Here is a 56,021-nt window from a genome sequence, read left to right on the forward strand (position 1 = left end):
GTCCTGATCGGCGACACCAATGCGGGCAAGTCGACCCTGTTCAACCGGCTGGCGGGCCGTGAGGCCGCCATCGTCACCCCGACGCCCGGCACCACCCGCGACGTGCTGGAGGCCCATCTGACTCTCGGCGGCTATGCGGTCACCCTGATGGACACCGCCGGCCTGCGCGACACCGCCGACCCCATCGAGGCCGAGGGCGTGCGCCGCGCCCGCGCCCGGGCCGCCGAAGCCGAGTTGCGCCTGTGGGTCCGCGCCCCCGGCTTCGACGGCGCCGCCGTTGCCGATCTGGTCCAGCCGGGCGATCTGGCGGTGCTGAACAAGGCCGACCTCGAGGCCCAGACGCCGCCCGAGGGCATGGCGCATCTGGCGATCAGCGCCGGGCGGGGGGAGGGGCTGGAGGCTCTGGAAGCCCGGCTGGCCCGTCGCATCGCCGACGATCTGTCCGGCGCCGACTTCCCCGCCGTGACCCGGGAGCGGCACCGCATCCGGCTGGAGCGGGCGCGGGATCATCTGGCCTCGGCCCGGACCGCCATGGCTATCGGTCCCGAGGTGGCGGCCGAGGATGTGCGGCAGGCCGCCAACGCCCTGGCCGAGATCGTGGGCGAGGTGGGGGTCGAGGATGTGCTGGGCGAGGTCTTCGCCAGCTTCTGCATCGGCAAATAGGCCTGTTTCACGTGAAACATCGCCCGCCTGCCCACCGACCCTCGCGCAAGGATGACCGGGCGCCCATCTGATGCTATAGGCCCCGCCCCGAGTTCAGAGTCTCCACCCGTGACCCAATCGCCTGAAAACACAGTCTGGGACGTCATCGTCGTCGGCGGCGGCCACGCGGGCTGCGAGGCGGCGACGGCGGCTGCGCGCATGGGGGCGGCCACCCTGCTGCTGACCCACAAGCTCGATACCATCGGCGAGATGTCGTGCAACCCGGCCATCGGCGGCCTGGGCAAGGGTCATCTAGTGCGCGAGATCGACGCCCTGGCCGGGGTCATGGGCCGTCTGGCCGACCGCTCGGGCATCCAGTTCCGTCTGCTGAACCGCTCCAAGGGCGCCGCCGTGCGCGGCCCGCGCGCCCAGATCGACCGCAGGCTCTATCGCGAGGCCATGCAGGCTGAACTGGCCGAGACCCCGAACCTGACGATCGTCGCTGCGGCGGTGGAGGATCTGGTCATAGAGCACGGCCGGGTGGTCGGCGCCGTGGCCGACGATGGCCGGCTGTTCCGCGCCGCCGCCGTGGTCCTGACCACGGGCACCTTCCTGAACGGCGTCATCCACCGGGGCGACGAGCGCATCCCCGCCGGCCGCCACGGCGACCAGCCCGCCATCGGCCTGTCGCAGCGCCTCTACGGGCTGGACCTGAACATGGGTCGCCTCAAGACCGGCACCCCTGCGCGTCTGGACGGGCGCACCATCGCCTGGGAGCGGCTGGAGATGCAGCAGGCCGACGAGACCCCGGTCCCGTTCTCCTTCCTCACCGACCGGATCACCGTTCCCCAGATCGCCTGCGGCATCACCGCCACCAACGCCCGCACCCACGAGATCATCGCCGCCAATCTGGGCCAGTCCGCCGTCTATGGCGGTCACCTGTCCGGGCGCGGCCCCCGCTATTGCCCGTCCATCGAGGACAAGGTGGTGCGCTTCGCCGACAAGGACAGCCACCAGGTCTTCCTTGAGCCCGAAGGCTCGACGACCCCACGGTCTATCCCAACGGCATCTCCACCTCGGTGGCGCCGGACACCCAGCTGGCCTTCCTGCGCACCATGGCCGGGCTCGAGGCTGTGGAGGTGATCCGCTACGGCTACGCCATCGAATATGACTACATCGACCCGCGCGAGCTGGACCCGTCGCTGCAGATGAAGCGCCTGCCGGGCCTGTGGTGCGCCGGACAGATCAACGGCACCACGGGATACGAGGAGGCGGGGGCCCAGGGCCTCGTGGCCGGGCTGAACGCCGCTCGCGCGGCGTCCGGCGCAGACGCCGTGACCTTCGGCCGGGACGAAGCCTATATCGGCGTCATGATCGACGACCTGGTGACGCGCGGTGTGACCGAGCCCTACCGCATGTTCACCAGCCGGGCCGAGTACAGATTGACTCTGCGGGCCGACAACGCCGATCAACGCTTGACTGGCCGGGGTGTGGAGCTGGGTCTGGTGGGCCCCGAGCGGGCCGCCGCTTTTGCCCACAAGGCTCTCCTGCTGAAGGCTGCGGACGAGGTGGTCCGCACGGTCACCTTCACCCCCAATGAGGCCAAGGCTCTGGGCGTCACGGTCAATGCGGATGGCCAGCGCCGGTCCATCCGCGACCTGCTGGCCTACCCGGGTGTGACTCTGGACGCCTTCGCTGCGGTCGTCCCCGCCATGGCCGACTGGCCCGAGGTGGTGCGGGAGCAGGTGGTGATCGACGCGGGCTATGCCGGCTATATCGACCGCCAGCGCATCGAGGCCGAGTCCCTGCAACGGGAAGAGGCCCTGATCCTGCCCGCCGAGCTTGACTACGCCACGGTCGGCGGCCTCTCCAACGAGGTGCGTGAGAAGCTGGAGCGCATCCGCCCCCGCACCCTCGGTCAGGCCGGGCGCATCGAGGGTATGACCCCCGGCGCCCTGACGGCCCTGCTGTTTCACGTGAAACATCGCCGGACCGTGGCGGCGTGAGCCTTACCGCGGCGCAGTTTCAGGCCCTCAGCGGCGCGACCGACGCCCAGATCGCGGATCTGGAGCGCTTCCGCGTCCTGCTGACCGAAGCCAATCAGGTCATGAACCTGGTCGGACCCTCCACCTTGCCCGATTACTGGTCCCGGCATGTGCTGGACAGCTGGCAGCTGATCGACCACGCGCCCGACGCCCTGACCTGGGCCGATCTGGGGGCGGGGGCGGGCGTGCCCGGCGTGGTTCTGGCCATCTTCCTGAAAGGCCGTCCGGGCGCCCACGTCCATCTGATCGACAGCCTCGGCAAGCGCTGCCGCTTTCTGGAACAGGTGAAGACCGAACTGGATCTGCCCGCCACCGTCATCAATGGCCGGGCCGAGGAGCAGGCGATCACCGTCGATGTGGTCACCGCCCGCGCCGTCGCCCCCATGGACAAGCTGCTCGGTTATGCACAGCCCTACATGGATCGCGGTGCACAAGGTCTGTTCCTCAAGGGAGAAAAGGCCCCCGACGAGTTGAAGTCGGCGCGCTTATCCTGGCATTTCAAGGCTCAGCTCCATCCGTCGCGTCTCACCGACGGCCGGGGCCATGTTGTTCAAGTCCGGGGATTGCGCCGTGCCCGCTGATCGTCACCAGACCCGCGTCCTCGCGGTCTCCAACCAGAAGGGCGGGGTGGGCAAGACCACCACGGCCATCAATCTGGGCACCGCCCTGGCCGCCATCGGCCAGCGTTGCCTGATCGTGGACATGGATCCCCAGGGCAACGCCTCCACCGGTCTGGGCGTGGCGCGGGAATCCCGCACCGTCACCATCTATGACGTGGTGGTGGACGGCCGCTCCATCGACGACGCGGCGGTGAAGACTGCCGTGCCCGGCCTCGACATCGTGCCCGCCGATGCGGACATGTCCGGGGTCGAGATCGAGCTCAGCCAGGCCGATCGCCGCGCCTATCGCCTGCGCGACGCCCTTCGTGCGCAAGGCGAGGGCGGCCATACCCGGTATGACTATGTGCTCATCGACTGCCCGCCGTCCCTGAACCTGCTGACCCTCAACGCCATGAGCGCGGCGGACGCGGTGCTGGTGCCGCTGCAGTGCGAATTCTTCGCCCTGGAAGGCCTGACCCAGCTCATGAAGACCGTTGAGATGGTCCGCCAAAGCCTTAATCCGGCTCTGGAAATTCAGGGACTGGTGCTGACCATGTACGATCGGCGCAACAGCCTGTCGTCCCAGGTGGAGGCCGATGTGCGGTCCCATTTCGGCGACAAGGTCTATGACGCCGTGATCCCCCGCAACGTCCGGGTGTCCGAGGCGCCGTCCTTCGGCAAGCCGGCCCTGATTTATGACCTGAAGTGTGCGGGCAGCCAGGCGTATCTGCGTCTGGCGCGCGAACTGGTGGCCCGGGAGAAGTCCCGCCGCCAGGCCATCGCTGCCTGATTAGTGTAACGGAATCAAACAAGTGGCTGAACGTCAAAGAGGATTGGGCCGGGGTCTGTCGGCCCTGATCGGGGACACCGCCGAGGCCGTGGCCGCCGACATCGAGGCGCGGGTGGGCGTGCGCGACATCCCCATCGAGCAGCTGCATCCCAACCCGGACCAGCCCCGCACCCATTTCTCGGACGACGAGATCGCCGAGCTGTCCGCCTCCATCCGCGACAAAGGCGTGCTCCAGCCCCTGCTGGTGCGCCCGGCGCCCGGCGGCGACGGCTGGCAGATCATCGCCGGCGAGCGCCGCTGGCGCGCCTCCCAGAAGGCGGGCCTGAAGACCATTCCCGTGCTGGTGCGCGAGCTGGACGACGCCCAGGTGCTGGAAATCGCCATCGTCGAGAACGTCCAGCGCGAGGACCTGAACCCGGTGGAGGAGGCGCGCGCCTACCGCACCCTGATGGAGCGCTTCAACCGCACCCAGGACGTGGTGGCCGGGGTGGTGGGCAAGAGCCGCAGCCATGTGGCCAACACCCTGCGCCTGCTGGCCCTGCCGGACCCGGTGCTGGACCATGTGCTGGCCGGACGCCTGTCCGCCGGCCACGCCCGCGCCCTGATCACCGCGCCCAACCCGGACGAACTGGCCGACACCATCATCAAGAGCGGCCTGTCGGTGCGCCAGACCGAGGCCCTGGCCCGTCAGGCGGCCGACGGGCCCAAACCGGCGAAGGCGAAGCCCGCCATCGACCGCTCCGCCGACACGGTGGCCCTTGAACAGGATCTGGGCGACGCCCTGGGCCTCAAGGTCGAGGTCCGCGACAAGGGCGGCAAGGGCGAACTGGTCATCCGCTACGGCGCCCTCGAGCAGCTGGACGACCTCTGCCGCCGCCTGACCCGGTCCTAGAGCCCCAGACGCCGGGCCCGGCCCGCCACCTCGAGCAGCAGGCGCTCGGCCAGCAGGGCGTCGGGAGAGCCCGCGGTCTTGCAGGCCTTCTCACATTCCAGAGTATTATCAAGGACTTGCGACAAATCCTCGTGCCGCCAGGCGCGCATCTGGCGCAGCACCTCGCTTCCTGCTTCCAGAACACGCCCGCGGCCTTGGTCGCTTCCTTGGGCCCGGCGCCGTTGTCGGTCAGGGCGCGGATCTTCCTCAGACGGTTCAGGTGGCCGCTGACCGCGCGCACGGCGGCCACCGGGCTCTCGCCCTCCGCAAAGGCGCGGCGCACATTGGCCTGGGCCTGCGCCGCCCGTCCGCCGAAGGCCTGCAGCGCCGCCTCGAACAGGGACGCGTCCGGCTCCACCCCCAGATGCAGCTCCAGTTCGTCGGGACCCAGGGTCCGGTCGCTGCCGGGGCCGATGAACAGGGCCAGCCGCTCGATCTCCTGCCGCATCAGGCCCCGTTCGCGGGGCAGGCGGGCGGTGAATTGGGCCAGGGCGTCCGACGTCAGGCCCACCCGGTCTTTCGCGAGGGCCTCGCGCACCATCCGGGCCACGTCGCCCACCTCGTCCTCGTAACAGGCGATGCTGACTGCCGCTTTCGAGGCTTCGGCCGCCTTCCGCAGCGCGGAATCGCGGCCCAGCGCCCCGGCCTCCACCACGAACATGGCGTCGGGGTTGAAGCCGCCGTCGGTGTGGGTCTTGAGCGCCGCGGCCACGGCCTTGTCGGTGGACGCCTTGTCGGTGGACAGCCGCAGCCGCACCAGCCGCCGGCCGCCGGTCATGGACTGGGCCGACAGGGCGTCGTCCAGCGCCGCGCCGTCAGCCTCCACATCGCTGTCGGTCAGCAGGGTGACGTCGAAGGGGTCGTTCAGGTCGGGCACGATCTTCAGGCACAGGGCCTGGCCCCGCTCGCCGACGCCGCCCCGGTCCTTGCCGTGGATCACCACCGCCCGCACCGCCGGGTCCGGCGCGGCCAGGAACCGCTCGACCTCGGGGCGCTTGGCCAGAATCATTGGAAAAGGATCATGCGGGACGCCCGGCCGAGCCGGTCAGTCCCAGCGGGTGAAGACGCCGCCGCCCTCGTCCCATTCGCCGCCGGCGTCAAAGGCGTCGTCGAAATTCAGCAGCCGGTCCAGCACCACCCCGGCGATCAGTCCCAGCCCCGCCACGGCGATCAGGGTCGCGGCCGACCCGATGCCCGCCTTCTGAAGCCCGGTCAGAGGCTTGCGCACGGCGCGGACGGCCTTGCGACGGGCGTTGGCGCGGGCCATCAGGCCGCCACCCGCTCGCGCATGACCTTCTTGACCCGGGTCATGGCCCGGTCCCGGCGCAGCCGGGACAGGTGGTCGATGAACAGCACCCCGTTGAGGTGGTCGATCTCGTGCTGGACGCAGACGGCGTAAAGGCCCTCGGCCTCTTCCTCCACCGTCTCGCCATCACGGTTCAGATAGCGCAGCCTGATCCGCGCCGGGCGCTGGACCTCGTCGAAATACTCGGGGATCGACAGGCAGCCTTCCTCGTAGGGCGCGGTCTCTTCCGAGGCCCACAGGATCTCCGGATTGATGAAGAAGCGGGGGTTGGGCTTGCGCGCGTCCTCGCTCTCCGGGGCCTCGCCGTCCTCGCCGCCGTCGCCCAGATCCATGACCACGATCCGGCGCGTGTCGCCGACCTGAACGGCGGCCAGGCCGATGCCCGGGGCGTCGTACATGGTCTCCAGCATGTCATCCATCAGGGCGCGCACGTCGTCGGTCACAGCCTCCACGGGGGTGCAGACGGTCTTGAGCACCGCCAGGTCGGCGGGATTGTTCACGGTCAGGATGCGACGAATGGCCATGTCCCGGAGGTAGGCGCAAAGGCCCCTCCGGTCAAGAATTCCGACCGCCGGGCGGGGTCAGTCGCGGTCGGGCAGGGGCCGGGGCTTCCGGTCCTGATCGATGGCCACATAGGTGAACACGCCCTCGGTCACCCGCACCATCTCATCCTGACCGCGGCCCCGCTTCCACGCCTCGACCCGCACGCCGATGGAGGTGCGGCCGGTGCGGATCACCGTCGCATAGATGCTGACCTCGTCGCCCACGGACACCGGCTGGTGAAACACCATGGAGTCCACCGCCACCGTGGCGCAGCGGCCGCGCGCCAGATTGAAGGCCGGCGAGGACCCGGCCAGGTCCATCTGGGCCAGCAGCCAGCCGCCGAAGATGTCGCCCTCGGGATTGGCGTCGGCGGGCATGGCGATCATGCGGCCCACGGGCTGGTCGTCGGGCGGGCAGGGGGACAGGGCGTCGGTCATGGGCGCCGATTAGCCGCCGATGCGGCGCAAGTCTATTGCGCCTTGTCGCCGTCCGGCGCGCTGTCGATCAGTTCGGGCCGGCTCAGGGTGCGCGTGGATTGCTCCACCGGCGCCAGTTCGGGCAGATCCTTGCCCTCGTGGTCCACCTGCAGGTCCTCGAAGCGGCGGGCCTGCACCATCACCTGGCTCTCCAGCGAGCCCACGAACTGGTTGTAGCGCTTCACCGCCCGGTCCAGGTCCGCCCCCAGCGAGGAGGCGTATCCGCCCATGGTGGCCAGGCGCTTGTAGAGCTCCTTGCCCAGCCGGGCCACGTGTTCGGCGTTGGCGCTCTGCTCCTCGGCCCGCCAGCCGTAGGCCACCGCCTTGCACAGGGCGAACAGGGTGGTGGGGGTGACGATGACCACCCGGCAATCCATGGCGTGGGTCATGATGTCCGGCGCATGGTCCAGGGCCGAGGACAGGAAGGCGTCGCCGGGCACGAACAGGGCCACGAAATCGGGGCTGGGCTTGAACTGGTCCTGATAGGCCTTGGACGCCAGCTGGCGCACATGGGTCTTCAGACTGGCGGCGATCCTCAGCGAGCGAGCCTGGGCCCGGCTGTCCTCGTCGCCCTCCTCGTCGGCGTCGAAGGCCAGCGGCACCTTGGCGTCGATCACGAACATGCCGCCGCCGGGCAGGCGCACGATGAAATCCGGCCGGGACTGGCGGCCCTCGTCGTCGGCCTGCGACGTCTGCTCCTGAAAATCGAAGCGGCCCGCCATGCCGGCGGCCTCCAGCACATTGCGGCAGGTCTGTTCGCCCCAGCGGCCGCGCCGCCCGGTGTTGCCGCGCAGGGCCTCGGTCAGCTTGCGGGTCTCGTCCCGGGTCGAGGTGTGGGCGGTCATCAGCAGGGCCAGCTGCTCCTTGAGCCCGCCGGTCTCCTCGGACCGCACCTTCTCCAGCGCCTGCACATGCTCCTGAAACTTGGCCAGGGTCTCGCTGACCGGCTTCAGCTGGGCCTCCATGCGCTCGCGGGCCACCCGGTCCTGGGCCTGAAAGGTCTCGGTGGCGCGGGCCACCATCTGGTTGGCCACCGATTGGGCCGATTCCGCCGCCTGGGCGCGCAGATAGTCGGCCATGGAGGCGCGGGCGTCCTCGATCACCTCGATCTTGTGATGGGCGGCGTCGGCGGCGGATTTCGCCTTCTGCCAGCCCATGAAGGCCCAGACAAAGGCGGCCGAGGCCGCCACGAAAAGCCCGGCGAAGACGAGGATCAAGGTGTTCATGCTCCGTTCCTAGCCGGAGTCGCCCAGGCTGGCAAAAGCCGTGTGGGTCCATCCCTTGGGATACCTACGCGCCTTGGAAGTCGTGCTCAGCGCGCTGGGGTCGATGACGAGTCCGCGGCTGAGGATGGGGGGACGAGGACTAGCCGTCCCAGTCCTCGTAAATGGGCGGTCCGAGGCGGTGATAATGAAACCGCGCGTCACGGCCGTTGTAGGATGTGATGAAGTGGCGGAGAAATGATCGACCGAGAAGCACCCTGTTGCTCGGGTGTTCCATTTCGATGGCCGCCACGCGTTCCCAGTCATTGAATCCAAGTTCGGGTATGGTCACGCGCGCGGCATAAATGGTCGATGGAATGCGCGATCCATCAGCCACCTCCATCGTTGTCTGATCGACTGATTGCAGCCCCAGGCGCAGAGCCACCCTCCGATCAATGCAGATGGTGGAGGCTCCGGTGTCTATGAGCGCTTCGAGACTTTCGGAGGCTTCACCAGGGCCAGACATGCCGATTTGTATGATCGGCCCCGAAACCCAGATTTCCGGCCCCACCTAGCGGCAAACCGCCAGAAACGGGGCGCTGTCCACCACGCCTTCCGTATGCCGGATGAGAACCTGTTCTCCACGATGGTGGCTATCGGCGTAGCGAGCGGCTTCGCTGAAATCGGTGAACATTTTTACGAACTGCTCGTGGACCATCAGCACCCAACCGGAACCATGCTGTTCCCGAAGTTGCGAGGCTATCCCCTCATAAGCGACAATCTCACGCTCTAGACTGGCATTGGTCATGGCGATGTTACCGGCTTGAGTCACAGCGAATCGTAACACACTGAGATTCACGCCGGAAGGTTAACCGGCCCTTTCGATGGGCCTACGCCCCCGCATCGGCGCCCTAGTCCTTCAGCCGCCAGGTGGCGCCCGTGGGGCCGTCCATGACCACCACCTTCAGCTCGGTCAGGCGGTCGCGGATGCGGTCGGCCTCGGGCCAGTTCTTTTCGGTGCGGGCCTGCAGCCGCTGCTCCAGCAGGGCCTCCACCTCGGCCTTCAGGGCGTCGTCGGCCCCGCCCTCGAACCAGGCGTCGGGATCAGCCTGCAGCACCCCCAGCAGGGCCCCGCCCGCCAGCAGCCGGCCCTTGGCGGCGGCCACGGCGCCCTCGTCGCCGGCGGTCATGGCCCGCTCGATCTCGCTGGACAGGGCGAACAGGGCGGCGGCGGCGCCGGGGGTGTTCAGGTCGTCCTCGATCGCAGTCAGGAAGTCCTCGGACGGCTCATCGTCCGCCGCCGGAATGGCCGAGGCGCGGCGCAGGGCCTGATACAGACGGTCCAGATTCTTGCGCGACTGGTCCAGCAGCGCCTGGTTCCAGTCCAGCGGCTGGCGGTAGTGGGCGCTCAGCAGGGCCCAGCGCACCACCTCCCCCGGCACATGCTGCACCAGATCGTGCAGCAGCAGCACATTGCCGACCGACTTGGACATCTTCTCCGCGTCCACGGTCAGGAAGCCGTTGTGCATCCAGTATCGGGCGTATTCCTCATGGGCGTCCGGGCCATGGGCATGGCCGTGGGCGCAGACTCCCTGGGCGATCTCGTTCTCGTGGTGGGGAAACACCAGATCGATGCCCCCGCCATGGATGTCGATGGGCAGGCCCAGATTGGCCTCGATCATGGCCGAGCATTCGATGTGCCAGCCGGGACGCCCCGCGCCCCAGGGCGACTCCCAGGACGGCTCGCCCTCTTTCGACGGCTTCCACAGCACGAAATCGTGGGGATTGCGCTTGTAGGGGGCCACCTCGACCCGGGCCCCGGCCACCATCTCGTCCAGATCCCGGCCGGACAGGCGGCCATAGTTCTCATAGGCCGAGACGTCGAACAGCACATGGCCCTCGGCGGCGTAGGCGCAGCCCTTGTCCATGATGGCCCCGATCTGGGCGATGATGGCGTCCATGTGGGCGGTGACGTGGGGGGCCATCGTCGGCGCCAGCACGTTCAGGGCCGCCATGTCCTCCAGATAGGCCGCCTCGTAGCGGGCCGTGACCTCGCCGATGGGCGTGCCTTCCTTCGTCGCCTTCGCATTGATCTTGTCGTCCACGTCGGTGACGTTGCGGGCGTAGATCACCGCCCCGTCGCCGTACGCGCGGCGCAGCAGGCGGAACAGCACGTCGAACACCACCGGCGGGCGCGCATTGCCGATATGGGCGAAGTCATAGACCGTCGGCCCGCACACATAGAGCGTCACCCGGTTCGGATCGCGGGGCTCGAAGGGCCGCTTCTTGCGGGCCAGGGTGTCGTGCAGGTGGAGCGTCATGGGGTCGCGTGGTATCCGTTTTCTTGCGGGACGCACCGGTCGTCCCATATAGGCGTGACGCGGTGCAATAAACCGTCGGCGTCACGATTGGGAGCGTCTTGGGCTCCCGCCCTTTAGAAAGCGTGTCATGGACCTCCAAGCCAAGCCCGTCCTGGTCAGCAACGACGGCGACATCAAGCGCCCCAGCCGCGAGCAGGCCATGGACGCCGTGCGCACCCTTATCGCCTGGGCCGGCGACAATCCCGAGCGCGAGGGCCTGATCGACACGCCGAAACGTGTGGTGGACGCCTATGGCGACTGGTTCCAGGCTATGACGCCGACGCCGCGAAGGAGCTGAGCCGCACCTTCGAGGACGTGCAGGGCTATGACGACATGGTCCTGCTGCGCGATATCGAGGTGGAGAGCCACTGCGAGCACCACATGGCCCCGTTCCTGGGCAAGGCCTATGTGGCCTATGTGCCGGCCGAGAAGGTGGTGGGCATCTCCAAGCTGGCGCGGGTGGTGGAGATCTTCTCCAAACGCCTGCAGACCCAGGAGACCCTGACCCAGCTGATCGCCCAGGCCATCGAGGACAACCTCCTGCCCGCCGGGACAGCCGTGCTGATCGACGCCGAGCACCAGTGCATGACCACCCGCGGCGTGCACCACCGCCATGTCTCCACCATCACCACCCGCTTCACCGGCGTGTTCAAGTCCGACCCGACACTGCAGGACCGCTTCCTGAAACTGGCCCGCGGCTGATCCATCCTTCTCCCATTGGGAGAAGGTGGCCGCGCAGCGGCCGGATGAGGGTCGGGCCGTCCGCCCCCGGCGCGAACATTAAATTTGCGCCCACCCCTTCCGGCCGCCCGTATGATGGACCTCCATCACCAGACGACGGAGGGGCGATTTCGGACAATTCGCACTATTCAGACCCTGTTTTTTTCGGCTCGGGGTCTGGATTTCGTACAATTCGCATTATTCGCACCCTGTTTTTTGTCCCGCCGGAGTCTGAAATCCGTCCTCAGTAGCCCCCCGCCCGGGCCACCCGGTTGGCGTGGAAGCCATGGTCGCCCATGAGCTCGTTCAGGACGCGGACCCGCTTCATGTACAGGCCCACGTCGTACTCGTCGGTCATGCCGACGCCGCCGTGCATCTGCACCGCCTCCTGCACGCACAGCTCGGCCACGCGCCCGGCCTTGGCCTTGGCCACCGACACGGCGAAGGCGGCGTCCTCGTCGCCCGCGTCCAGCTTCTGCAGGGCGGCCAGGGTCGCGGCGCGCACGATCTCCAGCTCGGTGAAGACATGGGCGGCGCGGTGCTGCAGGGCCTGGAACTCGCCGATCAGCTTGCCGAACTGCTTGCGGGTCTTCAGGTACTCGGCGGTGATCTTGAACGCCTGATCCCCCGCTCCCAGCAGGGACGAGGCGGCGCAGGCTCGCCCCAGGTTCAGGACGCGCTCGAGGATCTCGCCGCCCCCGTCCACCGGCCCCAGCACGGCGTCGGCGGTGACCTCCACGTCGGTCAGGGTCACCCGGGCGGCGTTGTGGGCGTCCACCATGGCGGTGCGCTCGATCTGAAGCCCTGCGGTCTTGGGGTCGATCAGGAACAGGGTCAGGCCGTCCATGCCCTCTCCCGATGTGCGGGCCGCCACGATCACGGCGTCAGCCACATGGCCGTCCAGCACGAAGCCCTTGTTTCCATTCAGTTTGAAGCCGTTGCCGGAGCGCTCGGCGGTGGTCCGGATGCGGTGCGGGGCGTGCTTGCCGGCCTCGTCCACGGCCAGCGAAACCATGGCCTCGCCCGCCGCGATCCTCGGCAGCCAGGCCGCCTGCTGCTCGCCCGATCCGGCCTTCAGGGCCGTGGCCGCCAGCACGCCGGACGACAGGAAGGGCGAGGGCGTCAGGGTCCGCCCCAGCGCCTCGGCCACCACCCCGGCCTCCACCGCGCCCAGGCCCGACCCGCCCTGGTCCTCGGGGATCAGCACGCCGGAGAAGCCCATCTCGCCGAAGGATCGCCACAGGTCCCGCGAGACCCCGTCGGCGTCATGGCTGTCGCGCAGCTTGCGCAGGTGGGCGATGGGCGCGTGCTCGTTGAGGAAGCCGTCGGCGGCCTCCGCCAGCATCTGCTGTTCGTCGGAAAGGATCAGGGGCATGGGTCAGGCTCCCGGCAGCTGAAGCAGATGCTTGGCGATGATGTTGAGCTGGATCTCGGAGGTCCCGCCCTCGATGGAATTGGCCTTGGTGCGCAGCCAGTCGCGGGCCGCGGCGCCGTCGCGGGACCGCTCGCCTTCCCACTCCAGCGCATCGGCCCCGCCTGCGGCCATCAGCAGCTCGTGGCGGCGCTTGTTCAGCTCCGAGCCGTAATACTTCAGCACCGAGGACAGGGCCGGATGGGCGCGCCCCGCCTTGGCCAGATCGCCGGTGCGCTCCAGCGCCAGACGGAAGGCCGCGCCGTCCACGTCCAGCTCGGCGATGCGGGCGCGCAGCATGGGGTCGTCCAGCCGCCCGGCCTCGTCCAGTCCCACCGCCTTGGCCGCCGTCCGGCCCAGGGCGGCCCCACCCATGACCTCGCCCATGGCGCCGATCATGGTCCGTTCGTGGGCCAGCAGATATTTGGCCACGTCCCAGCCCCGGTTCAGCTCGCCAACGAGGTTCGCCTTCTCCACCCGCACGTCGTCGAAGAAGGTCTCGCAGAAGGGCGACTTGCCCGAAATCAGGGTGATGGGCCGGGTCGAGACGCCCGGCGTGGTCATGTCGAACAGCACGAAGGAGATGCCCTTGTGCTTGGGCGCCTCGGGGTCGGTGCGCACCAGGCAGAAGATCCAGTCCGCCTTGTCGGCGTAGGAGGTCCACACCTTCTGCCCGTTGACGATCCAGTGGTCGCCCCGGTCCTCCGCCCGCGTCTGGATCCCCGCCAGGTCCGACCCGCGCCCGGCTCCGAATACCCCTGGCACCAGCGGATCTCGCCGCGCACGATCTCGGGCAGGAAGCGCTTCTTCTGCTCCTCCGTGCCGAAGGCCAGCAGGGCCGGGCCCAGCATCCAGACGCCGAAGCTGTTCAGGGCCGGCTGGGCCTTGATGCGGCGCAGCTCCGAGGCCAGCACCTTGGCCTGCTCACGGCTCAGCCCGCCGCCGCCGTATTCGCGGGGCCACTCCGGCGCCGTCCAGCCGCGCTCGCCCATGGTCCGCATCCAGCGCTCGTGGGCCGGGGTGGCGAAGACGGCGTTGCGGCCGCCCCAGATCATGTCCGCCTCGGACGGCATGGGTTCGCGCACCTCGGCCGGGCAGTTCGCCTCCAGCCAGGCGCGGGTCTCGGCGCGGAATGTCTCCAGATCGGATGCGGGTTCGCTCATGGGGTCCTCCGTGACCGCTCGACCGGCGGCCTTCGTCCTGAAGCCTAGCGGGTCGGTGGTCAAAAGCTACCCTCTACGAATGATCGGGAGAAACGCGGTGTGATCCATCGGTGCTTGACGCAACCGTTCAATCCGGCGACCTGATCCCGCCACAGAACAAGGAAACCGGTCCCATGCGTCACGATCGTCTGAGCGTCCTGCAGCAGCTTGAGCGCCAGGGCGTGGTGCCGGTGTTCTATCACCCGGACGTGGAGACCTGCATCGCGGTCATCGAGGCCTGCGCCAAGGGCGGCGCCCCGGCCGTGGAGTTCACCAACCGCGGAGACTTCGCGGCTCACGTGTTCCTCGAGGTCAGCCGTCATTTCGCCAAGGCGAACCCCGATGTGATCATGGGCGTAGGCTCCATCGTCGACGCCCCCACCGCCGGGCTCTACATCGCCGGCGGCGCGCGCTTCATCGTCGGGCCGATGCTGAACCCCGAGGTGGCGCGCCTGTGCAACCGTCGCATGATCGCCTATTCGCCCGGCTGCGGCTCGGCCACCGAGATCTCCGACGCCCAGGAGTTGGGCTGCGACATCGTCAAGGTGTTCCCCGGCTCGTCCGTGGGCGGCCCGGACTTCGTCAAGGCGGTGCGCGGCCCCATGCCCTGGACCAAGATCATGCCCACCGGCGGCGTGGACCCGGACGCGGCCTCCATCGAAAAATGGTTCGGCGCCGGCATCGTGGCGGCGGGCATGGGCTCCAAGCTGATCACCGACGCCGCCGTGAAGTCCGGCGACTGGGCCGGCATCGAGGCCAAGGTGCGCGAGACCGTCACCGCCATCGCCGACTTCCGCCGCAAGGCCTGAAACAAGCCGCGTGACAGAGGGCCCGTTTGGCGCATATTGGCGCAATCTCCCCCAGGATTGCGTTCATGACCGCCCAACGAATCGAAGCCGGTCGACAGCCCTTGCTGATCACGCGTTGCTGTCCGCTGTGCGGCCGCGACAACGCAGACCAACCGACCCTGGACATCGCGCCGGACGAGTGGCGCATGAAGACCTGTCCGGACTGCGACATGACCTATCTGGAGGTCGCCCCGGACATCTCGGAGCTGTTCGAGACCTTCGCCTGGGAGAAGCAACACCACATCGAAAACGCGCGCCGTCACGCGGGCCTGGGTCCGGTCGCGCTCAAGACCCGCAACGCCTGGCGCAAATTCCGGCCCCTGCCGCGCAAGAACGTGGCGGCCCTGCTGGACCACTATGCCGAGCCGGGCGCCGTGGTGGACGTGGGCTGCGGCGGCGGCAAGCAGCTGGCCGAGCTGGGGCCGCAGTTCTCCCCCGTCGGCATCGAGATTTCACCCGCCATCTGCCGCGAGGCCGAGGAACGGCTGGCGGACCGCGACGTGCGCATTGTCAACGCCGACGCCCTTAACGGCCTCAAGCAGATCGAGGAACAGTCGCTGACCGGAGTGGTGATGCGCTCGTTCCTGGAGCACGACGTCACCCCCGTGCCGGTGCTGGAACAGACCTTCCGGGTGCTGAAGCCCGGCGGCGTGGCCATCCTCAAGGTGCCCAACTTCGCCAGCTGGAACGCCAAGGTGCGCGGCGCCAAATGGTGCGGCCTGCGCTTCCCCGATCACGTCAACTACTTCACCCCCGAGACCCTGTCCCGGGCCGTGGAGCAGGCCGGCCTGACCATCCGCGCCTTCGGCCCCAGCTACCGCCTTCCCACCAGCGACAACATGTGGATGGTGGCGGTCCGTCCGGCCTGAACCGCATCCTTCGCGGATTTGAACCGTTCGAGCGCCACGCCTAAGACAGACCATCACGACGCCCTGAAGGGCGCGCCGTTCAGGAACTCCACATGATCCGCCCCTCCGCCCTCGCCATCGCGGCCGCCCTGGCCCTGTCCGGCGGCCTGTCCGCCTGCGCCAACATGCCCATGACCGAGGTCGCCGGGCCGCAGGTCCCCACACAGGTGCAATACGTGGCCGACGCCCACTCCCACGCCCGGCCCGAGATCGCGCGCGTCCATCACGTGGACCTGAACCTGACGGCGGACTTCGACCGGCGCATGCTGGCGGGCACAGCCAGCCTCGACATCACGGCCGAACCGGGCGCGGGCGAGATCATCCTGGACATCCGCGACCTGGACATCCACGGCGTGCGCTCCGACGACGGCCCGCTGGACTACACCATCGGCGACGAAAGCCCCTTCATGGGCAAACCGCTGACCATCGCGATCCCCTTCACCGAAGGGCGCATCCACATCGATTACTCCACCCGGCCCGAGGCGGCGGCCCTGCAATGGCTGACGCCGCAACAGACCGCGGGCGGCCAGCTGCCCTATCTGTTCAGCCAGGGCCAGGCGATCCTGACCCGCACCTGGATCCCGACCCAGGACAGCCCCGGCATCCGCCAGACCTATTCCGCCCGCATCACCGTGCCCGAGGACATGAAGGCGGTGATGAGCGCCGAGATGCTGACGCCCGGGGGCGAGAGGACGCCGGACGGCCGCCGCGCCTTCCGCTTCCGCCTGGACAACCCGGTGCCGCCCTATCTGATCGCCATCGGCGTGGGCGACATCGCCTTCCAGCCGCTGGGCGCGCGCACCGGCGTCTACACCGAGCCCTCCATGCTGGAGCGCTCCGCCGCCGAGTTCCCCGAGGTCGAGGCCATGGTCGAGGCGGCCGAGGAACTCTACGGTCCCTACATCTGGGGCCGTTATGACCTGCTGGTGCTGCCGCCCAGCTTCCCGTTCGGCGGCATGGAGAACCCGCGCCTGACCTTCGCCACCCCGACCATCATCGCGGGCGACCGCTCGCTGGTGTCGCTGGTGGCGCACGAGCTGGCCCACAGCTGGTCCGGCAATCTGGTCACCAACGCCACCTGGGACGATTTCTGGCTCAACGAGGGCTTCACGGTCTATTTCGAGAACCGGATCATGGAGGCCATCTACGGTCCCGAGAGGGCCGAGATGCTGCGGGCGCTGGAGTGGACCTCGCTGCAGGCCGAGATGGCCGAACTGCCGCCCGAGGATCAGAGCCTGCACCTGAACCTGGCCGGCCGCGACCCGGACGAGGGCATGACCGCCATCGCCTATGACAAGGGCGCCTTCTTCCTGCGCACCATCGAGCGGACCGTGGGTCGTGACCGGTTCGACGGCTGGCTGCGCGGCTATTTCGACCGCAACGCCTACCGCCCCATGACCACGGCCATGTTCTTGGCCGACATCCGCGAGCATCTGATCGCCGGAGATGCCGCGCTGGAGGCCGCGCTTCAGATGGACGCCTGGATCTATGGTCCCGGCCTGCCGTCCAACGCGGTCCAGCCCGCCTCGAACGCCTTCACCGAGGTCGAGGCCCAGGTCCAGGCCTTCGTGAATGGAACCCCGGCGGCGCAGCTGAACACCGGCGACTGGGTCACGCAGGAGTGGCAGCACTTCCTGGGCACCCTGCCCGAGATCATGACCGACGCCCAGCTGGCCGATCTGGACCGCGCCTTCGGCCTGTCGGAAGCGGGCAACAGCGAGATCCTGTTCGCCTGGCTGATGATCGCGGTGCGCCATCAGTACGACCCGGCGGTTCCCGCGCTGGAGCAGTTCCTGACCGGCATGGGACGCCGTAAATTCACCCAGCCGCTGTACGTGGCCCTGATGGCGGAGGGCGACTGGGGCCGTCCGCTGGCCCAGCGCATCTACGAAGAAGCCCGCTCCGGCTACCACCCCATCACCACCGGTTCGGCCGATCCGGTGGTCCGGGCGGAATAACTCTAGAGGTTCACCACCTCGAAGCCGTCCTCGCGCGCCAGCCGCTCGGCCAGAACCGAGCGGTGGCAACCCGCGTGGTCCGCCTCGAAGCACAGCAGGGCGACGGGCCGCTCGCGCGCCAGATCGCGTAGCTGCTCGAACGCCAGCTGGCTGTCCGGCTCGGCCATGTGATCGGCGAAGATGGCGCGCATCTCGCCGATCCGGCCCTTGCGGGCGGCGTCGCGGCCCGACTTGGGCGTGCCCAGGGCGCGCAGGTGGACATAGTCGATGCCCGCCGCCCTCAGGCTCTCGTCCAGCACGGTCTTGGAAAACCCGGCCCGTCGCGAGGCGGCCACGGCCCGCACGTCGATCAGACGCTGGACCCCGGCCGCCTTCAGCCGCTCGATCACGGCGGCCTGGGGCTCGCCCTCATATCCGATGGTGAACAGTTGCATGCCGTCAATATGGAGGGTTCCGCGCTTGACGCCAGCGGCGCCGAGGGCTCCCCTGCGCCGAAAGGGAGGCTCTTCATGAAACCCATCATCCTCGCCGGCGCGCTGGCGCTGATGGCGCAGGCCGCCGCCGCCCAGGACATGATGATCCACGGCGGGCCGATCCACACGGGCGTGGAGGACGCCCCCGCCGCCGAGGCGGTGATCGTGCGCGACGGCCGCATCGCCTGGGTCGGCCGCCGCGCCGACGCGCCCCCGACCCCGGCGGACATGGCGGTGATCGACCTGAGGGGCGCCAGCCTCTATCCGGGCTTCACCGACGGCCACGGCCATCTGGCGGGCATCGGCGCGCGCGAACTGACCCTGAACCTGGAGGGGGCTGCCTCCATCGCCGAGGCCATGGCGCGCCTGTCGGCCTGGGCCGAGGCCAACCCGGAGGCCCCATCACCGGGCGCGGCTGGATCGAGACCCACTGGCCCGAGGGCCGGATGCTGGAGCGGACCGATCTGGACGCCGCCGCTCCGGGCCGCGTCGTGCTGCTGGGCCGGTCCGACGGCCACGCCCTGGTCGCCTCCACCGCCGCCCTGGAGGCCGCCGGGATTACGGCCGACACCGAGGCGCCCTTCGGCGGCGACATCCTGACCGACGCGGCCGGGACGCCCAACGGCCTGCTCATCGACGCGGCCATGGCGTTGGTGGATGATCTGCGCCCGGCCGACAGCGAGGCGTTCCGCCGCCAGGCCTATGAGGCGGGGTTCGAGGTCTACGCCCGCTACGGCTGGACCGGCATCCATTCCATGAGCGTGCCCATCGCGGACATCCCCTTGATGGAGGCCATGGCCGGGGCGGGCGAGGCCCCCTTGCGGGTCTACAACTCGATTACCCCGGAGGGCGCCGAGGCCCTTTTCGTCCATGGCCCGCGCGCCGTGGCCGACGGAAGGATCATCACCCGCGCCATCAAGCTCTACGCCGACGGCGCGCTGGGCTCTCGCGGCGCGGCCCTGTTCCAGCCCTATGCGGATGCAGCCCACACCTCCGGCCTGATGCAGATGACCGATGAGGACGCCCTGCCGCTGTATCGCGCCGCGCTCCGGAACGGCGTCCAGATCACCACCCACGCCATCGGAGACCGGGGCAACGCCCAGGTGCTGGACTGGTACGCCGAGGTGCTGGGCGAGGCGGAGGCGGGCGCCGACCCGCGCTGGCGCATCGAGCACGCCCAGGTGCTGCGCCCGGCCGACTTCACGCGATTCCACGACATCCCTGTCATCGCCTCCATGCAGCCCAGCCACGCCATCGGCGACCTGCACTTCGCGCCGGACCGTCTGGGCGACGCCCGGCTGGACGGCGCCTACGCCTGGCGCTCGCTGATGGACGCGGGCGTGACGGTGGTGGGCGGGACCGACGCGCCGGTGGAGCGGGGCGATCCCCTGATCGAATTCTACGCCGCTGTGGCCCGCCGCGACCTGAACGGTTTCCAGGGCCCGGACTGGCGGCCGGACGAGGCCTTGGATCGGGCCGACGCCCTTCGGATGTTCACCCTCGGCCCGGCCTACGCCTCGTTCCGCGAGGACGAGCTGGGGACCATCGAGGTGGGCAAGCGCGCCGATTTCACCGTCTTCGACATCAATCTGATGACCGTCCCGGCCGAGGACATCCCCGGGGGCCGCGCCTGATGACCGTGCTGGACGGCGAGATCGCCTGGCGCGCGGACGGCTGGTGAGAACTCCGCCCTTTCACCAAGCTGATCAGGCCGCCATATAGGCCCCATGGCGATGCGTGGTGAGCGCTCGGGCCGTCGACGCGCCGACCCGGAGGTCCGCGCGCAGCTGGCCGGGGTCGAGACGAGGACAGAAGGACCGGGGACGCTGGGCGCGCTCATGGATCTGGCGCGTCTGGTGAGCCGTTCGCGAGCGCCCTGGCTCAGGACCCGCCTGACCGGCGCCATTCTTCTGACCCTGATCGGCAAGGCGTTGGGCGTGCTGGCGCCCCTGGCCCTGGGCGCGGCGGTCAACCGTCTGGCGGCCGATCAGGGCGCCGCCGTCGGTGTGGCGGCGGGCTTTGTGGCTTTTGCGCTGGGCTGGGCGGTGATCCGGTTTCTGTCCTCCGCCGCGCCCCAGCTTTCGGACATGGTGTTCGCCCCGGTGCGTCAGGCGGCCCAGCGGACCACGGCGGCCGAGACCTTCGCCCACGCCCTGAACCTGTCGCTGGACTTCCATCAGACCAAGCGGTCCGGCTCCCTGTCGCGCACGGTCGAGCGGGGCTCGCGCGCCGTGGACTTTCTGCTGCGCATCCTGGCCTTCAACCTGATCCCCACCGGGCTTGAGCTGATCCTGGCGGCCGGCGTGCTGGCGGGCGCCTATGACTGGCGTTTCGGGGCCGTGGCCGTGGCGGTGGTGGTGATCTATGCGGTGATCACCTTCGCCATCTCCAACTGGCGGCTGGAGCATCGCCGCATCATGAACGCGGCGGATTCCGAGGCCGCGGGTCAGGCGGTGGACGCCCTGCTCAACTACGAGACGGTCAAGGCCTTCGGGGCCGAGGCCCGCGCCGCCGACAGCTATGAGCGTGCGCTGGGCGTCTATGGCGACGCGGCGGTCAAGGCCAACAACTCCCTGGCGGTCCTGAACATGACCCAGGGCCTGATCATGAACGTCGGCCTCGGCGTCATGGCGGTCATGGCCGGGTTCGAGGCGGCGGCCGGGCGCATGGGGCCGGGCGACGTGACCGCCGCGGTCCTGATCCTGATTTCCCTCTACGCCCCCCTGAACATCCTGGGCTTCGCCTATCGGGAGATCCGCCAGTCCTTCATCGACATGGAGGAGATGCTGAAGGTCACGCGCCAGTCCCCCCAGGTGGCCGATGCGCCGGACGCCCTGGACCTGCCACCCCCCGCTGACGACCGGGGCGGGGCCGTGGCCTTTGAGGGCGTAGGCTTCCAGCACTCCTCGCGCGCCACGGGTCTGGACGACATCAGCTTCATCGCCGCGCCGGGAACGACTACAGCGCTGGTAGGTCCGTCGGGGGCGGGCAAGTCCACCATCGTCAAATTGGCCCTGCGCCTGCTCGACCCCCAGGTCGGCCGGGTGCTGATCGACGGGCTGGATGCCCGGGCGGTGACCCAGGCGTCCCTGCGCCGCGCCGTCGCCCTCGTTCCCCAGGACGTGGCCCTGTTCAACGACAGCCTCGCGGTCAACATCGCCTTTGCCCGCCCGGGCGCGTCGGAGGCCGAGGTCTGGGCCGCCGCCGACGCCGCCGAGCTGGGCGACTTCATCCGGGGCCTGCCCGAGGGCATGGAGACGCGGGTCGGTGAACGCGGCCTGAAGCTGTCCGGCGGCGAGCGCCAGCGGGTGGGCATCGCCCGCGCCCTGCTGGCCGACCCGCGCATTCTGATCCTGGACGAGGCCACCAGCGCCCTGGACAGCCGCACCGAACAGGCCATCCAGAAGACCCTGCGCAAGGCCCGCGCCGGGCGGACAACGCTGGTGGTCGCCCACCGCCTGTCCACCATCGCCGACGCCGACCAGATTCTGGTGCTGAAGGACGGCCGCATCGTCGAGCGCGGAACCCATATGGAGCTGGTCGCCCGTCAGGGCGGCGAATACGCCTCCCTGTGGCGCAAACAGACCCGCGGCGCCCGCAACCCGGCCTGACCGCGTCTGCTACGCTAGGCCTGCAAGTCCTCCAGCGCGCGGCTGTGTTGCGCGATCCGCTGTGTGCAGCGGTGCTGGTGGCGGAGATAGAAAGCCAGTCCGCCGAACACGAACAATGCCCCGACCGTATACAGGACCGTCAGATCGCCCTCGTCCGGGTATGCGGCCATGGCGAGCCCGAGGAACACGGCGGCGCCAAGGGTGATTGCGATTCCCGCCCAGGCCCAGCGGCGGCCGGCTTCGGCTTGACGGATGGCGGCGGTCAGCGCCTGTTCCGGGGTCTCCAGATCATCGGTCGTCCGCGTTCCGCGCGCCCACACGGTCATGGCGGCGGAGAACAGGCCGAAGATGACGGCCGCCGACCCCAGCAGCCACTGGTCCGACGGCCCTGTCGCCAGCACCCATGCGCCGAGGCCCGCGGCAATCATGCACGCGGTCAGCTCGAACATATAATTCAACCGCCCGAGCCGGCTGCGGCGGCGCACCTGCCGGGCCATTTGGGCCAGCGCCTGATCGTCACGGGCAGGCGCGGTCCAGGCGTCGCTCAGGTCGGTCCAGTCTTCGTTGGGCGTCATGACGAGGCCTCCGGGTTCATCAGATCTTTCAGGGCCGCCTTGGCGCGGGTCAGGCGGATGGAGACGGCGTTGGCGTTCAGCCCCAGCATGGGGCCGATCTCGGCGGGGCTGAATCCCTCCAGCGTCAGGACGGCGGGCTGGCGCAGCGACAGGGGCAGGGCCCGCACCGCCTCGGTCAGCCGCGCCCGCAGATCCTCGGCCTCCACCTGATCGTGGGGCGTGGGATCGTCGGACGGCATGGCCTCGTCCAGCGGCGCGCGGCGCGGCTGGACAGCCTCTTTCGAGACGTGGGTCACGGCCCGGTTGTGGGCCACCCGCGCCAGGAACGCCTTGACCGGCGCCTCGCCCCGAAAGCGCGGCAGGGCGCGCCAGACGGCCAGCAGGATGTCCTGCTCCAGCTCGCGCCGCCGCTCGCGATCGGCTTCATAGCTGCCGGCGATGCGGCGCAGCATCGGGCCGTGCTGGGCCAGCAGCGTCTCGAAGTCCCGGTCTCGTCCCAATCCCATGCCCCCGACCATCGGCGATACGATTTCCGCCGTCACCTCTGAAAGACTCCCGACGCGGGCGAGACTTTCATTTCCGAGGGCGGATTTCCGCCGATTGAATGAGGAGACCCGCCATGACCATCGAAAACGCCGCCCCCGCTCCCGCCGCGCCGGAAAAGACCAGCGTCCTGAAGAAAGGCCGCGGCTTCCTGATCGCGCTCAGCATCGCCGTGGGCGTCGCCGCCGTCGCCGCGTGGATCGCCCTGGGCGTGGGGCTCTATATGGATGTGTCGCGCCAGACCCGTCTGATCCTGGTCGTGGTCGCCGCCGTGGCCACCGAGGCCCTGTTCTGGAGCATCGCCGCGACCCTGGGCCTGTCGGTGCTGGAGGCGCGCAAGCGCATCTGGCGCAAGATCACGGGCCGGGGCCGCGCCGAGGCCTGATCAACGCCGCCCGAACAGCTTCTCCAGGTCGTGCAGCTTCAGCTCCACATAGGTGGGGCGGCCGTGGTTGCACTGCCCGGAGTGGGGGGTGGCCTCCATCTGGCGCAGCAGGGCGTTCATCTCGGGCGCCGACAGCACCCGCCCCGAGCGCACCGAGCCGTGGCAGGCCATGGTGCCGCACACCTCGCCCAGCCGCTCGGTGAGGGCCAGGGCCGAGCCGTGTTCGGACAGGTCGTCGGCGATGTCGCGGATCAGCCCCTGCACGTCGCAGTCGCCGAGCAGGGCCGGGGTCTCGCGCACCAGCACGGCGCCGGCGCCGAACGCCTCGACGATCAGGCCCAGCGCGGCCAGTTCGTCGGCGCGGTCCGCCACCCGCTCGGCCTCGGCCGGGTCCAGCTCGACCACCTCGGGCGTCAGCAGGGCCTGTCGCGTCACCGCGCCCTCGGCCATCTGGGTCTTCATGCGCTCATAGACCAGCCGTTCGTGGGCGGCGTGCTGGTCCACGACGACCAGGCCGTCACGGGTCTGGGCCACGATGTAATTGGCGTGCAGCTGCGCCCGCGCCGCCCCCAGCGGGTAATCCAGCGGGTCGATGAACCCTGCGGCCTCACCCGACGGCGGTCGGTCCGACGGCACGGGCCAGGCCGTCTCCACCCGGGCCGAGCGTTCGTTCAGGCCGGGAATGACCTGGGCGGCGGCCTCGGGCCGGCTCCATCCGGTCCAGCCGCTCCAGCCCTCGGCGGCCGGGCCGGAAGGGCTGTAGGGTCCTCCCACACCCATATGGGGCTGGAACCCGGACAGGGCGTCCGCCGCCACGGTGGTGGAGGCCCGGTGCCCCGCCGCCGCCAGGGCGTGGCGCAGGGCGCCGACGATCAGGCCGCGCACCATCGCCGGGTCGCGAAACCGCACCTCCGCCTTGGCCGGGTGCACGTTGACGTCAACGGAAAGCGGATCGATGTCCAGGAACAGGGCTGCCGCCGGATGCCGGTCCCGCGCCAGAAAGTCGGCATAGGCGCCGCGGAGCGCCCCCTGCAACAGGCGGTCCTTCACCGGCCGCCCGTTGACGAACAGGAACTGGTGCGCCGCATTGCCCCGCGAATAGGTGGGCAGGCCCGCATAGCCAGAAAGGCGGATGCCGTCGCGGGACTGGTCGATCAGCAGGGCGTTGTCCTCAAAGTCCCGCCCCAGCAACGCCGCCAGCCGCTTCAGCCGCCCTTCGTCGCCGGGATGTTCGGCGGGCAGGCGCAGGGTGGTCTTGCCGTCCAGGGTCAGGGTGAAGGCGGTCGCCTCATGGGCCATGGCCTGCCGCTTGATCTCGTCGGAGATGGCCATGGCCTCGGCCCGCGCCGACTTCATGAATTTCAGCCGTGCGGGGGTGGCGTAGAACAGGTCGCGCACCTCCACCCGCGCCCCGTGGTCGCCGGGGAAAGCGCCGGGCGCGATGGGCCGCTGGTCCCCGCCCTCCACCGATACGGCCCAGGCCTCCGGCGCGCCCATGGCCCGGCTGGTGATGGTCAGCCGCGCCACCGAGCCGATGGACGGCAGGGCCTCGCCGCGAAAGCCGAGGGTGAAGATGCGCAGCAGGTCCACGTCGCCCGCGTCGTCCGCTTCCAGCTTGGAGGTGGCGTGGCGTTCCACCGCCAGCGGCAGCTCGTCCCTGGGAATGCCCTTTCCGTCGTCGGCGATCAGGATGCGCGACAGGCCGCCGCCGTCGGCCTGGATGTCGACGCGCGCGGCCCCGGCGTCGAGCGCGTTCTCGACCAACTCCTTGACGGCGCTGGCCGGGCGCTCGACCACCTCGCCGGCGGCGATGCGGTTGACGGTTTCGGGGGGGAGGCGACGGATCGGCATGCGAACAGCCAGTCTAGAACGAAACCGGCCCGGGTGCGATCGCGCCCGGGCCGGAAATGTCTGGCTTGAAGGGCCGGCGGATCAGAGGCCGGGCAGCTTGATGCCGCCGCCGCCGCGCTGGATCACCACGTCACGTCCGCCGGTCAGGGCCTGAAGGCGCGCAGCCTCGGTGGCCGGGTCGATGGTGGTCACGCCGTCAGGCGTGCGGACCTGGGTGGCGCCCTGGGAGGCGGCGTCGCCCCGTCGCCAGAACAGGACGCGGTTGGCCCAACCCTCTTCCTTGTGGGCCAGGTCGCCGAACTCATCGTCGATGACATAGCGCGCCAGCGGGTCGGCCTGGGCGGCGCCGGCGGCGCTGACCAGGGATTCCTCGCCCGCCGAGCGGGTGATGGCCTGGCGCTGACCCAGCAGGATCTGTCGGGCCGAGCTTTCCGGCGCCAGTTCGGCCGGGCGCGGCTGGCCGGGCGCCGGCGGACGCAGGCCGTACTCCGGCGGCACGCTGAGCGGGGCCTGGGAGATGACGCGGAACTCGTCGGGGGTCACACGCTCCAGTCCGAGGCCCTGACGGACACTGTTGCAGCCGGTCAGGACGACGGCCGTGGCGGCGATGGCGCCGAGGGTCAGGGTGGAATTCAGTCGCATGGTCAGCTGCTCTTTCAGACGGTCGTGCGTTCGCGCTCGCGATTAACCGGGGTGATTACGACTTTTCATGGGCCGCGCCAACCTTGGCGGCCCGCTCGGAGATGAAGCTGTCCGCGATCAGCAGCACCACCCCGATGGAGATGGCGCTGTCGGCCACATTGAAGACCCAGGGAAAAATGGACCCTCCGTGGGGAATGAGCCATCCGAGACCAATGCTGCTCACAAAGTCCTGGATAGCCTGCGGATAGCGCGGACCCGAGAAGTCCAGGAAATCCACCACGCCGCCGAAGCGGATGCGGTCGATGGCGTTGCCCAGCGCCCCGCCCATGATCAGGCCGAGGGCGGTGATCAGCAGGCGCCGGTCCGCCCGCGTGGCCCAGAAGGCCAGCAGCCCGGCCACCACGATGGAGAACACCGTCAGCAGCCAGCGCCCCGTCTCCCCGCCGGTCAGCAGGCCGAAGGACACGCCCCGGTTCAGCACGAAGGTGAGGTTGAAGATGGGCTCCAGCACCGGGATCTGGCCCACTTCGCGCAGATGCAGGCCGTACAGGATCCAGGCCTTGGTGATCTGGTCCAGCACGATCACGGCGGCGGCGAAGGCGTAGGCGGCCCAGGCGATGCGGGGAATGGTCATGCGCGTTCCGTACGGATGGGAACGGCGTCGTTAGCAGGCGACGAAGCCGGGGTGAAGGGCGCTTTCGTCAGGCGTCAAGCCTGGCGGCTTTGGGCCGGAACAGCGCGGCACAGGATTTCGCCCACGCCGTTGAACACCACCCGCGAGGACTGACCCGCGACGATGTCATGGATGCCCGTGGCCGCGCCGGTGGAGATCAGGTCGCCGGCCTTCAACGGCCGGCCGCGCCGGGCGTTCAGCTCCAGCAGGAAGGCCAGGGCCCCCAGCGGACCGCCCGGAATGGTCGCGGCGCCGCCCTTGCCGACGCTTTGGCCGTCGATGAAGGTCTCGCAGGTCAGGTCCATCAGACGCTCGCGCCAGTCCGGCACCTCGTGGCCCAGGATCAGCCCGGCGTTGTTGCCGAAGTCCGACGCCACGACGGGCGGGCCCAGAACATTGATGGTGGCCAGCGGGCTGCCCGCCGGTTCCACGCCGACGATCAGGGTCTCGACCATGTCTGCGGCCTGTTCGGCGGTCCAGTCGGTGCGGTCTGCGGGAGCGTCCTTGGCCAGCTTCAGGATGAATTCGGCCTCTACGGCGGCGAATCCGCCCTCGAAGACCGGAAAGTCCATCGTCTCGCCCTCGACCGCCGTCCATACGGCGCGGCGGAAGATGGGTCCGGCCAGGCGGGGCGCCTTGAGTCGCTCCAGCCAGGCGTCGGGGATGCGGCCGATCTTCCAGCCGACGACCTGATCGTCCCACAGGCCGATAGCCTCGTCCTGAATGGCGTAAGCCGCGTCCATGCCGCCCGGAACGTCTCCGGGATAGTCGGGCAGGGCGCGCGCCTCGCTGCGCGCCGCCACGAAGGCGCGTGCGATCGCCGGTCCGGAATCGTTGCTGGTATCGGCCCCGCCAAGGGGTCTGGTATCGGCCCCGCCAAGGGGTTTGGTCGCCATGGTCACGCTGTTCTTGTCCGTCTGTTTCACGCTGTCGGGATCGTCGTCCCGCGACCCGGGCGTTCATTTGCGCCGGTGTCTGCACTCCCCATCGCCCCAACATTGCGCCATGGGAAACCGGTGTCAATTTCATTTCGCCACCGGTGGACATTTGCTGGACGCCTCGCAGGTGGCGCGGGGCGTCCCACGCGGCTATGCAAGGGCAGGGAGCCGCGAGAGGACGGGACTGCAGTTGAGCACGATCGAAGACGAAGGCGACGACGCCGGCCCGACCGACCACGGGCTTACGCCAGGGCGCGCCGCGACCATCAACGACATCGCCCGCATCGCCGGGGTGTCCAAGAAGACCGTGTCGCGGGTCATCAACCAGTCACCCTTCGTCAAGGCGGACACGCGCGAGAAGGTCGAGGCGGTGATCGCCGAGCTGGGGTTCTCGCCGGATCCGCAGGCCCGGGGCCTGGCGTTCCGCCGCTCGTTCCTGATCGGCATGATCTACGACAATCCCAGCCCCAACTACGTGGTGAACATGCAGCAGGGGATCCTGGACGCGGTGCGCGGCTCAGGTCTCGAGCTTGTGGTGCATCCCTGCGACCGGACCAGCGACGATTTCATGGCCAATGTGCGCGGCTTCGCCGTGCGCCAGAAGCTGTTCGGCGCGGTCCTGCCGCCGTCGGTGTCGGAAGACGAGCGCGTCACCGGCATGCTGACCGAGGTGGGCTGTCCCTATGTGCGCATCGCCTCGGTCTCGCTGGACGCGCCCGAGCGGATGGTGGTCACCAACGACAGCCGGGGTGCGGCCGAGGCGGCGCGGCATCTGGTCGGACTGGGGCACAAGCGCATCGCCATGATCACCGGCCCGGACCTGTTCCGCTCGACCCATGAACGGGGTGAGGGTTTCCGTAGCGGTCTGGCCGAGGCCGGCATCACGCTTGAGGACGCCATGGTCGTTCGGGGCGCCTACACCTTCGATTCCGGCGTGGCGGCGGCCCGCGAACTGCTGTCGCGCAAGACCCGGCCCACCGCCATCTTCGCCGGCAATGACGAAATGGCCATCGGCGTCTATCAGGCGGCTCGCGACGCCGGGCTGGACGTGCCGTTCGACCTGTCCATCGTCGGCTTTGACGATGCGCCCATGTCGTCGCGCATCTGGCCGACCCTGACGACGGTCAAGCTGCCCATCCGGGACATGGGGCGCATGGCGGCGGAAAAGCTTCTGGCCAGGAGCCGGGGTCTGGATCCCGCGAAGCTGGAGCAGCCCGAGGTCATTCCCACCCTGATCGCGCGGGACTCCAGCGCCCCGCCCCGCCGGTGACGGCGGGCGGAGCCTGCGGCATTCAGCGCCCGACGACGCCCTCGATATAGGCGCGGATGTCCTGATCCTTGGCGTTGGCGAAGAAGTATTCAGAGAAGCGCTCGCCGGCGACGGCGGCCTTGAGCAGGTCCTGGTCGACGGCCTTCAGGACCGTCAGCATGTCGTTGCAGGTTACGGCCTTCAGGTCCTTCAGGATGCCGCGGTTCTTCGCCATGATCTCGGCCCGCTCCTTGGGGTAGCCGAGGCCGCGCTCGCCTTCGAACAGCTTGCGGTAGACGTCCTGGAGGTTCAGCTCCGCCGCCCAGCCGAAGCCCTTGGCGTAGGGCATGGCGATGGCGTTGCCGTCGTTGATCTGGCCGAACAGGAAGGCGTCCGTGGGGTCGATGATCAGACCGCAGAAAACGCCCGGCATGGCGTTGGCGGCCAGCATGGAGCCGGTCCCCGTGCCGCAGCCGGTGACAACGAAATCGGCCGCGCCCGAATTGATCAGGATGCCCGTCAGAAGCCCGTTCATGACGTAGGTCAGCGAGGCCTTATCCTCGGGCGCGTACATGCCGTAGTGAAAGACCTCGTGGCCCAGCGGCTCGGCGACCGCGGTCAGGGCGTCGTGGACGATCTGGCTCTTGGCGGCCTGGCTGTTCTCGATGATCAGGGCGATTTTCATGGAAGTCCTTCAAGGCAATTGGGATGGAGGCGACTGGCCGGGCGCTCCGGCGCCGGAGCGCGTCCATCGGTTGCATCACAGTATGACACCGGTTACCACTTGAGACAAATCCGCAATACGATGGCTTATGGGGAAACGTTGAAATGCCCGTTTCGTTCGATCTTTCGGGGCGCACTGCCCTGATCACCGGCGCCAACACCGGCATCGGCCAGGGCATGGCCGTGGGCCTGGCCGAGGCCGGCGCCGACATCGTCGCCGTGGGGCGCTCCGATGCCGACGAGACCGGAGAGAAGGTGCGCGCCCTTGGCCGCAACTTTCACTTCATCAAGGCGGATCTGAGCTCCATCGCCCCCATCGAGGCGGTGGTGGCCGAGGCCTGGGACAAGGCGGGCGGCGTCGACATTCTGGTCAATAACGCCGGCATTATCCGTCGCGCCGACAGCCTGGACTTCTCGGAAGAAGACTGGGACGCGGTGATGGACACCAATCTTAAGGTCCTGTTCTTCCTGAGCCAGCAGGTCGCCCGCCGCTGGGTGGCCGACAGCCGCAAGGGCAAGATCATCAACATCGCCTCCATGCTCAGCTTCCAGGGCGGCATCCGCGTGCCGTCCTACACCGCGTCCAAGTCGGGCGTGGCGGGGCTGACCAGGCTGATGGCCTGCGAGTGGGCGTCGAAAGGCATCAACGCCAACGCCATCGCGCCGGGCTACATCGCCACCAACAACACCGAGGCCCTGCGCAACGACGAGACCCGCAACCGGGACATTCTGGCCCGCATCCCGGCCGCGCGCTGGGGCGATCCGTCCGACATGGCGGGCGCGGCGGTGTTCCTGGCGTCGTCGGCGTCGGACTACATGCACGGCGCCATCGTGCCCGTGGACGGGGGTTGGCTGGCCCGCTGAGGCTGTCCTTGAACGCCGCACTTGCGCCGCATTCGGTTTTGGAGTTAGTGTCCCGCATTGATACCGGTGTCAGAAATGCTCCGCGCATCCATGACACCGGTGTCAAACGATCAAGTCAAATGACCGGGGGGCGATGATCCTTCCGGCGGTGGCCCGAAAAGGCCGTACATGGGAGGAGGATTGGATGACCCATAACCATCCGCGCCGCCGCGCGCACAACATCGGGGTGTCTCTGGGCGCCATGACCGTGGCTCTGATGACCGCCGGGGCCGCCATGGCCCAGGAAGGGCCCGAAGCGACCGAAGTCGAAGAAATCGTCGTCACCGGCTTCCGCGCCAGTCTGGCCAATGCGCTGAACATCAAGCGCAACGAGGCCGGTGTCGTGGACGCCATCAGCGCCGAGGACATCGCCGATTTCCCGGACAGCAATCTGGCCGAATCGATCCAGCGGATTCCCGGCGTATCCATCGACCGTGACGCGGGCGAAGGCCGCTCGCTGACGGTCCGTGGCCTGAGCTCGGAATTCACCCGCACCCGCATCAACGGCATCGAGGCCCAGGCGACCACGGGCGCCACGGACTCCTCGGGCGGCGTCAACCGCGGCCGGGGCTTCGATTTCAACGTCTTCGCCTCCGAGCTGTTCAACAACATCACGGTCCGCAAGACCGCCGCCGCCGAGACCGAAGAAGGCTCTCTGGGCGCCACGGTGGATCTGCGCACCAGCCGCCCGTTCGATTATCCCGGCTTCACCGCCGGCGGTTCGCTGCAGTACGGCTACAACGACATGGCCGAGGACTGGGCCCCGCGCGGCGCATTCCTGGTCAGCAACACCTGGATGGACGGCCAGGTCGGCGCCCTGCTGTCGGTGGCCTACAGCGAGCGCAGCCTGTTCGAAGAAGGCTTCAGCTCGGTGCGTTGGGGTCCGGCCAGCGGCGACAACGGCTTCGCCAACCCGGAAGCTCTTCCGGGCGGGGCGGCCAATGCGCCGAATCTGTTCCACCCGCGGATCCCGCGCTACGGCCGCCTGGTCCACGAACAGGAGCGCACCGGCGCCACCCTGTCGTTGCAGGCGCGTCCCGGTCACGGCCCCACGACCTTCACCTATGACCTGCTCTACTCGAACCTGGACTCCACCCGTCAGGAGAATTTCCTTGAGGCGTGGTCGCTCAGCCGGAATGCCTCCCAGGGCGGCAAGCCGGAAGTGGTCATCGTCGATGCGGTCGCCGAGGGCGCCGAGCTGGTCTACCTTGAGCTCGACAACATGGACATGCGGACCGAGCAGCGCTTCGACCGCCTGAACACCGAGTTCACCCAGCACACCTTCAACATCGACCACGATTTCAGCGACACCTTCCGCATGAACGTGCTCGTGGGACGCTCGGAATCGGTCTTCGACAACGGCGAGCAGACCACGGTCATCATCGACCGCCAGAACACCGACGGCTATTCGATCGACTTCCGTGGCAATCGCAACCTGCCGCTGATCAACTATGGCTTCGATGTCACCGATCCCAACGCCTGGACCATCGTCGGTCCGTCGGGCGTGGCGCCGCGCTCGGAAATCCGGATGAATCCGAACGGGCAGACCAACGTCTTCGATACGGCCCAGATGAACTTCACTTGGGACATCAACCCCACCTTCACCCTGCGCACCGGCGTCCACTACAAGAACTTCGACTCCGAGGGCTGGGGTCTGCGCCGCGCCGCGTCCAACGACACCATGCCGGAACTGCCGGCCGGCGTGTCCATGGCCGACCTGACCATGCTGCTGACGGGTTTCGGCGGCAACCTCGACCTGCCCACGGGCAACGCCACGTCCTGGATCGTGCCGGACCTGCAGGCCTTCGCCGAGCTGTTCAATATCTACTGCAACTGCGACACCGGCGTGCCGGGCGGCGACTTCCGCCTGACGGGCCTGAGCAACTCGCGTGCCTTGGGCAACTTCCGCAATGTCACCGAAGAGGCCCGCGGCGCCTATGTCCAGCTGGACTGGGACAGCTTCATCGGCTCCATGCCGTTCCGCGGCAACGTCGGCGTGCGCCATGTGCGCACCGATGTGGAGGCCACAGGCTATTCCACCTCGTCCGGCGCCACGCCGATCACGGGTGAGAACACCTACGACGACACCCTGCCGTCCCTGAATATGGCCATCGAGCCGATGCAGGATGTGATCGTCCGCTTCGGCGCCGCCCAGGTGATGTCGCGTCCGCCGGTCGGCAGCCTGATCCCGGTGTTCAATCTCAGCGCCGACGGGGCGCCGAACCCCAGCGCCAGCCTGGGCAACGTGGACCTGGAGCCTTATCGGGCCGACACCTTCGACCTGAGTGTTGAGTGGTATTTCGCCCCGGAATCGCTGCTGTCGTTCGCCTTCTTCTACAAGGACATCTCGTCCTTCGTGCAGACGACCCAGCAGACCCTGACCTACGCCGAACTGACCGCCCTGAATCCGACGGCTTTCCCGGCCGGAGCGCGTCCTGCGGGTCTGGAGCACGTGTTCTCCACCCCGACCAATACGGCCGGCGGCCCGCTGTCAGGCTTCGAAATCAGCTACCAGCAGCCGTTCTACTTCCTGCCGGGACCGCTGGAGAACCTGGGCACGATCCTGAACTACACCTTCGTGGAGTCCGAGATCGACTACTGCCAGAGCTCGGCGTGCACGGCCATCGTGAGCGAGGACCTGGTCAACCTGTCACCGGAAGCCTGGAACGCCACGCTCTACTATGACGACGGCCGCTTCAACGCCCGGGTTTCCGCCGCTTATCGCGACGGCTACTTCCAGCAGATCCCTGCCGGCAACGCTGGCGGCCTGGGCATCGTGGCCATCGGCAAGTCCGAGAGCCTGACCTGGGACGCCTCGGCGTCGTATGAAGTGACCGAGAACATCGTGGTCACCTTCGAAGGGTTGAACCTGACCGACGAGCCGAACCGTCAATGGCACGGCGAAGTGGGCGGGGGCCGCGACAGCGCCTATGTCTATCACCAGACCGGTCGTCAGTTTTACGCGGGCGTCCGCTACCGGTTCTGATCGAACAACTTCCTGAGCAGACTGGGCGTCGGACCTTCGGGTCCGGCGCCCTCTTTTTTGCGTTGACACCGGTGTCATAATCCAGTTTCCTACCCTCAACGAGAGCCCCGCTCGAACGGCGGCTTCGCAGGGACGGTTGAAGACTCCGAACCACGCCTGTGCTGAATGCACCCGATGGGCGCCGCCCGGCGCGCCTGTCGCATCCTGACGGCCGGGCCCGAAACACGAGGGACCCGCCGTGGCCGAGAACATCCTGAACATCCGCCCCGCCAGCGAGACGCGCTGGGACTGCGCGTCGTTCGGCGAGGTCATGCTGCGCTTCGATCCCGGCTTCGGCCGCGTGCGCAACGCCCGCACCTTCCAGGTCTGGGAAGGCGGCGGCGAGTACAATGTGGCCCGCGCCATGCGCAAATGCTGGGGCAAGCGCTCCACCGTCGTCACCGCCCTGCCCGTCAACGACCTGGGCTGGCTGGTGGAGGACTGCATCATGCAGGGCGGCGTGGACATGAGCCATGTGGTCTGGCGCGAGTTCGACGGTCTGGGCCGCAACACCCGCGTCGGCCTGAACTTCACCGAAAAGGGCTTCGGCGTCCGCCCGGCCCTGGGCTGCTCCGACCGGGGCCATTCGGCGGCCTCGCAGATCCGCCCCGGCGAAGTGAACTGGGAAAAGCTGTTCGGCGAGGAAGGCGTGCGCTGGTTCCACACCGGCGGCATCTTCGCGGCCCTGGGCTCCAACACCGCCGAGGCGGTGATCGAGGCGGTGGAGATCGCCCGCAAGCACGGCACCATCGTGTCCTATGACCTGAACTACCGCCCCTCCCTGTGGAAGTCGCAGGGCGGCAAGGAGGGGGCCCGGAAGATCAACCGCAACATCGCCCAGTATGTGGATGTGATGATCGGCAACGAGGAGGACTTCACCGCCTGCCTCGGCTTCGAGGTCGAGGGTCTGGACGAGCACATTTCCTCCATCGACCCGGCCAATTTCAAGAAGATGATCCAGACGGCGGTGAAGGAATTCCCCAATTTCAAGGTGGCCGCCACCACCCTGCGCAACGCCAAGACCGCCAGCGTCAACGACTGGTCCGCCATCATCTATGCAGGCGGCGAGTTCTATGAATCCATGATACGCGAGGATCTGGAGATCTACGACCGCGTCGGCGGCGGCGACGGCTTCGCCTCCGGGCTCGCCTACGGCTTCATGGAGGGCAAGGGTCCCCAGGCGGCGGTGGACTACGGCGCGGCCCACGGCGCCCTGGCCATGACCACCCCCGGCGACACCTCCATGGTCAAGGCCGCCGAGGTCGAGGCGGTGATGAAGGGCAAGGGGGCCCGCGTCATCCGCTGATCTTCTTTCCCGAAACCCGCCCGCGCATCGTCCTCTCCCAAGGCGCGCGGGCGGCGCCGGAACCGGTCCTTTGTCCTCCCCGAAGGCCGGTCGCCCCGACGCCCGCTCTCCGTCACCCGGGGGGCGGGCGTTGTTGCATTCAGCTTCAGTCTGTCCGCGGCGTGGCCATGTGCGCCGTCATCATCTCCGCAAGGTCGGCCATGGCGTCCAGCAGCACGTCGCGCCGGTCCGGCGGCAGGGCGGCGAAGGCGTCCTCGAATCCCCGGCTGAGCAGACCCGGCGCCTGGCCCAGCGCCGCCTGCCCCGACGGCGTCAGGCGGGTGTGCACCACCCGCCGGTCCACCTCCGAGCGATAGCGTTCGATCAGCCCCTTGGCCTCGAGCTTGTCCATCACCGCGACCACCGTGGCGGGGGACATTGAGGCCTCTCTGGAAACCGCCTGCGTCGTCACCTGACCCAGCGTCCTGATCGACTGCATGACGATCAATTGGGGGATGGTCAGGCCGCTGGTGCGGGCGATCTCGCGGGACCGCACCTCGATGGCCTGGGCGATCCGACGCATCGATTTCAGCACAGCCGCGTTGGGGTCTGCGTTCCGGGAATTCTGCGGCGTATCGGTCAGCTTGACCATGCGGGTTGAAATCCTTTGTGTGCAAACTATTTGTGCACACTGTTTCTACAATGCAAGACGACCTCTGGGGGTGCCCATGTGCGGCCTGAATGGCGAGATCAATTTCGACGGCAAGCCGGCTGACGCCGGCGCCCTGCAGCGCATGTGCGACGCCCTGGCCCCGCGCGGGCCCGATGGATCCGGCGTGGTGCTGCGCGGCAACGTGGGCCTCGGCCACCGCCGCCTGAAGATCATCGACCTGTCCGAAAAGGCGCAGCAGCCCATGGTCGATTCCGACCTGGGCCTGTCCATCGCCTTCAACGGCTGCATCTACAACTACCCTGAACTGCGTGGCGAGCTGGAGGCCGCGGGCCACCGGTTCTTCTCCCACGGCGACACCGAGGTGATCCTCAAGGCCTGGCGCCAGTGGGGCATCGAATGCGTGGACCGCTTCAAGGGCATGTTCGCCTTCGTGATCCACGAGCGGGATACGGGCCGGGTGGTGATCGCCCGCGACCGCTTCGGCATCAAGCCGCTGTATCTGGCGGAAAAGGGCAAGCGCCTGCGCTTCGCCTCGACCCTGCCCGCCCTGCTCGCGGCGGGCGACGTGGACACCGCCATCGATCCGGTGGGCCTGCACCACTACATGACCTTCCACGCGGTGGTCCCGCCGCCGCACACCATCATCAAGGGCGTGACCAAATTCCCGCCGGCCACCATCCGGGTGATCGAGCCGGACGGCACGTCCAGGGACCGCCTGTACTGGACCCCGGTGCTGGAGCGCGGCCCGGGCGACGCCGAACGCTCCGCCGAGGAGTGGCGCGATCTGGTGCTGGACAGCCTGCGCACCGCCGTGAAGCGCCGCATGGTGGCGGACGTGCCGGTGGGCGTGCTGCTGTCGGGCGGGGTGGATTCCAGCGTCATCGTCGGCCTGCTGGCCGAAATGGGTCAGAAAGACCTGATGACCTTCTCCGTCGGCTTCGAGGAGGCCCACGGCGAGAAGGGCGACGAGTTCGTCTATTCCGACCTGATCGCGAAGCATTTCGGCACGAAGCACCACAAGATCTTCGTGCCCCACGACCGGCTGCTGGACGCCCTGCCGGGCGCCATCGGCGCCATGTCCGAGCCCATGGTCAGCTACGACAATGTGGGCTTCTACCTGCTGAGCCAGGAAGTCTCGAAACACATCAAGGTGGTGCAGTCCGGCCAGGGCGCCGACGAGGTGTTCGGCGGCTATCACTGGTACCCGCCCATGCAGGGCGCGAACGATCCGGTCGACACCTACGCCAGGGCCTTCTTCGACCGCAGCCACGACAAACTGAAGACTCACCTGAACCCCGAATGGATGGCCGACACGGACGTCAGCCGCGCCCTGGTGGAGGAGCACTTCGCGCGCGACGGCGCCGCGACGCCGGTGGATCAGGCCCTGCGGCTGGACAGCCAGGTCATGCTGGTGGACGATCCGGTCAAGCGCGTGGACAACATGACCATGGCTTTCGGCCTGGAGGCGCGGGTGCCGTTCCTGGATCACGAACTGGTCGAGCTGGCCGCCCGCATCCCGCCCGAACACAAGCTCAGCCAGAACGGCAAGGGCGTGCTGAAGGAGGCCGCGCGTCTGGTGGTCCCCCACGAGGTGATCGACCGCAAGAAGGGCTACTTCCCCGTGCCCGCCCTGAAATACATCCAGGGCCCCTATCTGGACATGGTCCGCGACGCCCTGGGCTCGCAGGCGGCGCGGGAGCGCGGCCTGTTCCAGCAGGGCTATCTGGATCAGCTGTTCGACAAGCCCACCGACCACATCACCCCGCTGCAGGGCTCCGAGCTGTGGCAGGTCGCCCTGCTGGAAATGTGGCTGCAGAACCATGGCGTCTGACCCCCGGCCGCGCTTCAAGGGGCACCGCCTCAAGCGCCTTCGCGACGAAGGCCTGAAGCCGGTGGTGGGCGGTCAGGACGGACCGGCCATCACCGAAAACGCCATCCTCGACTGCGGTTGGGGCCGGCTGCTGTTCGCCCAGACCTATCCCGAGGCCGGACCGCTGATTGAGGCCCTGCGCGCCGAGGGGCCGGACCGGCGCGACATCGCCTTCTATGTGCGCAACCCGCACGTCCTGTTGGCCCACGCGCCGCAGGAGGTGTTCCTCGACCCCTCCCACACCTACCGGCTGGACCTGTCGGTGTACCGCGCCGCTCGTCGTCAGCCGCGCGGCTTCACCGTGCGTCGTCTGGCCTCGCAGGCCGACGCCGAGGCCATCAATCGCATCTATGCGGCGCGCAAGATGGTGCAGGCCCGCCCCGACTTTATGTGGTCCCAGCGCGAGGGTTCGGCCCTGACCTATCTGGTGGCCGAGGACAGCACGACCGGTCAGGTCATGGGCACGGTCACGGGCGTGAACCACCAGCGCGCCTTCAATGACCCGGAGAACGGCTCGTCCCTGTGGTGCCTGGCGGTGGACCCGCAGGCCACCCAGCCGGGCATTGGCGAGACGCTGGTGCGCCGGCTGGCCGAGCATTTTCAGGCGCGAGGGCTGGCCTACATGGACCTGTCGGTCATGCACGACAACGAGCAGGCCATCGCCCTGTACGAGAAGCTGGGCTTTCGCCGGGTCTCCTTCTTCGGGGTCAAGCGCAAGAACCCCATCAATGAGTCCCTGTTCACCGGCCCGGCCGCCGACGAGGCGCTGAACCCCTACGCCCGGATCATCGTGGACGAGGCGCGCCGGCGCGGCATCCAGACCGACATCATCGACGCGGAAGGCGGCCTGTTCCGCCTGACCCACGGCGGCCGCTCCATCCGCTGCCGCGAGAGTTTGTCGGAGCTGACCTCGGCGGTGGCCCTCAGCATCTGCGACGACAAACGCATGACCCGCCGCATCGTCGAGCAGGCGGGCGTGGTGGTCCCCGAGCGCATCGACGCCGAGGACCCCGAGGCGACCCGGGCGGCGCTGAAGCGCCTGGGCGCCCTGGTGGTCAAGCCCGCGCGCGGCGAACAGGGCAAGGGCGTGGCGGTGGGCCTCAAGGACATGGACGCCGTCGAAAAGGCCGTCGCCGCCGCCCGCAAGATCTGCGCGGAAGTGCTGATCGAAGAGCATGTCCAGGGCGAGGACCTGCGGCTGGTGGTGATCGACTTCAAGGTTGTGGCCGCCGCCATCCGCCGTCCGCCCCGGGTGGTGGGCGACGGCCGCTCCACCTTCCGCGCCCTGATCGAGCGCCAGAGCCGCCGCCGCGCCGCCGCCACGGGCGGGGAGTCCCGGATCCCGCTGGACGGCGAGACGAAACGCTGCCTCGCTGAGTCGGGCTATCAGCTTGATGACGTCGCCCCCGAAGGACTGGAGGTGGAGGTGCGCAAGGCCGCCAACCTGCATACCGGCGGAACCATCCACGACGTGACCGAAGAGGTTCACCCCGCCCTGATCCGCGCGGCCACGGCGTCGGCGCGGGCCATCGACATCTCGGTCACCGGCATCGATCTGATGGTGAAATCCTGGCGCGAACCGGACTATGCCTTCATCGAGGCCAACGAACGCCCCGGTCTGGCCAATCATGAGCCGCAGCCTACGGCCGAACGCTTCGTGGACCTGTTGTTCCCCCTGTCCATGCCCGCCGCAGCCGCCCGGGTCGCGCGCGCCCCCAAAGACCACTGAACGGAGGCTTCCCCTGGCCCGCCTGACCATCGACACCGAATATCTCATCGACCGCCTTCAACGGTTGCTGGGGATCGCCAGCCCCACCGGCTACACCGACGAGGTGGTCTGGGAGGTGTGCCGCGAGCTGGGCCGGCTGGGCGTGGACTACGAGTTGACCCGCCGCGGCGCCATCCGCGCCCGCATCCCGGGCGACGAGCCCCGGCCCGCCCGGGCCGTGGTCGCCCACGTGGACACCCTCGGCGCCCAGGTGAAGGCGGTGAAGGACAACGGTCGGCTTGAGGTCGTGCCCATCGGCCACTGGTCCTCACGCTTCGCCGAGGGCGCGCGCGGCACGGTGTTTTCGGAAAAGGGCGGCTGGCGCGGCACCATCCTGCCGCTCAAGGCCTCCGGCCACACCTTCAACGAGGAGGTGGACGAGCAGCCCGTCAGCTGGCGCCAGGTGGAGATGCGCATCGACGCCCGGGTTCGAAACCGCCACGACGTGCTCAAGCTGGGCATCGACGTGGGCGACATCATCGCCATCGACCCCCAGCCGGAGTTCCTGGACAACGGCTTCATCGTCTCGCGCCACCTGGACGACAAGGCGGGCGTGGCGGTCATGCTGGCGGCCATGAAGGCCATCATGGAGGACCCGCAGACGCCCACGGTGGACACCTACTGGCTGTTCACCATCGCCGAGGAGGTGGGCTCCGGCGCCTCGTCGGTGCTGGTGCCCGACGTGGCCTCCATGATCACCGTGGACAACGGCACCACGGCGCCGGGCCAGAACTCCGACGAGTTCGGCGTCACCATCGCCATGGCCGACCAGACCGGCCCGTTCGACTTCCATCTGACCCGCAAGCTGGTGAAGCTGGCGCGTGAGGAGGACATCCGCTTCCAGAAGGACGTGTTCCGCTACTACCGCTCGGATTCCGCCTCGGCGCTGGAGGCGGGGGCCGACATCCGCACTGCCCTGGTCACCTTCGGCGTGGACGCCAGCCACGGCTATGAGCGCATCCATGTGCACGCCCTGCGCTCGCTGGCCGAGCTGCTGACCGCCTATGTGCTGAGCCCGGTGGAGATCGAGCGGGACGCCAGCCCCATGGCCGGGGTCGAGGGCTTCACCCATCAGGACCACAAGGAAGCCCACGAAAGGGCCGGTCGCGAAAAACCGGCGCCCGAGCGGGACGACCGCGAGCCTCGTTGACGGAACAGGGCCGCTTCGCCGTCCGTTGCCCTTTCACACCCTGAAAGGAAACCGACATGCTGACTTGGGAACTGATCTTTCCGCTGGGCGCCCTGGCCCTGGGCGTGATGCTCGCGGTGATGCTGTGGCGCAACAAGCACCGCAACAAGCGCGTGGACGCCGTCACCCAGGCCGCGACCCGCGAGGAATACGACCACCCGGATCGCTACGACAACAAGACTCACGACCAGTTCGAGGCCGAGGCCGACCGTCGCAAATAGGCGCCGCCCTGCTATAGGGCGCGGATGAAGACCGAAGAGTTCGATGTCCTGATCGTCGGCGCGGGCGCCGCGGGCATGATGTGCGCCATTGAGGCGGGCAAGCGCGGGCGTCGCGTTCTGATCGTCGACCATGCCTCCGCCCCGGGCGAGAAGATCCGCATCTCCGGCGGCGGACGCTGCAATTTCACCAACCTGGGGACGGGTCCGGCCAATTTCCTGTCGGAGAACCCCCGCTTCGCCACCTCGGCCCTGCGCCGCTACAGCCAGCACGACTTCATCGCCCTGATGAATCGCCACGGCGTCGCCTGGCATGAGAAGACCCTCGGGCAGCTGTTCTGCGACGACAGCGCAAAGCAGATCATAAGACTGCTGACCGGCGAGATGCGCCAGGCGGGCGCAACCCTGCGGCTGAGCACCGGTGTCGAGGCCGTGGCGCACCAGGGCGACGGTTTCCAGTGCCGCCTCTCGGACGGCGGCACGGTGCGCGCCGCCTCGCTGGTCGCCGCCACCGGCGGCAAGTCGATCCCGAAGATGGGCGCCACCGGCTGGGCCTATGATCTGGCGGCGCAGTTCGGGGTGCGGGTGGTCCCGACCCGCCCGGCGCTGGTGCCCCTGACCTTCGAGCCCGGCCTGCTGGAGCAGCTGAAGCCCCTGGCAGGCATCTCGGTGGACGCCGTGGTGGCCCACGGCCGCACGCGCTTTTCCGAGGGCCTGCTGTTCACCCACCGGGGCCTCTCCGGCCCCTCCATCCTGCAGATCAGCTCCTACTGGCGCGAAGGCGACGAGGTCACGGTCGCCATGGCCCCGGGCGCGGAGGTGTTCGAGACGCTGAAGGCCGCGCGCGCCGAAAACGGCCGCCAGGCCGTGCACACGGCGCTGGGCCGCATCATCCCCGCCCGTCTGGCCGAGAGCATCGCCCTGCGCGAAGGCCTCGCCGGCAATCTGGCCGACCAGCCGGACAAGGCCTTGAGACGGCTGGATCAGGCGGTCAACGCCTGGACCGTCAAGCCGGTGGGCTCCGAGGGCTACCGCACCGCCGAGGTCACCCTGGGCGGGGTCGACACCGCAGCCCTGGACCAGCGAACAATGGCGGTGAAAGCCGTTCCGGGCCTGTATGTCATCGGCGAGGCGGTGGACGTCACCGGCTGGCTGGGCGGCTATAATTTCCAGTGGGCCTGGTCGTCCGGCTGGTGCACGGGCCAGGCCTGCTGAAGATCAGCGCTCCATTCCGACCTGCGGGCCGTCGGCGGTCTCCACCAGCACATAGCGCGGACTGGCTCCCCGGCCCCGGCCGCTGGCCACCGTCACCACCTCGTCCAGGGGCGCGACGCGTATGTCCGCCTCCGGGCGCGACACATACAGTTCAGCCTGCAACAGGCCGTCGGCCTCCAGACCTGTGATGTCCAGTTCCATGGTGGTCAGGGCCGCCAGGGTCTGCTGGAACTCCGCCGTGTCGCGGAACCGACGCTGCACGAAGGTGGCGCCCGCCAGCTTCTCGGTCACCAGACCGCGCTCGGCCATGGCCTCTGCGATGCGGTCATACGGGAACATGCGCAGCACGAACGACACCACCCACGGCTTTCGGTCCGCCGCAGCGTCCACGATCTGGCCCAGGGTGGTTTCTGTGACATAGCCCACCGCTCCGGTGGACAGGATCATGTCGGCCTGGCTCACCACCGCGCGCTGGTCGTCGGTCAGGGCGTTGGTTTCCAGATCGGCGACAATGCCCTGTTCGATCAGGCCCACGGCCTGGGCGTAATCCAGGGCCGGGGCTGAAATATCCAGGCCCAGCCAGCGAGAGGCGTCCATCTCGGGCCATCCGGCCAGAAACATCCGGTCCAGCACGCGCAGCTGATCGGGCGTCAGGGGCATCATCTCGCGCCGGGCGTAGCGCCGGTGCAGGTCCCCAAAGCTCAGGGGTCGCCGGTTGACGGCGGCGTTGACGCCGTAGGAGCAGCCCACGTCCAGCACCGTCGGGTTGTCTCCGCGCAGGGCTGAGCGCGCCCCCATGAGTTGTCGCATAACCGGCGCGGCCAGATCAGGAATCATGTAGTCGAGGCCGCCCAGAACCGTGAAGTACTGGCGTGGATCAGGCTGTATATAGATCGTATCGAAATCAGCCTTGTTCTCATTGATGTCCGAAAACAGATCGTTCACGCGCACCTTTCCACGGCGGGAATACGCCGTGATCTGTAGATAACAATTGAAGTTGTCCGCGAAGGTCTACGCCATGCGGCCTTTCGCTTCAACCAGGCGTCGGCTTGCGGGACGCCGCCTGCCCGGTCTATGCCTGTCCTCGCGGGACGGGCCCCTCTGGCGCGGTCTTCGGACCACGTGATGTCGGACCGCATCGGGCGCAGCCCGGTGTCGACGGCCTGTTCCTCGTCTCCGGCGCCCTGCGTTCGATCCCCTCCCATGATCTCGCGAGACCGCCCATGCCCCTTCTGATGTGCCCGAACGACAACGCCCCCATGCAGACCGTGGAACGCTCCGGCGTCCAGTTCGACATGTGCCCCACCTGCCGGGGCGTATGGCTGGACCGGGGAGAGCTCGAAAAGCTGATGCAGGCCGCCGTCGACGCCGCCCCGGCGCCCTCCGCCCCTCAGGCGCCTTCGCCCCAGGCTCCCTGGTCCCAGCCCGCGCCGCGCCAGCGCCCCCGCCGGTGCAGCAGCATGGCTACGGCGAGCGCGGGGAATACGGCGAGCGTGGCGAAAGGGGGGAGTACGGCGAACGCGGCGAATACGGCCACGGCGGACATCGCCGCAAGCGCCCCAGCATCTTCGACATCTTCGACTAAGGCCGATCGGCATCGGTGGATCGCTTCGCGACTCCACCGATGCCGTGAATCAGGCGCCTGTTTGAACTAGGCGGCGAGGCCGGCCGCCTTCATCAGCGGCCGCAGCGGCGCCAGCGCCTCGGGCTCGGCCGACAGGGCGGCCCGGGCGTCGGGCGTCTTGAAGATGCGGATGGCCTCTGCGCGCGCCCGCTCGGCCACAGGGCCGAACGGCGCCGTCTCGCCGCTCGCCAGCTTCAGGAGCACGGACAGTCGCCGCACCGGCGGCAGGGGCGACTTCGCCACCTGGGCGACGAGCCTCGCATCCGCCTCCACCAGCCCGGCCACGGCGCCGATGCGGCCGCTGATCTCGGCCTCATCCTTTTCGCCCAGGGCGGCGGCGCGGACCCCCTTCTGAAGGACGGCGAGGGCGGCCAGACGCTGGGCGGCCAGATTCGGCGGTCCGCCGCGCTGTTCGGTCTCGAACCTCAGGGCGCCGACGCAGGCTGACAGCCAGCGGCCGGCGGCCCGCTTGTTGGCCGCGCCGGTGACGTTTTCGCACAGCCGCACCAGGGCTGCGGCCTCGTCGACGGCCGATTTGCAGCTGGCGGCGTAGGTGCCGACGAAATCGGCGGTGACAAGGGCCTTGGACCGCTGGACGAAGGCGTCCTGAACCTCCTCCAGCGACAGCAGCCTGCCGGTGGTGGCCGTCAGGGCCATGGCCAGGGTCCGCAGGATGTCGATCTCGCCGGGGGCGTCGCCGGGCCGCAGACGCCGGGACCCCTTGAGCTCGCGGATCACCTCGCGCGCCATGGCGGCGGCCAGCAGGCGGAACTCCCCGGCGGCCAGACGACGGCCAAGGCGTTCGGCCGGGCCGTCCACGGGCGGCACATGGGCGGCCAGGCGCGGCTCCATGCGGATCAGCATTTCCATTTCATTGGGCGCCACCATGCGCACGATGGCGGCGAGGTTCCCGCCCAGGTCCAGGGAGGGGCCCAGAATTTCGGCCCGACGCGGCGGCGCGGCGAACAGCTCGCACAGGATCTGTTCGACCGCCACCAGCACCATGGCGCGCGGCGCGCCCTCGGCCGGGGCGGCGTCCACCAGATCCATCATCCGCTCAAGGCGCGCGCGGCCGCCCGTGACGTCCTTCAGCGCGCCGCACACGGCGCCGCCCATCAGGAAGCCGCGGTCAGCGTGGCCCTCCAGCTTGATCGCCAGGTCCGCGACCGACGTCCCGGGCTCGTCCAGGTCCGCGAACAGTTTCTTGCGTCCCGCATCAATGATCCGCTCGGTCGTGGCCTGGATCAGCTTCTGATAGTGTCGGATCAGGTCGTGAACCGGCAGTCCGGTGGCCTGGCTTTCAGGCACAGCCACCTTCTGGACGGCGTGCTGCAGCTCCACCCCGGAGGCCTCCAGAACCTCCGTCAGATCGGGCCGGTGCAGCAGTTCGAATGGGGTCACCTGGCGCCGCTTCAGCCAGTCCTCCAGCACCCGGCCGATGACCTCGCGCGCATGCGGTGCGTAAAGATCCTGCGGAGTCATGCAGTTGGACGGCTGATCGTCCTGACGCACGATGCGTTTCTGTTTCACCTCGGCGCGCCCAGGGTCAGCACCGTGACGCTCTGGAACTCCATGGACTCCGGGTCCAGGGTCTCCTTGGTCACGCGCACGGCGGCGGCGCGCTTGTCCGCGAGCAGGTCCTCGGCCGTCTCGACGGCCTGTTTGCGATTCTCAGTCGCCTGCAGCAGGCTCCAGGAATCCGCAGGCGTCTTGCGGATATAGATTTCGTAGTGGACCGGTCCGGCCATTCTAGCCTCGGAAAGTGCGTTTCTTCGCCATCATGCGGCCAAGCCTTTAAGGTCGCGTGAAACTGCGGCGGCGAAATTCACGGGCCCCGGAAACGAACGGTTACGCTTGCCGAGCGTTCAGGGGTGTCAAGTTTCGCCGCGCCGCACTATCTGTGACCTGAAGGCGCGTTTCGGAACGCATGAGGAGACACCATGGCCAACATCACCCTGGTCGATGACGACGAGAACATCGTCGCGTCCGTTTCGATGGCGCTGGAAAGCCACGGCCACAAGGTGACCGCCTATCACGACGGCGCCACGGGCCTGGACGCGCTGGAATCCAGCCCGCCCGACCTGGCCATTCTGGACGTGAAGATGCCGCGCATGGACGGCATGGAGGTGCTGCGCCGCCTGCGCCAGACCTCGACCCTGCCGGTCATCATCCTGACGTCCAAGGACGAGGAGATCGACGAGATCCTAGGCTTCAACCTCGGCGCGGACGACTACATCCACAAGCCGTTCAGCCAGCGGCTGCTGATTGAGCGGGTCAAGGCCCTGCTGCGCCGCGTCGGCGCCGACGCCGAGGACGCGGAAGCGGGCGGCGACGTCTCGGGCCGCGCCATCAAGCGCGGCAAGCTGAGCATGGACCCGGCCCGCCATGAATGCACCTGGGAGGGCCGTCCCGTGAAGCTGACGGTCACCGAGTTCCTGCTGCTTCAGGCCCTGGCCCAGCGCCCCGGCTTCGTGAAGAGCCGCGACAACCTCATGGACGCCGCCTACGACGATCAGGTCTATGTGGACGACCGGACCATCGACAGCCACGTCAAGCGGATGCGAAAGAAGTTCCGCGTGGTCGATCCCGAGTTCGACGCAATCGAGACCCTGTATGGCGTCGGATACCGATACAGAGAAAGCTGACCGTTCGCAGGGCGCGGCCTCGCTATGGGCCGCGCGGTGGCGAACCCTGAGGCTGCGCATGGTCGGATCGCGGCTGGGCGCCCTGATCCTGGCGCTGAACCTGCTCAGCCTGCTGATCCTGTTCGTCGGCGCCCTGTTGCTGAACGAGTGGCGCCGCAACCTGATCGAGGCGCGCCTCGAATCCCTGACGTCCCAGGCCGAGCTGCTGGCCAATGTGCTGGGCGAACTGGGCATCACGCGCGGCGAACCCACGCCCTATCTGGACGATTTGGCCGCCTCCCAGTGGCTGCGGGACAATTTCATTCCCCGTGGCCAGCGGGTGCGGCTGTACGATCAGAACGGCTGGCTGCTCATCGACAGCTACACCGTCACCGAACAGATCCCGGGCGAGCCGCTGGATCCCGCCCTTCCGGCCGGCGCGGCGGCCCCCGCGCCCCCTGATCCCGTAAGGGAGAACGCCCGGATCGAGCGCGCGCGGGAGGAATTGAGCGGCGAGGTCGAGCGCGCCCTGGCCGGCGAACCCCAGACCAGCATTCGACGGGCCGAGACCGGTGAGCGCGTGGTGTCGGTGTCCCTGCCCGTCCGCCATGTGCGCGATGTGCTGGGCGTCCTGACGCTGGAGGCCGGCGATGTGGACGAAACCTTGGACGCCCAGCGCCGCGCCCTGATGCCCTTCGCCTTCGTGGCCCTGGCGGTGTCCCTTCTGACGTCCCTTCTGATCCACCTGTTCGTGGCCCGGCCGATCCTGCGGCTGTCGGCGGCGGCGGATCAGGTGCGCCTGCAGAGGGCGCGGGCCATCTCCCTGCCCGACCTGGAGGAGCGCAAGGACGAGATCGGCGACCTGGCCCGGTCGCTGGAGACCATGACCGCCACCCTGTCGGACCGCATGGACGCCATCGAGCGCTTCGCCGCCGACGTCAGCCACGAGATCAAGAACCCCCTGACCTCCATCCGTTCGGCGCTCGAGACCCTGGAGCTGGTCAAGGCGCCCGAGGACAAGGCCCGCCTGACCGCCCTGCTGCAGCAGGACGTGAGCCGGCTGGACCGCCTGATCACGGACATCTCCAACGCCTCGCGCCTGGACGCGGAGCTGTCGCGGGACCGCCCGCGCCCGGTGAACCTGTCGAAACTGCTGGGCGACATCGCAGCGGTCTATGTGGCCACCCAGCGGCCCGGCGACGTCACGGTGCGGTTCACCGACGCTCTGGAGGGCGCCGCCCAGGTCACGGGCCGCGAGGGGCCGCTGGGCCAGGTGTTCCGCAACCTGATCGACAACGCCCGTTCGTTCAGCCCGCCTGATCACGCCGTGCAGGTCAGCCTGGACGGCCAGGGCGACCGCGTCAGGGTGCGGGTCGAGGACGACGGCCCCGGCGTTCCGCCCGACAATCTGGAGACCGTGTTCCAGCGCTTCTACACCGCGCGGCCCAAGGGCGCGGCCTTCGGCGGCAACTCCGGCCTGGGCCTGTCCATCGCCCGACAGATCATCGAGGCCCACGGCGGGACCATCCACGCCGAGAACCGCACGGACGACGCCGGCGCCGTCAAGGGGGCGTGCTTCGTGGTCACATTGCCGCGCGCCAGACCCGGATCGAAGGCCAGGACCCGGCCCGTCGCTGATGACGCCGATGGCTGAATTGGCCCACGCCTGCGCCGCGGCCCTTCGGTTGCCGGACCGGGGCTGGAGCGGCGTTCTGCTGACCGGCCCGTCCGGCGCGGGCAAGAGCGACCTTCTGCTGCGCCTCATGGACCACGGCTGGCGGGCCGTGGCGGACGACTACGCCCAGGTCTGGCGCTCTCAGCAGCGCCTCTACGCCCGGGCGCCGGACCGGATCTTCGGCCGCATGGAGATTCGAGGGCTGGGGATCACGCCAATCCCCGCCTTGCCCTTCAGCCGCGTGGATCTGATCGTCCGATGCGTGGACCAGCCGCCCGAACGCCTGCCTGAACCGGCGTTCCAGAGCCTGGCGGACGTGCCCGTGCCGACGATCGACATCCAGGCCCTCAACGCCTCGGCGCCGGCCCGGCTCGCTGTGGCGTTGAGGGCCCTTGGAGCCGGCCGTCCTTTGGCCTATTGAAGCCGGTCTGGCCGCAGACCCTCGGGGCGCGGCCGGTCGACACGGGACCGGACGGTCCGGCGGGGGCGCGAAGTTTCGTGAGGCGTTGCATGGCCACGTCAGCCATCTCTTCATCCGTTTCGGGCGGGTTCGCATGATCGGACTGGTGATCGTCACCCACGGGGGGCTGGCGACGGAATTCCTCTCGGCCATGGAGCATGTGGTGGGGCCCCAGCGCGGGACCGCCGCCATCTGCATCGGCCCCGAGGACGACATGGAGCGCCGCCGTCAGGACATCGTCGACGCCGCCGCAGCGGTGGACGAGGGCGAGGGCGTCATCCTGCTGACCGACATGTTCGGCGGCACCCCCTCCAACCTGGCCATCTCGGTGATGGAGCAGACGAAGGCCGAGGTCATCGCCGGGCTCAACCTGCCCATGCTGATCAAGCTGGCCAGCGTCCGTCAGCGCGAAAGCCTTGAGGCCTGCGTGGCCCATGCCCAGGACGCGGGCCGCAAATACATCGCCGTGGCGTCCTGGGTGCTGGCGGGCGAGAAATGAGCGAGACGGCCGCTGTCACCGTCGACATCTGCAACGCGCGCGGCCTGCACGCCCGCGCTCGGCCAAATTCGTCAAGCTGGCCTCCGGCTTCCAGTCCGAGGTCAAGGTGACCCGCGAGGGCGTCACCGTGGACGCCCGCTCCATCATGGGCCTGCTGATGCTGGGCGCGGGCCAGGGCTGCCCCATCGAGATCGCCGCCGAAGGCCCCGACGCCGCCGAAGCCGTCGCCGCCCTCAGCGACCTGGTCGGCTGCCGCTTCGAGGAAGAGCAGTAGGGCGGGCCTCGCGCCGGCCGCCCTCTTCATCTGATCGGGAAACGCCTGGTGGAGCCGAGGGGAGTCGAACCCCTGACCTCGTCATTGCGAACGACGCGCTCTACCAACTGAGCTACGGCCCCGTGCCGGGGTTCCAGGCGAGGGCGCGACATAGGCGGGGCGGCCCTGCGGTGTCAATAGAATCCCGAGTCCCCCCACCCGGATCGCCGGAAGGGTTTGGCGCGGGCGGCGAAGACCGCTAGAAGCGCCTCGACAACCCCTTGGGAGATTTGGGCGCGGCATGGCCGGTTTCATCTGTTTCATCGTCGGCGCGGTGCTGACGCTGCTGTTCTGGGCGATCATCATCAGCGCCATCATGAGCTGGCTGTTCGCCTTCGACGTGATCAACTACCGCAACCGCTTCGTGGCCCAGGTCGCGGGCTTCCTCGATCAGGTGACCGGGCCGCTGCTGGCGCCCCTGCGCCGGGTGATCCCGCCCCTGGGCGGCATCGATGTGACGCCGATCATCGTGCTGCTGGTCCTGCGCGGGGCGCAGCTCTATCTGCTGCCGCCCTTCTGCAGGCTGCTGTACGACGTCCTGCCCTTCTGATGACGCGGCTGACCGTGCGGCTCACCCCGCGCGGCGGCGCCGACTGCATCGACGGCTGGGAGACCGACGCCGGGGGCCGCCCCGTGCTCAAGGTGCGGGTGCGCGCCGCGCCCACGGACGGCCAGGCCAACGCCGGCCTGCTCGTCCTGATCGCCCGGACGCTGAAGATTCCCAAATCCGACGTGGCCCTCGCCCGCGGCGCCTCGGCCCGCGTCAAGACGCTTGAGATCACAGGCCTTTCCGAAGCCGAAATCCGCGCGCGGCTGGATTTGGACGGCTGAGGCGGCGATTGGGGCTTTTCCTGTCCGCCCTGACGCGCTTTGATGCCCCACGCTTCCAGATCGGGAAACGCAAGGGGCTGAAATATCCATGATTTCTCATCGCATGCGGGGCCGCGGCCTCGCGCTCGCGGGCTGTGCGCTGGCCGCCCTGGCCCTCACCGCCTGCGCCACCACCGGCGCGGCCGACAACGGCGGCGACGCGGCCTCGGCCCCCGCCCGGGAGCGCACCGAGCTGCCGCGCGGCCTGGACGCGGCGGCCAATCCCGATCCGTTCCCCTCCACCTATCAGCCCCTGCCGCGCCGTGACGCCGCCATCGTCGGCGCCACCGTCTTCACCGCCGCCGGCGAGCGCATCGAGAACGGCGTGGTCATCATGACCGACGGCCGTGTGGCGGCGGTCGGCGGCGCGAACACCCCGGTGCCCCAGGGCCACCAGGTGATCGACGCGCGCGGCCGCTTCGTCACCCCGGGCCTGATCGATGTGCACACCCATCTGGGCGTCTATCCCTCGCCCGGCGTGATGGGCATGTCCGACGGCAACGAGGCCACCAACCCCAACACCGCCTATGTCTGGTCCGAACATTCGGTCTGGCCCCAGGACCCCGGCTTCAACACCGCCCGCGCCGGCGGGGTGACGACGGTCATGGTCCTGCCCGGCTCGGCCAATCTGTTCGGCGGCCGCTCGGTGACCCTGCGCAATGTGCCCTCGGTGACCATGCAGGGCATGAAGTTCCCCGGCGCCCCCTACGGCGTGAAGATGGCCTGCGGCGAGAACCCGTCGCGGGTCTACGGCTCGCGCAACCAGAGCCCGGCCACCGGCATGGGCAATGTGGCGGGCTACCGCTCGGCCTTCATCGACGCCCAGAACTACGCCCGGCGCTGGAGCGAATGGCGCGAGGACGGGGAGGGAACGCCCCCCAACCGCGACCTGCGGCTCGAAACCCTGGCCGGGGTGCTGGACGGCTCCATCTCGGTGCAGAACCACTGCTACCGCGCCGACGAGATGGCGGTGATGATCGATATCGCCGAGGAGTTCGGCTATTCGATCCGCACCTTCCACCACGCCACCGAGGCCTACAAGATCGCCGACATGCTGGCCGAGAACGAGATCTGCGCCGCCATGTGGACGGGCTGGTGGGGCTTCAAGATGGAGGCCCTGGACGCCATCGAGGAGAACGTCGCCTTCGTCGACGCGCCCGAGAACAGCTGCGCGGTCATCCACTCCGACGACGACACCCTGATCCAGCGGCTCAATCAGGAAGCCGCCGCCGCCCTGTCCGCAGGTCGCCGCGCCGGACTGGATCTCAGCGAGGAGGACGCCCTGCGCTGGATCACCATCAACGCCGCCCGCGCCATCGGCGTGGACGACGAGACCGGCTCGCTGGAGCCCGGCAAGCGCGCCGATGTGGTGATCTGGGACGTGAGCCCGTTCAGCGTCTATGCGCGGGCCCAGCAGGTCTTCATCGACGGCGCCCTGACCTATGACCGGAACGATCCGGCCTATCAGCCGCGCACGGACTTCGAACTGGGCCAGCCCGGCCAGCCCAACACCGTCGGAGGCGCCCAATGATCCGCCGTAATTTCTTCAGCGCCCTGGCGGTCTGCGCCCTGGCCCTCGCCGCCGCGCCCGCCGTGGCTCAGGACGCCGTCGCCATCACCAATGGCCGCATCCTGACCGGCACGGGCGAGATCGCCTCCGGCACGGTGGTGATCCGCAATGGCCGCATCAGCGCCATCGGCCCCGACGCCGCGGTGCCCGCCGGCGCCCGCGTCATCGACGCCGCGGGCCGGGTGGTCACCCCCGGGATCGTGGCGGTGGATTCCGGCATCGGCGGCAGCGAGGTCTCCTCCGTCTCCGGCTCCAACGACCTGCGCCAGTCCAGCAACAGCCTCAGCGCCGCCTTCGACGTGTCGCGCGGCCTCGACCCCTGGTCCATCACTATTCCGGTGGCCCGCCTCGGCGGCGTCACCCGCGCGGTGGTCATGCCCCAGCATCCCGGCTCGTCCGGCGGCCATGTGCACGAGCACGAAACCGCCGGGGCCGGTCACGGCGGCTATCACACGCCGGGCCTGTTCGCGGGTCAGGCGGCGGTGGTGCATCTGGCGCGCGGGACCGACATCCTGGTGCGCTCCAATGTGGCCATGGTCGCGCCCTTCGGCGAGGCCGGCGCCGGCATCGCCGGCGGCGCGCGCGGGGCCGAGTTCACCCTGTTCCGCGAGACCATGGCCGAGGTTCGCCTCTACGCCCGCAACCGTCAGGCCTACGAGCGCGCGGGCCTGCGCGACCTGTCCCTGTCGCGCGCGGATCTGGAGGCCCTGATCCCGGTGGCCGAGGGCCGCATGCCGCTGGTGGTCAGCGTTCACCGCGCGGCCGACATCCTGCAGGTGCTGCGTCTGGCTGAGGAGGAGAACATCCGCCTGATCCTGGACGGCGCCGAGGAGGGCTGGCTGGTGGCCGACCGCATCGCGGCGGCGAACGTGCCGGTGCTGCTGAACCCGCTGGCCAATCTGCCCTCGAACTTCCAGGTGCGGGCCGCGCGGCAGGAGAACGCCGCCCGGCTGCACGCGGCGGGCGTGACCATCGCCATCAAGCCCGGCGGCTCGGCCCATAGGGCCCGGGACGCTCGCTACAACGCGGGCAACGCCGTGGCCAACGGCCTGCCGTTCGAGGCCGCCATCGCCGCCATCACCGTCAATCCGGCGCGTATCTTCGGCCAGGAGGGCTTCGGCGCCCTGGCCGTGGGACAGGCGGCGGACGTGGTGGTCTGGTCCGGAGACCCGCTGGAGCCCATGAACCAGCCCGAGGCGGTGTTCATCGCCGGGGTCGAACAGCCCCTCCAGGCCCGCAATCTGGAGCTTCGCGACCGGTATCACCCCAACCGCGACCAGCGCATGCCGCACGCCTACAGCCCGCGCTGAGGCAGGCGCCTGCGAGGATTGGAAAGGGCGGTTCTCCGGAGCCGCCCTTTTTCACGCCCGGCGCCCAGGCGAAACGTCGCAACCGCTGTTAATCCCTGCAAAACCACTTCGGGAGCAAGGGTATCGCATTCTTACGGCGGGTTCGAATCCGCTCATATTTTTAGAGACTTACAGTGTCCGCCGATAATCTTTCGCAACGCATGGCCTTTATGCGCCTGGCTGAACCTTCTGCGGCCTATCGGGCCGTTGAGCCCATTCTGCGCGAGGCCCTGCCCGGGGCCCTCACCCGCTTCTATGGTCAGATCGAGCAGACGCCGGAGGTCCGGCGCTTTTTCTCGGGTCCCGGCCACATGCAGGCCGCCCAGGCCGCCCAGGCCAGACACTGGGACGCCCTGATTCGAGGGCGGCCCGACGCTGACTACGCGGCCTCCGTCCGCACCATCGGCCAGGTCCACGCCCGCATCGGGCTGGAGCCGCGCTGGTACATCGGCGGCTACAGCCTGATCCTGGCCGAACTGGTCAAGGCTGTCGCCGCGCGTCCCCGCAAGAGGTTCGCCGGCGCCGCCCATGAGGCCCAGACCGCAGAGGCCGTGGCCGAACTCACCCAGCGGGTCCTGCTGGATATGGATCTGGCCATCTCCATCTATCTGGAAGCCCTCCAGGCCGAACGGGATCGGGTCGCCGTCGAACAGCAGGAGGCCGAGGCCCGTCAGGCGCGCGTGGTGACGGCGCTGGGGGCCGCCCTGAAGGCCCTGGCGGCCGGAGACCTGTCCGTCTCCATCGACCAGCCCTTCCCCGACGAGTACAGTTCGCTCCGGGACGACTTCCATACCGCCGTCGGGGCGCTTGAAGCCGCCATGTCCGGGGTCGTGGAAAGCGCCGCGGCCCTCTCTTCCGCCTCGGCCCAGCTGGCCAGCGCATCGGACGACCTGTCGCTTCGCACCGAACAGCAGGCCGCGCATCTGGAACGCACCGTGGCCACGGCCGACGGGATCGCCCAGGCCGTCGCCCAGACCGCCGCCGACGCCGCCCAGGCGGCGGGCGCCGCCGCCTCCACCCGCCGCGAGGTGGAGCAGGGGGTGGCTGTGGTGGTTCAGGCCCGCACGGCCATGGAGGCCATTCGCGCATCCTCGGAGAACGTCGCGGGCTTCGTCAGCCTGATCGACGAAATCGCCTTCCAGACCAATCTGCTGGCCTTGAACGCCGGCGTCGAGGCGGCCCGGGCGGGCGACGCGGGCCGCGGCTTCGCGGTGGTGGCGTCCGAAGTCCGGGCCCTGGCGCAACGGTCCGCCGAGGCCTCGGGTGAAATCCGCGACCTGATCCGGCGTTCGGGCGAACAGGTCAACGAGGGCGTGCAACTGGTGGACCGCACCGGTCAGGCGCTGGAGCGCATCGATACCCAGGTGACCAGCGTGGACAGCCTGGCCGAGGCCATGGCGTCCTCGGCGCGGCGTCAGGCCGATGACCTGGCCGACGTGAAGGCCGCCTTCACCCATATGGACTCCATCACCCAGCAGAACGCCGCCATGACCGAGGAGGCCACCGCCGCCACGCGCCAGATGGCGAGCGAGGCCGACGGTCTGAACCGCCAGGTGGGCCGCTTCCGCCTGGGCGGGGCGCGGCGCCCGGTCGATAACCTGCGTCTGGCGAGCTGACGATTGCGGGTTCATCCCCGGCGCGGGCGCTGCTAAGCCGCCTGTTCGAGGAGGCCCGACATGAACGCACCCGTCCGCATCCAGGATCTGTCCATCCCGCGCCACGACTGGCGCCTGGACGAGGTCGAGGCCCTGTTCGCCCGGCCGTTCATGGAGCTGGTGTTCGACGCCGCCGCCGTGCACCGGCGCTGGTTCGACCCGTCCGCCGTCCAGAAGTCCCAGCTGCTGTCGGTCAAGACCGGCGGCTGCGCCGAGAACTGCGGCTACTGCAGCCAGTCGGCCCACTTCAGGACCGGCCTGAAGGCCGAGAAGCTGATGGACGCCCAGGTGGTCATCGCCGAGGCCATGGCGGCCAAGGCGGGCGGCGCGGACCGTTTCTGCATGGGCGCGGCCTGGCGCGAGCTGAAGGACCGCGACCTGCCGAAACTGGCGGCCATGATCGGCGGGGTGAAGGCCCTGGGTCTGGAGACCTGCGCCACCCTCGGCATGCTGACGGCCGAGCAGGCGAAGGAGCTCAAGGAGGCCGGGCTCGACTACTACAACCACAACCTGGACACCGGGCCGGAATATTACGCCGAGGTGGTGACGACGCGCACCTATCAGGAGCGGCTCGACACCCTGGAGCATGTGCGCAACGCGGGCATGGCCACCTGCTGCGGCGGCATCGTCGGCATGGGCGAAAGCCGCCGTGACCGGGCCAGCCTGCTGCACGCCCTGGCCACCCTGCCCGAACATCCCGACAGCCTGCCGGTCAATGCGCTGGTCCCGGTCACCGGCACGCCGCTGGGCGAGCGGGTGATGCGGGAGGGCGAGATCGACCCCATCGAGTTCGTGCGCACCGTGGCCGTGGCCCGCATCGTCTGCCCCAAATCCATGGTCCGCCTGTCCGCCGGGCGCGAGGGCATGAGCCCGGAGATGCAGGCGCTCTGTTTCCTGGCCGGGGCCAATTCCATCTTCGTGGGCGGCAAGCTGCTGACCACGCCGAACCCCGAGGAGGACGAGGACGCGCGCCTGTTCGCCCTGCTGGACCTGAAGCCCTACATTTCCGCCGAGCGCGTAACCCCGGATTAAGCGGCGCCGGGGCAGGGTGCGGCCATGGATCGCCGCGCCCTCATCGGACTGGCTCTCGTCGCCGCCTCGGCCGGATCGGCCGCGGCCGCCGCGCCCGCGTCGGACGACGGCGGGGCGCCGGCCGCCAGCTACATCAATCTGAACAGCATCAACGGCTCGGTCACCCGCGCCAGCGGCCGCCGGGGCATCCTGACCGTGGACGTGGGCATCGACGTGCCGGATGTGGATCTGCGCGCCGTGGCCGCCAGCGCCGGACCGCGCCTGCGCGCCCAGATGGTGCAGGTGGTCCAGAGCTTCGCCGCCTCGCTGCGTCCCGGCGAACCGCCGGACGTGCACCGCCTGTCCCGCGACCTTCAGTTCGCCGTCAATCAGGCCCTGGGCCGTCGCGGCGCCCGCGTCCTGCTCGGCACGGTGATGGTGGTTTGAGGCCTATTGCGCCGACATGCCGCCGTCGATCTTGAACTCGGCGCCGGTGATGAATTTGCTCTCGTCCGAGGCCAGATAGACCACGCACCAGGCCACGTCGTCCGGCTCGCCGATGCGCTTGAGCGGAATGCCGCGCGCCAGCTTGTCGTGGGCCACAGCCTCGTCGCCGCCGGC

General features: G+C 68.9%; 53 protein-coding genes, 1 tRNA gene and 5 pseudogenes (1 of these 59 running past the window's edge). 34 read left to right on the forward strand and 25 right to left on the reverse strand.

Translation table 11 applies throughout. From position 1 onward, the window contains the following. The 5 genes and pseudogenes from MBEBAB_RS02705 to MBEBAB_RS02725 all read left to right on the forward strand — a co-directional run. Window positions 1-663 (forward strand): GTPase (locus MBEBAB_RS02705; RefSeq protein ID WP_045318732.1); only part of this gene is annotated, 663 nt, incomplete at its 5' end. 51 nt (window positions 664-714) lie between these two features. After that, window positions 715-2,648: pseudogene (gene mnmG, locus MBEBAB_RS02710) on the forward strand (tRNA uridine-5-carboxymethylaminomethyl(34) synthesis enzyme MnmG). Beyond that, on the forward strand, window positions 2,645-3,268 hold the full coding sequence (rsmG, locus tag MBEBAB_RS02715; protein WP_021696395.1) for a 16S rRNA (guanine(527)-N(7))-methyltransferase RsmG: 624 nt from the start codon (window positions 2,645-2,647) through the stop codon (window positions 3,266-3,268). Before mnmG ends, rsmG begins: the two are co-directional and overlap by 4 nt. Further along, window positions 3,231-4,076, forward strand: coding sequence for a ParA family protein (locus tag MBEBAB_RS02720; protein ID WP_021696396.1), 846 nt, complete (start codon window positions 3,231-3,233; stop codon window positions 4,074-4,076). Before rsmG ends, MBEBAB_RS02720 begins: the two co-directional genes overlap by 38 nt. A gap of 22 nt (window positions 4,077-4,098) precedes the next feature. Next, a complete protein-coding gene (locus MBEBAB_RS02725) occupies window positions 4,099-4,968 on the forward strand; it encodes a ParB/RepB/Spo0J family partition protein (RefSeq protein ID WP_021696397.1) in 870 nt (289 codons plus the stop codon). Here MBEBAB_RS02725 and holA read toward each other — a convergent pair. The 8 genes and pseudogenes from holA to cysS all read right to left on the reverse strand — a co-directional run bounded on the left by holA (window position 4,965) and on the right by cysS (window position 10,855). After that, a pseudogene (gene holA, locus MBEBAB_RS02730) lies at window positions 4,965-6,016 on the reverse strand (DNA polymerase III subunit delta). The gene MBEBAB_RS02725 and the pseudogene holA sit on opposite strands and share 4 nt — an antisense overlap. Before the next feature lie 36 nt (window positions 6,017-6,052). Then, window positions 6,053-6,274, reverse strand: coding sequence for a hypothetical protein (locus tag MBEBAB_RS02735; protein ID WP_021696399.1), 222 nt, complete (start codon window positions 6,272-6,274; stop codon window positions 6,053-6,055). Beyond that, a complete protein-coding gene (gene def, locus MBEBAB_RS02740) occupies window positions 6,274-6,837 on the reverse strand; it encodes a peptide deformylase (protein ID WP_021696400.1) in 564 nt (187 codons plus the stop codon). Before def ends, MBEBAB_RS02735 begins: the two co-directional genes overlap by 1 nt. Before the next feature lie 57 nt (window positions 6,838-6,894). Further along, complete coding sequence (locus MBEBAB_RS02745; RefSeq protein WP_021696401.1) at window positions 6,895-7,293, reverse strand: acyl-CoA thioesterase; 399 nt, start codon at window positions 7,291-7,293, stop codon at window positions 6,895-6,897. Window positions 7,294-7,325: 32 nt separating this feature from the next. Next, a complete protein-coding gene (locus MBEBAB_RS02750) occupies window positions 7,326-8,558 on the reverse strand; it encodes a DNA recombination protein RmuC (RefSeq protein ID WP_021696402.1) in 1,233 nt (410 codons plus the stop codon). Between the two features lie 139 nt (window positions 8,559-8,697). Next, window positions 8,698-9,105 carry a retropepsin-like aspartic protease gene (locus MBEBAB_RS15500; RefSeq protein WP_081703390.1) on the reverse strand — a complete coding sequence of 136 codons (408 nt, stop codon included), beginning with the start codon at window positions 9,103-9,105 and terminating at the stop codon, window positions 8,698-8,700. Continuing rightward, window positions 9,106-9,342: a hypothetical protein gene (locus tag MBEBAB_RS16010; protein ID WP_148291417.1), complete on the reverse strand. Its 237-nt coding sequence runs from the start codon at window positions 9,340-9,342 to the stop codon at window positions 9,106-9,108. It lies immediately after the preceding gene. A gap of 103 nt (window positions 9,343-9,445) precedes the next feature. Further along, entirely contained in the window at window positions 9,446-10,855 is a 1,410-nt protein-coding gene (gene cysS / locus MBEBAB_RS02760; RefSeq protein ID WP_021696405.1) for a cysteine--tRNA ligase, read from the reverse strand. Between the two features lie 225 nt (window positions 10,856-11,080). Between cysS and folE the strand changes: the two genes are divergently transcribed. Continuing rightward, a complete protein-coding gene (folE, locus tag MBEBAB_RS02765; RefSeq protein ID WP_242397044.1) occupies window positions 11,081-11,596 on the forward strand; it encodes a GTP cyclohydrolase I in 516 nt (171 codons plus the stop codon). A gap of 262 nt (window positions 11,597-11,858) precedes the next feature. Here folE and MBEBAB_RS02770 read toward each other — a convergent pair whose 3' ends face one another. From MBEBAB_RS02770 to MBEBAB_RS17105, 3 genes and pseudogenes are all read right to left on the reverse strand, one after another. Then, window positions 11,859-12,989 carry an acyl-CoA dehydrogenase family protein gene (locus MBEBAB_RS02770; RefSeq protein WP_021696408.1) on the reverse strand — a complete coding sequence of 377 codons (1,131 nt, stop codon included), beginning with the start codon at window positions 12,987-12,989 and terminating at the stop codon, window positions 11,859-11,861. 3 nt (window positions 12,990-12,992) lie between these two features. Next, entirely contained in the window at window positions 12,993-13,790 is a 798-nt protein-coding gene (locus MBEBAB_RS02775) for an acyl-CoA dehydrogenase family protein (protein ID WP_242397034.1), read from the reverse strand. Between the two features lie 68 nt (window positions 13,791-13,858). Further along, a pseudogene (locus MBEBAB_RS17105) lies at window positions 13,859-14,188 on the reverse strand (acyl-CoA dehydrogenase family protein); the annotation flags it as partial. Window positions 14,189-14,361: 173 nt separating this feature from the next. Here MBEBAB_RS17105 and MBEBAB_RS02780 point away from each other — a divergent pair. From MBEBAB_RS02780 to MBEBAB_RS02790, 3 genes are all read left to right on the forward strand, one after another. Continuing rightward, entirely contained in the window at window positions 14,362-15,036 is a 675-nt protein-coding gene (locus MBEBAB_RS02780) for a bifunctional 4-hydroxy-2-oxoglutarate aldolase/2-dehydro-3-deoxy-phosphogluconate aldolase (protein ID WP_045318740.1), read from the forward strand. Between the two features lie 65 nt (window positions 15,037-15,101). Continuing rightward, window positions 15,102-15,944 (forward strand): class I SAM-dependent methyltransferase, encoded by an 843-nt coding sequence (locus MBEBAB_RS02785; protein WP_081703391.1) that lies wholly within the window; start codon window positions 15,102-15,104, stop codon window positions 15,942-15,944. 92 nt (window positions 15,945-16,036) lie between these two features. Next, entirely contained in the window at window positions 16,037-17,941 is a 1,905-nt protein-coding gene (locus MBEBAB_RS02790; RefSeq protein ID WP_021696412.1) for a M1 family metallopeptidase, read from the forward strand. A 2-nt stretch (window positions 17,942-17,943) separates the two neighbouring features. On the opposite strand, the gene MBEBAB_RS02795 is transcribed toward MBEBAB_RS02790, so the two are convergent. Further along, complete coding sequence (locus MBEBAB_RS02795) at window positions 17,944-18,375, reverse strand: DUF488 domain-containing protein (RefSeq protein ID WP_021696413.1); 432 nt, start codon at window positions 18,373-18,375, stop codon at window positions 17,944-17,946. Between the two features lie 267 nt (window positions 18,376-18,642). On the opposite strand from MBEBAB_RS02795, the pseudogene MBEBAB_RS02800 reads away from it, so the two are divergent. Next, window positions 18,643-20,048 (forward strand): annotated as a pseudogene (locus MBEBAB_RS02800) (amidohydrolase). Between the two features lie 99 nt (window positions 20,049-20,147). Then, window positions 20,148-22,025, forward strand: a complete 1,878-nt coding sequence (locus MBEBAB_RS02805) for an ABCB family ABC transporter ATP-binding protein/permease (protein ID WP_081703394.1) — start codon at window positions 20,148-20,150, stop codon at window positions 22,023-22,025. A 14-nt stretch (window positions 22,026-22,039) separates the two neighbouring features. Here the strand turns inward: MBEBAB_RS02805 and MBEBAB_RS02810 are convergent, their stop codons facing one another. Both MBEBAB_RS02810 and MBEBAB_RS02815 read right to left on the reverse strand, forming a co-directional pair. Beyond that, window positions 22,040-22,600 carry an MFS transporter gene (locus MBEBAB_RS02810; protein ID WP_021696416.1) on the reverse strand — a complete coding sequence of 187 codons (561 nt, stop codon included), beginning with the start codon at window positions 22,598-22,600 and terminating at the stop codon, window positions 22,040-22,042. Beyond that, a complete protein-coding gene (locus MBEBAB_RS02815) occupies window positions 22,597-23,106 on the reverse strand; it encodes an RNA polymerase sigma factor (protein WP_045318742.1) in 510 nt (169 codons plus the stop codon). The genes MBEBAB_RS02810 and MBEBAB_RS02815 overlap by 4 nt, the downstream gene beginning before the upstream one ends. A gap of 113 nt (window positions 23,107-23,219) precedes the next feature. Between MBEBAB_RS02815 and MBEBAB_RS02820 the strand changes: the two genes are divergently transcribed. Next, a complete protein-coding gene (locus MBEBAB_RS02820) occupies window positions 23,220-23,528 on the forward strand; it encodes a hypothetical protein (protein ID WP_021696418.1) in 309 nt (102 codons plus the stop codon). On the opposite strand, the gene mutL is transcribed toward MBEBAB_RS02820, so the two are convergent. The 4 genes from mutL to MBEBAB_RS02840 all read right to left on the reverse strand — a co-directional run bounded on the left by mutL (window position 23,529) and on the right by MBEBAB_RS02840 (window position 27,590). Next, complete coding sequence (mutL, locus tag MBEBAB_RS02825) at window positions 23,529-25,379, reverse strand: DNA mismatch repair endonuclease MutL (protein WP_021696419.1); 1,851 nt, start codon at window positions 25,377-25,379, stop codon at window positions 23,529-23,531. An 81-nt stretch (window positions 25,380-25,460) separates the two neighbouring features. Further along, window positions 25,461-26,021 carry a DUF3035 domain-containing protein gene (locus MBEBAB_RS02830; protein ID WP_021696420.1) on the reverse strand — a complete coding sequence of 187 codons (561 nt, stop codon included), beginning with the start codon at window positions 26,019-26,021 and terminating at the stop codon, window positions 25,461-25,463. Window positions 26,022-26,076: 55 nt separating this feature from the next. After that, a complete protein-coding gene (lspA, locus tag MBEBAB_RS02835) occupies window positions 26,077-26,655 on the reverse strand; it encodes a signal peptidase II (protein WP_021696421.1) in 579 nt (192 codons plus the stop codon). 74 nt (window positions 26,656-26,729) lie between these two features. Continuing rightward, window positions 26,730-27,590 carry a 2-keto-4-pentenoate hydratase gene (locus tag MBEBAB_RS02840; protein ID WP_045318743.1) on the reverse strand — a complete coding sequence of 287 codons (861 nt, stop codon included), beginning with the start codon at window positions 27,588-27,590 and terminating at the stop codon, window positions 26,730-26,732. 232 nt (window positions 27,591-27,822) lie between these two features. Here MBEBAB_RS02840 and MBEBAB_RS02845 point away from each other — a divergent pair, with 232 nt between their 5' ends. Beyond that, a complete protein-coding gene (locus tag MBEBAB_RS02845) occupies window positions 27,823-28,902 on the forward strand; it encodes a LacI family DNA-binding transcriptional regulator (protein WP_021696423.1) in 1,080 nt (359 codons plus the stop codon). Between the two features lie 22 nt (window positions 28,903-28,924). On the opposite strand, the gene MBEBAB_RS02850 is transcribed toward MBEBAB_RS02845, so the two are convergent. Further along, the gene (locus tag MBEBAB_RS02850; protein ID WP_021696424.1) at window positions 28,925-29,566 is read right to left on the reverse strand and encodes an RpiB/LacA/LacB family sugar-phosphate isomerase; all 642 of its coding nucleotides are present in this window, start codon (window positions 29,564-29,566) and stop codon (window positions 28,925-28,927) included. Window positions 29,567-29,709: 143 nt separating this feature from the next. Between MBEBAB_RS02850 and kduD the strand changes: the two genes are divergently transcribed. From kduD to MBEBAB_RS02865, 3 genes are all read left to right on the forward strand, one after another. Then, window positions 29,710-30,468, forward strand: coding sequence for a 2-dehydro-3-deoxy-D-gluconate 5-dehydrogenase KduD (gene kduD, locus MBEBAB_RS02855; protein ID WP_021696425.1), 759 nt, complete (start codon window positions 29,710-29,712; stop codon window positions 30,466-30,468). Window positions 30,469-30,652: 184 nt separating this feature from the next. After that, window positions 30,653-33,493 carry a TonB-dependent receptor gene (locus MBEBAB_RS02860; protein ID WP_021696426.1) on the forward strand — a complete coding sequence of 947 codons (2,841 nt, stop codon included), beginning with the start codon at window positions 30,653-30,655 and terminating at the stop codon, window positions 33,491-33,493. Window positions 33,494-33,731: 238 nt separating this feature from the next. Continuing rightward, the gene (locus MBEBAB_RS02865) at window positions 33,732-34,838 is read left to right on the forward strand and encodes a sugar kinase (protein WP_021696427.1); all 1,107 of its coding nucleotides are present in this window, start codon (window positions 33,732-33,734) and stop codon (window positions 34,836-34,838) included. A gap of 145 nt (window positions 34,839-34,983) precedes the next feature. Here MBEBAB_RS02865 and MBEBAB_RS02870 read toward each other — a convergent pair whose 3' ends face one another. Then, the gene (locus tag MBEBAB_RS02870) at window positions 34,984-35,469 is read right to left on the reverse strand and encodes a MarR family winged helix-turn-helix transcriptional regulator (RefSeq protein WP_021696428.1); all 486 of its coding nucleotides are present in this window, start codon (window positions 35,467-35,469) and stop codon (window positions 34,984-34,986) included. A gap of 76 nt (window positions 35,470-35,545) precedes the next feature. Between MBEBAB_RS02870 and MBEBAB_RS02875 the strand changes: the two genes are divergently transcribed. From MBEBAB_RS02875 to MBEBAB_RS02895, 5 genes are read left to right on the forward strand one after another with little or no spacing between them, the layout of a single operon-like run. Continuing rightward, window positions 35,546-37,321: an N-acetylglutaminylglutamine amidotransferase gene (locus tag MBEBAB_RS02875; RefSeq protein WP_045318734.1), complete on the forward strand. Its 1,776-nt coding sequence runs from the start codon at window positions 35,546-35,548 to the stop codon at window positions 37,319-37,321. Next, window positions 37,311-39,089 carry an N-acetylglutaminylglutamine synthetase gene (gene ngg / locus MBEBAB_RS02880; protein WP_021696430.1) on the forward strand — a complete coding sequence of 593 codons (1,779 nt, stop codon included), beginning with the start codon at window positions 37,311-37,313 and terminating at the stop codon, window positions 39,087-39,089. The genes MBEBAB_RS02875 and ngg overlap by 11 nt, the downstream gene beginning before the upstream one ends. Window positions 39,090-39,117: 28 nt before the next feature. Further along, on the forward strand, window positions 39,118-40,278 hold the full coding sequence (locus tag MBEBAB_RS02885; protein WP_277905831.1) for an osmoprotectant NAGGN system M42 family peptidase: 1,161 nt from the start codon (window positions 39,118-39,120) through the stop codon (window positions 40,276-40,278). Window positions 40,279-40,334: 56 nt separating this feature from the next. Next, complete coding sequence (locus MBEBAB_RS02890) at window positions 40,335-40,538, forward strand: hypothetical protein (protein WP_021696432.1); 204 nt, start codon at window positions 40,335-40,337, stop codon at window positions 40,536-40,538. 24 nt (window positions 40,539-40,562) lie between these two features. Continuing rightward, complete coding sequence (locus MBEBAB_RS02895; protein ID WP_021696433.1) at window positions 40,563-41,750, forward strand: BaiN/RdsA family NAD(P)/FAD-dependent oxidoreductase; 1,188 nt, start codon at window positions 40,563-40,565, stop codon at window positions 41,748-41,750. A 3-nt stretch (window positions 41,751-41,753) separates the two neighbouring features. Here the strand turns inward: MBEBAB_RS02895 and MBEBAB_RS02900 are convergent, their stop codons facing one another. Continuing rightward, entirely contained in the window at window positions 41,754-42,695 is a 942-nt protein-coding gene (locus MBEBAB_RS02900; protein ID WP_021696434.1) for a hypothetical protein, read from the reverse strand. Between the two features lie 505 nt (window positions 42,696-43,200). On the opposite strand from MBEBAB_RS02900, the gene MBEBAB_RS17905 reads away from it, so the two are divergent. Then, the gene (locus MBEBAB_RS17905; RefSeq protein ID WP_021696435.1) at window positions 43,201-43,335 is read left to right on the forward strand and encodes a hypothetical protein; all 135 of its coding nucleotides are present in this window, start codon (window positions 43,201-43,203) and stop codon (window positions 43,333-43,335) included. A gap of 66 nt (window positions 43,336-43,401) precedes the next feature. On the opposite strand, the gene MBEBAB_RS02905 is transcribed toward MBEBAB_RS17905, so the two are convergent. Together MBEBAB_RS02905 and MBEBAB_RS17115 are read right to left on the reverse strand one after the other, a co-directional pair. Next, entirely contained in the window at window positions 43,402-44,904 is a 1,503-nt protein-coding gene (locus tag MBEBAB_RS02905; protein ID WP_242397035.1) for a hypothetical protein, read from the reverse strand. Continuing rightward, a complete protein-coding gene (locus MBEBAB_RS17115; RefSeq protein ID WP_242397036.1) occupies window positions 44,901-45,122 on the reverse strand; it encodes a hypothetical protein in 222 nt (73 codons plus the stop codon). The genes MBEBAB_RS02905 and MBEBAB_RS17115 overlap by 4 nt, the downstream gene beginning before the upstream one ends. Before the next feature lie 192 nt (window positions 45,123-45,314). Here MBEBAB_RS17115 and chvI point away from each other — a divergent pair, with 192 nt between their 5' ends. The 5 genes and pseudogenes from chvI (at window position 45,315) to MBEBAB_RS02930 (ending at window position 48,906) form a co-directional block, all read left to right on the forward strand. Next, window positions 45,315-46,019 (forward strand): two-component response regulator ChvI, encoded by a 705-nt coding sequence (gene chvI / locus MBEBAB_RS02910; RefSeq protein ID WP_021696437.1) that lies wholly within the window; start codon window positions 45,315-45,317, stop codon window positions 46,017-46,019. Then, entirely contained in the window at window positions 45,988-47,652 is a 1,665-nt protein-coding gene (gene chvG / locus MBEBAB_RS02915; RefSeq protein WP_021696438.1) for a two-component sensor histidine kinase ChvG, read from the forward strand. The genes chvI and chvG overlap by 32 nt, the downstream gene beginning before the upstream one ends. After that, entirely contained in the window at window positions 47,645-48,094 is a 450-nt protein-coding gene (locus MBEBAB_RS02920; protein ID WP_045318747.1) for an HPr kinase/phosphorylase, read from the forward strand. The genes chvG and MBEBAB_RS02920 overlap by 8 nt, the downstream gene beginning before the upstream one ends. Before the next feature lie 133 nt (window positions 48,095-48,227). Next, a complete protein-coding gene (locus MBEBAB_RS02925; protein ID WP_021696440.1) occupies window positions 48,228-48,632 on the forward strand; it encodes a PTS sugar transporter subunit IIA in 405 nt (134 codons plus the stop codon). Continuing rightward, window positions 48,629-48,906 (forward strand): annotated as a pseudogene (locus MBEBAB_RS02930) (HPr family phosphocarrier protein). The gene MBEBAB_RS02925 and the pseudogene MBEBAB_RS02930 overlap by 4 nt, the downstream one beginning before the upstream one ends. Window positions 48,907-48,952: 46 nt before the next feature. On the opposite strand, the gene MBEBAB_RS02935 reads toward MBEBAB_RS02930, so the two are convergent. After that, window positions 48,953-49,028, reverse strand: a tRNA-Ala gene (locus MBEBAB_RS02935). Window positions 49,029-49,186: 158 nt separating this feature from the next. Here MBEBAB_RS02935 and MBEBAB_RS02940 point away from each other — a divergent pair. The 7 genes from MBEBAB_RS02940 (at window position 49,187) to MBEBAB_RS02970 (ending at window position 55,847) form a co-directional block, all read left to right on the forward strand. Next, window positions 49,187-49,495, forward strand: coding sequence for a YggT family protein (locus tag MBEBAB_RS02940; protein ID WP_021696442.1), 309 nt, complete (start codon window positions 49,187-49,189; stop codon window positions 49,493-49,495). Beyond that, window positions 49,495-49,776: a DUF167 family protein gene (locus MBEBAB_RS02945; RefSeq protein ID WP_021696443.1), complete on the forward strand. Its 282-nt coding sequence runs from the start codon at window positions 49,495-49,497 to the stop codon at window positions 49,774-49,776. The genes MBEBAB_RS02940 and MBEBAB_RS02945 overlap by 1 nt, the downstream gene beginning before the upstream one ends. An 88-nt stretch (window positions 49,777-49,864) precedes the next feature. Continuing rightward, window positions 49,865-51,346 carry an amidohydrolase gene (locus MBEBAB_RS02950; protein WP_021696444.1) on the forward strand — a complete coding sequence of 494 codons (1,482 nt, stop codon included), beginning with the start codon at window positions 49,865-49,867 and terminating at the stop codon, window positions 51,344-51,346. Next, window positions 51,343-52,695 (forward strand): amidohydrolase family protein, encoded by a 1,353-nt coding sequence (locus MBEBAB_RS02955; protein ID WP_021696445.1) that lies wholly within the window; start codon window positions 51,343-51,345, stop codon window positions 52,693-52,695. Before MBEBAB_RS02950 ends, MBEBAB_RS02955 begins: the two co-directional genes overlap by 4 nt. A 173-nt stretch (window positions 52,696-52,868) precedes the next feature. Continuing rightward, window positions 52,869-54,350: a globin-coupled sensor protein gene (locus MBEBAB_RS02960; RefSeq protein ID WP_052516722.1), complete on the forward strand. Its 1,482-nt coding sequence runs from the start codon at window positions 52,869-52,871 to the stop codon at window positions 54,348-54,350. 60 nt (window positions 54,351-54,410) lie between these two features. After that, the gene (gene bioB / locus MBEBAB_RS02965; RefSeq protein ID WP_021696447.1) at window positions 54,411-55,421 is read left to right on the forward strand and encodes a biotin synthase BioB; all 1,011 of its coding nucleotides are present in this window, start codon (window positions 54,411-54,413) and stop codon (window positions 55,419-55,421) included. A gap of 24 nt (window positions 55,422-55,445) precedes the next feature. After that, entirely contained in the window at window positions 55,446-55,847 is a 402-nt protein-coding gene (locus MBEBAB_RS02970; protein WP_021696448.1) for a hypothetical protein, read from the forward strand. Between the two features lie 3 nt (window positions 55,848-55,850). On the opposite strand, the gene MBEBAB_RS02975 is transcribed toward MBEBAB_RS02970, so the two are convergent. Beyond that, window positions 55,851-56,021, reverse strand: the 3' end of a protein-coding gene (locus MBEBAB_RS02975; protein WP_021696449.1) for an SDR family oxidoreductase. 612 nt of this gene lie beyond the right edge of the window; only the last 171 of its 783 coding nucleotides appear in the window; its start codon lies beyond the right edge, outside the window; its stop codon occupies window positions 55,851-55,853.

It is taken from the genome of Brevundimonas abyssalis TAR-001, from assembly GCF_000466985.1.
Classification (GTDB): domain Bacteria; phylum Pseudomonadota; class Alphaproteobacteria; order Caulobacterales; family Caulobacteraceae; genus Brevundimonas; species Brevundimonas abyssalis.

Coding starts and splice junctions, on each gene's coding strand:
- MBEBAB_RS02720 (WP_021696396.1), top strand. CDS start 3,231: ATGTTGTTCAAGTCCGGGGATTGCGCCGTGCCCGCTGATCGTCACCAG.
- MBEBAB_RS02735 (WP_021696399.1), bottom strand. CDS start 6,274: ATGGCCCGCGCCAACGCCCGTCGCAAGGCCGTCCGCGCCGTGCGCAAG.
- def (WP_021696400.1), bottom strand. CDS start 6,837: ATGGCCATTCGTCGCATCCTGACCGTGAACAATCCCGCCGACCTGGCG.
- MBEBAB_RS02745 (WP_021696401.1), bottom strand. CDS start 7,293: ATGACCGACGCCCTGTCCCCCTGCCCGCCCGACGACCAGCCCGTGGGC.
- MBEBAB_RS02750 (WP_021696402.1), bottom strand. CDS start 8,558: ATGAACACCTTGATCCTCGTCTTCGCCGGGCTTTTCGTGGCGGCCTCG.
- MBEBAB_RS16010 (WP_148291417.1), bottom strand. CDS start 9,342: ATGACCAATGCCAGTCTAGAGCGTGAGATTGTCGCTTATGAGGGGATA.
- cysS (WP_021696405.1), bottom strand. CDS start 10,855: ATGACGCTCCACCTGCACGACACCCTGGCCCGCAAGAAGCGGCCCTTC.
- MBEBAB_RS02770 (WP_021696408.1), bottom strand. CDS start 12,989: ATGCCCCTGATCCTTTCCGACGAACAGCAGATGCTGGCGGAGGCCGCC.
- MBEBAB_RS02780 (WP_045318740.1), top strand. CDS start 14,362: ATGCGTCACGATCGTCTGAGCGTCCTGCAGCAGCTTGAGCGCCAGGGC.
- MBEBAB_RS02785 (WP_081703391.1), top strand. CDS start 15,102: ATGACCGCCCAACGAATCGAAGCCGGTCGACAGCCCTTGCTGATCACG.
- MBEBAB_RS02790 (WP_021696412.1), top strand. CDS start 16,037: ATGATCCGCCCCTCCGCCCTCGCCATCGCGGCCGCCCTGGCCCTGTCC.
- MBEBAB_RS02795 (WP_021696413.1), bottom strand. CDS start 18,375: ATGCAACTGTTCACCATCGGATATGAGGGCGAGCCCCAGGCCGCCGTG.
- MBEBAB_RS02805 (WP_081703394.1), top strand. CDS start 20,148: ATGCGTGGTGAGCGCTCGGGCCGTCGACGCGCCGACCCGGAGGTCCGC.
- MBEBAB_RS02810 (WP_021696416.1), bottom strand. CDS start 22,600: ATGACGCCCAACGAAGACTGGACCGACCTGAGCGACGCCTGGACCGCG.
- MBEBAB_RS02815 (WP_045318742.1), bottom strand. CDS start 23,106: ATGGGATTGGGACGAGACCGGGACTTCGAGACGCTGCTGGCCCAGCAC.
- MBEBAB_RS02820 (WP_021696418.1), top strand. CDS start 23,220: ATGACCATCGAAAACGCCGCCCCCGCTCCCGCCGCGCCGGAAAAGACC.
- mutL (WP_021696419.1), bottom strand. CDS start 25,379: ATGCCGATCCGTCGCCTCCCCCCCGAAACCGTCAACCGCATCGCCGCC.
- MBEBAB_RS02830 (WP_021696420.1), bottom strand. CDS start 26,021: ATGCGACTGAATTCCACCCTGACCCTCGGCGCCATCGCCGCCACGGCC.
- lspA (WP_021696421.1), bottom strand. CDS start 26,655: ATGACCATTCCCCGCATCGCCTGGGCCGCCTACGCCTTCGCCGCCGCC.
- MBEBAB_RS02840 (WP_045318743.1), bottom strand. CDS start 27,590: ATGGCGACCAAACCCCTTGGCGGGGCCGATACCAGACCCCTTGGCGGG.
- MBEBAB_RS02850 (WP_021696424.1), bottom strand. CDS start 29,566: ATGAAAATCGCCCTGATCATCGAGAACAGCCAGGCCGCCAAGAGCCAG.
- kduD (WP_021696425.1), top strand. CDS start 29,710: ATGCCCGTTTCGTTCGATCTTTCGGGGCGCACTGCCCTGATCACCGGC.
- MBEBAB_RS02860 (WP_021696426.1), top strand. CDS start 30,653: ATGACCCATAACCATCCGCGCCGCCGCGCGCACAACATCGGGGTGTCT.
- MBEBAB_RS02870 (WP_021696428.1), bottom strand. CDS start 35,469: ATGGTCAAGCTGACCGATACGCCGCAGAATTCCCGGAACGCAGACCCC.
- MBEBAB_RS02875 (WP_045318734.1), top strand. CDS start 35,546: ATGTGCGGCCTGAATGGCGAGATCAATTTCGACGGCAAGCCGGCTGAC.
- ngg (WP_021696430.1), top strand. CDS start 37,311: ATGGCGTCTGACCCCCGGCCGCGCTTCAAGGGGCACCGCCTCAAGCGC.
- MBEBAB_RS02890 (WP_021696432.1), top strand. CDS start 40,335: ATGCTGACTTGGGAACTGATCTTTCCGCTGGGCGCCCTGGCCCTGGGC.
- MBEBAB_RS02895 (WP_021696433.1), top strand. CDS start 40,563: ATGAAGACCGAAGAGTTCGATGTCCTGATCGTCGGCGCGGGCGCCGCG.
- MBEBAB_RS17115 (WP_242397036.1), bottom strand. CDS start 45,122: ATGGCCGGACCGGTCCACTACGAAATCTATATCCGCAAGACGCCTGCG.
- chvI (WP_021696437.1), top strand. CDS start 45,315: ATGGCCAACATCACCCTGGTCGATGACGACGAGAACATCGTCGCGTCC.
- chvG (WP_021696438.1), top strand. CDS start 45,988: ATGGCGTCGGATACCGATACAGAGAAAGCTGACCGTTCGCAGGGCGCG.
- MBEBAB_RS02920 (WP_045318747.1), top strand. CDS start 47,645: ATGGCTGAATTGGCCCACGCCTGCGCCGCGGCCCTTCGGTTGCCGGAC.
- MBEBAB_RS02925 (WP_021696440.1), top strand. CDS start 48,228: ATGATCGGACTGGTGATCGTCACCCACGGGGGGCTGGCGACGGAATTC.
- MBEBAB_RS02940 (WP_021696442.1), top strand. CDS start 49,187: ATGGCCGGTTTCATCTGTTTCATCGTCGGCGCGGTGCTGACGCTGCTG.
- MBEBAB_RS02945 (WP_021696443.1), top strand. CDS start 49,495: ATGACGCGGCTGACCGTGCGGCTCACCCCGCGCGGCGGCGCCGACTGC.
- MBEBAB_RS02950 (WP_021696444.1), top strand. CDS start 49,865: ATGATTTCTCATCGCATGCGGGGCCGCGGCCTCGCGCTCGCGGGCTGT.
- MBEBAB_RS02955 (WP_021696445.1), top strand. CDS start 51,343: ATGATCCGCCGTAATTTCTTCAGCGCCCTGGCGGTCTGCGCCCTGGCC.
- bioB (WP_021696447.1), top strand. CDS start 54,411: ATGAACGCACCCGTCCGCATCCAGGATCTGTCCATCCCGCGCCACGAC.
- MBEBAB_RS02970 (WP_021696448.1), top strand. CDS start 55,446: ATGGATCGCCGCGCCCTCATCGGACTGGCTCTCGTCGCCGCCTCGGCC.